Genomic DNA, 57,671 nt, shown 5'->3' with positions numbered 1-57,671 from the left:
GCAAAGCTTCAACTTGTTAGTTTGACTATTCCATTTCAGCTCAGCCATCCCATTCAAATCGGTGATGTCTGAGATAAAGCCATAAAAAAACGCTGCCGAAGCAGCGTTTTTTTATACCTAAAATTTGAGTTCCTTAGAACACTTTCAAGAATAACCAGTACAAGCAGCCTGATAGACAGATCGTTGCAGGTAAAGTGAAGACCCAAGCCGATAGAATGGTTTTCACTGTTGCAAAGTTCAGACCTGATTTATTCGCGACCATAGTACCTGCAACCGCAGAGTTCAATACGTGTGTGGTCGATACTGGCATACCAAAACCATCCGCAGCAGCAATTGTTGACATAGCAACAAGCTCGGCAGACATACCTTGACCATAGGTCATGTGGTTTTTACCAATACGCTCACCTACAGTGACGACAATACGTTTCCAACCCACCATGGTTCCAAGACCCAGTGCCAATGCAACAGCGACTTTCACCCATGTTGGAATGTACTGTAAGAACGAGTCTAAGTGACTACGATATTCCTTCACAGTCTTTTGTTCAGCTTCTGCCATTGCTGGTAGTTGGTCAGCTTTATCTAGACGTTTAAAAGCAGTAGTACTTAAGTACATGTCATTACGAATCGAAGATACTTCTTGTTCAGGAATATCTTTTAAGTCGCCATACTGTGCAACACGCTCACCTAAATGATCGGTCAAACTTGCTAAAGCTGGCACAACTTCTGGGCTGACTTCTTTGGTTTGAATGTATTTGGTGAGTACATCACGCGCTTGTGCATCAGGAATATCCTTATGCTCTGCGTAGATCGCAGTCGCAGTTTGAGCAGATAACTGATGGAAAGATTGAATATGTTGATTATCTAAGTTCTTATTCAATGAATAAGCCAATGGCACACATCCGATCAAAATCAGCATGATCAGACCCATACCTTTTTGACCATCATTTGAACCGTGCGCAAAACTTACACCTGTACAGGTAAAGATCAAAATTGCACGAATCAGTGGTGGTGGTGGCTTATTGCCTTCTGGTGGCTGAAACAGTTCAAGCTGTTTGCGGAAAATACGCTTCACCAACAAGAAAACGAGAGCTGCAAATGCAAAACCAATCAGTGGCGAGAACAATAACGCCTTACCGACTTTAAGCACCTGCTCCATATCTACACCGCTCGCACCACCGCCTGCATTTAACAGGTAGTTCATGATGCCAACGCCAAGAATAGAACCAATCAAAGTATGCGAACTAGACGCAGGGATGCCTAAGAACCAAGTTCCTAAATTCCACAAAATCGCTGCGATCAACATAGCGAAAACCATGGCAAAGCCAGCACCTGAACCGACATTCATAATCAATTCAACAGGTAATAAGGCAATAATGCCGTAAGCGACTGCACCACTGGCAACCATTACACCCAGAAAGTTACAGAAACCTGCCCACATTACCGCAACCGGTGCTGACAAGGCGTTGGTATAAATCACTGTTGCTACTGCATTTGCAGTGTCATGGAAACCATTTACAAATTCAAAGCCAAGTGCGATGAATAAGGCTGTGCCCAATAAAATCATTGAATAAAGACTTAAAGGCGGAACATGCGCTAAATCGGCAGTCACCTGAAAACCAATATAAATCAACGTTGAAATAATCACCGTCAAAAATACCGGCATAAAGAATTTCGGTGTAGGCACATGAACATTCGTGGACTTTTGAGGAGTCGACGTGTGCGCTGAATCTACGGGAGTTTGTTTAGAATTCATGCAGGCAGGAATAAAGGATTTTAAAATCCCCATATTGTTCAATTTAATTATGACAATTATATGACAAAGCGGTGTCATATAAAGCAATTTTTCATGCTTTATTTGTTTTTTTTAAGTGTTAAAAACCGACTTCCACACTCTACTTTCATAAAGTAAATCAGTTATTTAATCTGCATATTTAAACTTTATTTTCTTTGAAACCCAATGTTTCAGCTTATATTTCATCTGTCATGTTTTTTTGTCATATTGCATAGCCCTGCTGGATGTTTTTTAATCTTGCCTGAGCAATATGACAAATTCATGAAGCTTTCCATACATTTATATGAAATTGGAATATGAAATAAGCAAGTTGCAATATTGCTCATTAATTCAACAAGCTAATAATTGCGCACTGTGAAGATGATTGAATATCAATAAAACTGCAATGAATTCTGTTAATATATTTGCCGATTTTATATTCCATCGGATTGGGGTTATTTATGTCTACGCTTGCCACCCTAAAAGAGCTGCTCGCTCAACGGATTCTGATTATCGACGGTGCAATGGGCACCATGATTCAGCGTCATAAACTCGAAGAAGCTGACTACCGTGGTGAGCGTTTTGCAGATTGGGCATCTGACCTCAAAGGCAATAATGACCTATTGGTGTTGACTCAACCGCAAATTATTCAAGGCATTCATGAAGCCTATCTCGATGCTGGTGCAGACATTATTGAAACCAACAGCTTTAACGGCACTAAAGTTTCAATGTCTGACTACCACATGGAAGATTTGGTATCAGAGATCAACCGTGAAGCAGCGCGTATTGCCAAAGCCGCTTGTGAAAAATACTCAACGCCTGAAAAACCGCGTTTTGTAGCAGGTGTGCTTGGCCCGACTTCACGTACTTGCTCGATCTCGCCAAATGTAAATGACCCAGCATTTCGTAACATTACTTTTGATGAGTTAAAAGAAAACTATATTGAAGCTGCGCATGCCCTGATTGAAGGCGGTGCAGACATTCTTTTAATTGAAACAGTATTTGATACTTTGAACTGTAAAGCTGCCATTTTTGCAGTGAAAGAAGTCTTCAACCAAATTGGCTACGAATTGCCATTGATGATTTCAGGCACGATTACCGATGCCTCTGGCCGAACTTTAACTGGCCAAACTGCTGAAGCGTTCTGGAACTCTGTGCGTCATGGTGACTTATTGTCGATTGGCTTTAACTGTGCCCTAGGTGCAGATGCCATGCGTCCGCATGTAAAAACCATTGCTGACGTTGCTGATACTTTTGTTTCAGCCCATCCGAACGCTGGCTTACCAAATGCCTTCGGCGGTTATGATGAAACCCCTGAAGAAACAGCTGCATTTATTAAAGAATTTGCAGAAAGCGGCCTGATTAACATCACGGGCGGTTGCTGCGGTACAACGCCGGATCATATCCGCGCTATTGCCAATGCCGTAAAAGACATTGCGCCGCGCCAAGTGCCAGAAACCAAACCCGCTTGCCGTTTAAGCGGTTTAGAGCCGTTCAACATTACAGAAGATTCGCTGTTTGTAAACGTCGGTGAACGTACCAACGTGACAGGTTCTAAAAAATTCCTACGTTTAATCCGTGAAGAAAACTTTGCCGAAGCTTTAGAAGTTGCACAGCAGCAAGTTGAAGCCGGTGCTCAGATTATCGACATCAACATGGATGAAGGCATGCTGGATTCAGAAGGCGCAATGGTGCACTTCCTGAATCTTGTAGCCTCTGAACCTGAAATTTCACGTGTGCCGATCATGATTGACTCATCTAAATGGGAAATCATTGAAGCGGGCTTAAAATGTGTACAAGGTAAAGCGGTTGTTAACTCGATTTCCTTAAAAGAAGGCTATGACGAGTTCGTTGCAAAAGCGCGTTTGTGCCGTCAGTATGGCGCTGCCGTAATTGTGATGGCCTTTGACGAAAATGGTCAGGCCGACACTGCTGCACGTAAAAAAGAAATCTGTAAGCGCTCTTATGACGTGTTAGTGAATGAAGTTGGCTTCCCTGCTGAAGACATCATTTTTGACCCGAACGTGTTTGCAGTGGCAACAGGTATCGAAGAACACAACAACTATGCTGTGGACTTCATTGAAGCGACAGGTTGGATCAAGCAAAACTTACCACATGCGATGATTTCAGGCGGTGTGTCTAACGTATCGTTCTCTTTCCGCGGTAACGAGCCTGTACGTGAAGCGATTCACTCAGTGTTCTTATACCATGCCATTCAGCAAGGCATGACTATGGGTATCGTCAACGCAGGTCAAATGGCGATTTATGATGATATTGATGCTGAACTGAAAGCTGCGGTTGAAGATGTGATCTTGAACCAAAACCAAGGTGAAAGCCATCAAGAAGCTACAGAAAAGCTGCTTGAAGTTGCTGAAAAATACCGTGGTCAAGGCGCTGCGCAAAAACAAGTGGAAAACTTGGAATGGCGTGAACTTCCAGTTGAAAAGCGTCTGGAACACGCTTTGGTTAAAGGCATCACCACATTCATTGATGAAGATACTGAAGAAGCACGTCTGAAAGCTAAACGTCCTTTAGATGTAATTGAAGGTCCGCTGATGGACGGCATGAATGTGGTAGGTGATTTGTTCGGTTCAGGCAAAATGTTCCTGCCGCAAGTCGTGAAATCTGCACGTGTCATGAAACAGGCTGTAGCTTGGCTCAACCCATTCATTGAAGCGGAAAAAACAGCTGGCCAATCTAAGGGTAAAGTCCTGATGGCAACTGTGAAGGGCGATGTGCATGACATCGGTAAAAATATCGTAGGCGTGGTGTTGGGCTGTAACGGCTATGACATTATCGACCTTGGCGTGATGGTACCTTGCGAGAAGATTCTGCAAACTGCCATTGATGAGAAAGTCGACATTATTGGTCTATCTGGGCTAATCACTCCGTCTTTGGATGAAATGGTTTTTGTTGCGAAAGAAATGCAGCGCAAAGGCTTTAATATTCCATTGATGATTGGCGGTGCAACCACTTCTAAAGCGCATACGGCAGTGAAAATTGATCCACAATATTCAAACGATGCAGTCATTTATGTTGCCGATGCATCTCGTGCGGTGGGTGTAGCAACAACTTTACTTTCTAAGGAAATGAAGCCAAAGTTTGTAGCAGAAACCCGTGCTGAATATGAAAAAGTCCGTGAGCGTATTGCTAACAAACAGCCGAAAGCAGCGAAACTGACGTATGCTGAATCGGTTGAAAATGGTTTAAAAATTGACTTTGCAGCCAATGCTCCTGTGAAGCCAAACTTTATTGGTACGCAAACGCTGACCAATTATCCATTGGAAACATTAGTTGAATACTTTGACTGGACACCGTTCTTCATTTCTTGGAGTTTGGCAGGTAAATTCCCTGCTATCTTAACTGATCAAGTTGTAGGTGAAGCAGCAACTGACTTGTATGAACAAGCACAGACCATGCTAAAAGACATCATCGACAACAAACGTTTTGATGCTCGTGCTGTGTTTGGTATTTACCCTGCAAACCGTTCAGCAGCGGATTCGGTTGAAGTGTATAGCGAAGATGGTCAATCGGTTACGCATACCTTCCATCACATTCGTCAACAGTCTGATAAAGTGACAGGTAAACCAAACTTGTCATTAGCGGACTTTATTGCGCCTAAAGGTGTCGCAGAAGACTACTTGGGCGGTTTCACTGTATCGATCTTTGGTGCAGAAGAAATGGCCAATGAGTACAAAGCTAAAGGCGATGACTACTCTGCAATTCTTGCACAATCTTTAGGTGACCGTTTTGCGGAAGCGTTTGCGGAGCATTTGCATGAGCGCATCCGTAAAGAGTTCTGGGGTAACCAAGCGTCTGAAACCTTAAGTAATGAAGAATTGATTAAAGAGAACTATGTGGGCATCCGTCCTGCACCGGGCTACCCTGCTTGTCCTGAGCATTCTGAAAAAGCGCCATTGTTTGACTGGTTAGGTTCTACCGACAAGATTGGTACGCAATTGACTTCTAGTTTTGCAATGTGGCCGCCTTCATCTGTCAGCGGTTTCTACTATGCAAACCCTGAAAGCCAATACTTTAACGTGGGTAAAATCGCAGGCGATCAGCTTGAGGATTATGCAAAGCGTAAAGGTTGGACTTTGGATGAAGCGAAGCGTTGGTTAGCACCGAATTTGGATGATTCAGTTCAATAATTTGCATTAATAAAAGCCCTCGCTGTGAGGGCTTTTATTTTTTAATCCCCCTAAATCCCCCTTTTTCAAAGGGGGACTTTGTCATTTGATTACATGAATTACGTGACAACTCCTCCCTTTTTTAAAGGGAGGTTAAGAGGGATTTATGCAATAATATTGCATTAAAATTCTAAAAACTTTGTAATAAACACTTATGGACAACAAAACATTCACTGGAAGTGGGCCAACATGGGCTAATGCATGTGTTGGGGATAATGGACAACCTAATTATATAGAATATTCAAAAGGCTATTCTAAAGCGGCTAATCTTCTTTTAAATTACATTTTAAATTCCAAAGGTGAACAAATTGATCATTTGATTTATCCAATCTGTTTTAATATGCGCCATTCTATTGAGCTTAGACTTAAAGGTGCTATTGAAGAAATTAGATTATTAGCTCACATCAAAAAGATTGATTTACCCTGTTTTAATTTGATTACTTCACATGATATTGGGAATATTTGGTCATATTTCAAAATAAATGCAAATTTGCTTGATACCCGTTTTAGAGAGTTAATTGATCGAATTAATGAAACAATATGTGATATAGCAAGTATTGATCCTACAGGACAAACTTTTAGATATCCTAGAAGCAATGATGATCAGACACATTTAGTCGAACAAGGTGTTATCAACTGTTATATTCTCAATACAAGATTCAAAGATTTAGAAGATAATCTAGATGATTTAATTTATTTGATTGATTCGTTGATAGATGAATACAAACTTGGGACATTCACAAAAAACCTATCACGCCAACAAATATTTGAGTTAACTACACATCTTCCGCCATACGAACAATGGAGTGATAACTCCTTCAAAGCCATTAAAGAAGAACTGACAAAATGTTATAAAATTTCTAATAATGAACTAACTAAAGCCATAAAGCTTATTAAAGATCATTATGAATTAAGTCATAAAATCGGAATCAAAAAACCTCTTGCTTTTTTGAATGATGTCCAAATTTTAGAACTATGTGACATCTGGATAACTTATTTTTCTCCTGACTTTAAAGAAGTTTATAGTCATAAAGAAACAACTGTAGATAAGGATGAAAAAGATTCAAATTTTATAGATGATTTTTTCCGATGTGGTTCATTGCATAAGAAAGGAATGACAATTTTAGAAAAAGACTTATCAGACAATTATGTTTCGGATTTACAATCTTTATATTACTTATCTATAGATAAACATAAGTACAGTGAGAACTATATTTCTTCATATGAGCTTTTTCAAAAACAAGCTAAATATAAGAACATTAGAGACTCTCTAAGTAATATTTTGTCAAAAGTTATATTCTTAGAAGAGTTAGTAAAAAGCCTATTTTTCCTTCATCAAATTGATTTAGCCGAAAAAATTATCAAAATTTATAATTTAGAAACAATATTCAATTTTATACCTGAAGCGAGAAACAGACTGTTTTTTAGACATTTTGAATTAATGGGCTATTAAAGCTATTTTCTCTATAATTTTCGTATGTAATCCCTCATAGCCGCCCTTTAAAAAGGGAGGAACTATGCGACTCCATAACCGCAATCAAATTCGCATCAAGTCCCCCTTTGCAAAAGGGGGATTTAGGGGGATTCTTTAGAAAGTACTTCCAAACAATACCGATAAATCACTTCCACCACATCATCAATCTGTCCCATCACCTGCCCATTATCAAACCTCAGCACTTTTAGCCCAAGCTGAGCCAAAGCCTCATCCCGAATCAGATCCGCTTCCAATCCTTCTTGGGTAAAATGCTGACCACCATCACACTCAATCACTAAATTGGCTGCAGGACAGTAAAAATCCACAATGAAATTTAAAATTGGTTTCTGTCTATAGAACTGCAAACCTAAAATTTGCTTATTACGAAGTTTTGACCACAATAGTTTTTCTGCTTCAGTCATGTTGTTACGCAAGTCACGAGATACTTGTTTTAAGTTTTTATTGTAGGGTTTCATTATTTTTCTCAAATTTTAAATCTCCCCTAACCCCTCTTTAAAAAAGAGGGGGACGTCAGGTGATTAAATAAACTACGTGACAACGCCTCCCTTTATTAAAGGGAGGTTGGGAGGGATTCCACATCTAAAATAAGTGTACCCAAAAACAAGCCAATCACTCACCCATTAATCAGAAATACTGCTTTTTTACACTTTTATGTCAGACACCACACCAATTTCCTTATAATAATCACCTTTAGATCTCCCCAAATTCATAACCCATTGGTGCATTAATGAAAAAACTCATGAACGGTGCAGAAAACATCGTAATTGAAATGTGCAAAGGCTTTGTTCTTGCCCATCCAGAACTCGCATTTAACGAGTCGCACAAAATCATTTCACGCAAAGAAAAGCACAATAACGTGGCATTGATCAGTGGTGGTGGTAGCGGTCACGAACCTGCCCATGCAGGCTTTGTAGGCACAGGCATGTTAGACGCTGCCGTATGTGGTGATGTATTTGCATCTCCATCGCAAATTCAGGTCTATAAAGCCTTACAGCAAGTCGCAACTGACAAAGGCGTGCTGATGATCATCAAAAACTATTCTGGCGATATGATGAATTTCCAGAATGGCGCAGCCCTTGCAACTGAAGACGGCATTAAAGTTGACTATGTAAAAGTGGCAGATGACATTGCGGTTAAAGACAGCCTATATACAGTAGGTCGTCGTGGTGTTGCAGGCACAGTATTTGTACATAAGATTGCAGGCGCAGCAGCATCAAAAGGCTTAGAACTTGCAGATGTAAAAGCGATTGCTCAAAAAGCTGCGGACAACGTCATTAGCCTTGGTTTTGCTTATAGCTCATGTACTGTTCCAGCCAAAGGCACGCCAACGTTTATTTTGGCTGATGACGAAATGGAATATGGCGTCGGCATTCACGGTGAACCCGGCATCCGTCGTGAAAAAATCTTGCCATCCAAAAAAATGGCACAGCGCATCGTGGATGACCTGTTCCTTGACCGCCCAGACATGAAAGAAGTTGCAGTCTTGGTCAATGGCTTTGGTAGCACACCGCTGCAAGAGTTGTATGTCTTTAACCATGATGTATGCGAACACCTTGCACGTAAAGGCATCAAAATTTACCGCACATTTGTCGGCAACTATATGACCAGTATCGACATGCATGGTGCATCTGTGTCCTTGCTTGCTGTCGATGATGAATTGAAAACTTACCTCGATGCAGCAGCCAACACCCCTGCATTTAAAATGGATGGTTCAGCAGCACAACCTTTAACTTTCGCAACTAAAGATGCTGCCACCGAAGCTGTGGTAAATACCCAAGTTGAAACACAGCCTGAACATGCGGTGATTAGCAATGAACAATTCACCATCGAAAACATGCGCTATGTGGTCGATGTCATGTCTGCCTGTATCATTAGAAATGAAGTGCCATTCTGTGAACTAGACGCGCATGCAGGTGACGGCGACTTCGGTATGAGCGTGGCGAAAGGCTTTAAGCAATTAAAACGTGAATGGCAAAGTCTGATTCAAGCGCAGCAGATGGATGAATTCATGCTGAACTGCTCAATGATCATTATGGAACACTGTGGCGGTGCATCTGGCCCAATCTGGGGTTCAGCATTCCGTGCAGCAGCGAAATCAATTCAAGGCAAAACTGCTTTGAGCGTTTCAGACTTTGCCGAGATGCTGCAAGCAGCGGTCAAAGGCATTCAAACTACAGGTGAGCGTTCATTTGGACGCGGCGCAGTGGTGGGTGATAAAACCCTGATTGATGCACTTGTGCCATGCGCAGATTCTTGGTCTGCCCATACAGATAAAACCTTTAAAGAAAACTTTGTACTTGGTGCAAAAGCGGCGGTTCAAGGCGCTGAAAATACCAAAGAGATTGTAGCGCGTATGGGACGTGCGGGAACTGTAGGCGACCGTAGTCTTGGCTATCCAGATGCTGGCGCACATGGTTTAGGTGTAATCTTTACGAATATTGCAGAACATATTAAATAACTGAACATCTTTAAAAATTGCCAGACCACATCAAAAGCATCGATTCGTCGGTGCTTTTTTTATGGCTATTTTAAAGCACTTTTTTTCATCAAATATCTCATTCATACAATACCTTTAGCATGAAATCCTTTTTCGAATAGTGCTTAAAAATTAACACAATTGAGCTGCTTTATCGCCCAGCGCTTTGCTAAGTTAAAAACACATAACGATAAAAAAGGATGAGACATGGATTTCACTCAAATTTTCATCCATGACACTACATGGACTTTTGCTGCCGAAGTGATTTTGCGTAGCGTCATTATGTTCGTTTTAATCATCGTATTCTTACGCCTAACAGGCAAACGCGGCGTGCGTCAGTTATCCATCTTTGAAGTTGCCATCCTCCTTGCTTTGGGTTCAATTGCAGGCGACCCGATGTTTGAAGAGGAACTCCCCCTCTTACAAGCGCTCATTGTGATGACGGTAGTGATTGGTTTATACCGCGTAATCACTTGGCTAATGATGAAATACCAGCCCTTTGAAGATTTAATTGAAGGTAAAGCCCTCTACATTGTGGAAGATGGTGAATTGGTCTTAGAAAAGATTAAACAAGGTAAAATGTCACATGATGAATTCTTCTCTGAAATGCGCCAGCAAAATGTTGAACATTTAGGGCAAGTCCGCGTCGGTCTATTAGAAAGTGATGGAAAATTTAGTATTTTGTTTTATCCACCTGAACAAGTGCGTTATGGACTGCCACTATTTCCGAAACCCTATAAAGCGGTTCGAGATATCAAAATGCATCAGCTGTATGCCTGTACGCACTGTGGCAAAACCATGTACATTTACGGTGCTCAGGATACCTGCCCGCGCTGCGGATGTAGTGACTGGGCTGAAGCGATTAATACACAGCGTTTAGCTTAAGCATTCAAGGCTAAAACTTTAAAATTCTGTGCCGCTTCAATTAAATACGTCATCAAAATACAGTAAGATCCAACGACCATCACCACAGACCCACCCTTGAATGTTTTTCGCCATCTAAAAGTGCAGCAGCAGAGATTTCATTGGTTAATATATGTGCATTATTTCAGTTCAGGCAAGCCATCCAGCTTTCATCTTTTGAAGACTACAAGATGCTCAGACAGACTCCCAAAAATGTATCATTCGTCAATTTTCAGTTCCATTATCGCGCTAACATCTATCAATCAGATAAAAATACAAAATAATGAATTGCCCTGAATTAACTCAGAAATGGCGCAATTTGTTTTTCATTTTTTAAACAGATTCTAAAAACATAGTTTTTCACTTAATAATCATTCATTTAATTTTGTCATTGCAAATCACCATTGCACTATTTTAGTGCATTGTTGTCATACTCATGCAAGTCTTTGCTTTATATCGAGTCTTCTACATTTTTTAGTTTTTTTAATCAAAATTTCCCTCGCTCACTCCTCTTTTCGAAATTATTCCGCTCGATATACTGAACTTCTTTTCGTGAACTAGCGCACTAAACTGGAACACCTTATGCAAAATATAGATCTCCTCTTTCTCCTTCTTGGTGCAGTCTTGGTTCTTGCCATGCATGCTGGCTTTGCATTTTTAGAATTGGGTACAGTACGACATAAAAATCAGGTCAATGCGCTGAGTAAAATTTTGACTGACTTTTCTATTTCCGCAATTGCATACTTTTTTGTGGGTTATTACATCTCTTATGGTCAGCACTTTTTTCATATTGGGGACACTTTAGCAGCCGATCATGGCTACAACTTAATGCGTTGTTTCTTCCTGCTGACTTTTGCCGCAGCCATTCCAGCGATTATTTCAGGTGGTATTGCTGAACGTGCAAAAATGCGGACTCAAGCGATTGCCACATTATTATTGGTCGCTTTGGTCTATCCATTCTTTGAAGGCATGGCATGGAATGGTAATTTTGGGCTACAAGCATGGTTAGAACGCACATTTGGCGCAGCCTTTCATGACTTTGCTGGTTCGGTCGTGGTACATGCCATGGGCGGTTGGATCGCTTTAGCTGCAATACTTTTACTTGGCGCACGTCATGGACGCTATAAAAAAGACGGTCGTATCAGCGCTCACCCCCCTTCAAGTATTCCATTCCTTGCCTTAGGTTCTTGGATTTTAATCGTTGGCTGGTTTGGCTTTAACGTGATGAGTGCGCAACGTTTGGATGCCATTTCAGGACTGGTTGCAATTAACTCTCTCATGGCAATGGTGGGCGGCACGCTTGCAGCAAACTTTATGGGTAAAAATGACCCCGGTTTCTTACATAACGGTCCCTTAGCAGGTTTGGTTGCAATCTGTGCAGGCTCAGATGTAGTTCATCCTGTCGGTGCGTTAATTATCGGCGCTATCGCAGGTCTGATCTTTGTCAAACTATTTACATACACTCAAAACAAACTCAAAGTCGATGATGTACTTGGCGTATGGCCACTACACGGTGTTTGTGGTGCTTTCGGTGGTATTGCAGTGGGTGTATTTGGACAAAAATGGTTGGGCGGTTTAGGCGGTATTTCAATGATCTCTCAATGTATCGGTACGCTACTCGCAATCTTGATTGCATTGGCAGGTGGATTCATCGTTTATGGTCTACTCAAAGTAACGATGGGCATTCGCCTAGATCAAGAAGAAGAATTCCGTGGTGCAGACTTAAGTATTCACCGTATTTCGGCAAACTCTGAAGAAAACATGTTCTAAACAACACAATCTAAAGCGGCATTTATGCCGCTTTTTTTTACCCTGAACTTCGCTTAAAGCTTGAGTTTAAATCATCTTATTTTAGAAAATCTAAGACCTGATCCAAATGCTGAATTTTATTCGGAATGCTGTGCTGTTGTTCAGCACTTAAAGTATGAAAGCCTTCAAGCAATACGGCAGACATCCCTGCTTGGCTCGCACCATAAATATCATTGACAGGATGATCACCAATAAATAAACACTCGGTTTCCGTCACGCCCAACTCACGACAACTGTACTGAAATATTTCAACTTTGGGCTTACTAATGCCTGCACTTTCCGAGCTGATGATCTGATCAAAATACGATGCATAACCTAGTCCATTCAAAATATTCAGGCGTGTGGCATGTCCACCATTCGACACCACCGCCAGTTTATACTGCTGCTGTTTTAGTTGCTGCAGCAAGCTCAATGCTCCCGGCATCGCCACGGCGAACTGACCAAAGTGCTGAAACCAAAATTGGGTGAGCTCATCAAAATCGGGTTGATGTATCCAATCCAGCTCCGTTTGTAGAGCATAAGCGACAGATGCCCCAATACTCGGATGAGTAAGGAGTTCTTTTTTCGGATATCCCCCATTATCTATACGATTAATAATACGTTTAATCTGTACAAGGTCTACCTCCACCAGCGTAGACTGATAAGACTCGGCTAAATACTGCGTATAGGCCTGAACGCTGTGATCTCGGTGAGTCAAAGTATTATCTAAATCAAAAAGGACTGCACGTATGCTCATAAATCTTTATTACTGAGTTTTCAAAAACTTTAACACAATGCCCGTTTTGCTTTATGCACCTTCTTCACTATCGATATCAATACAGTTCAAATAGCCGATTAAGTCTGATTTAAGTTTTGTGGTTTCAAATAGCAGCATTCAAACAAAATAATTTCGGCACATCACACGACTTATGCTCTCGAACCGTACCTTTTTATTGCGACAAGCCCTGCTGCTCACACTCAGTTTGGTTGGCCTCCTTTATGTTTTTCCCGTCGGTGGTTCGCTCGACCAAACTTTTATTCAGCCTTGGGTCGACCTACATGGTGGTTTTCCTCATCGTAATGATTGGGCACTTGCGGTGCTGAACCATCGCTATATCAAGAATATCGTCATAGGCGTGTATGTTCTCTATATCGCAGCATGGATATGCAGTTTTAAATATCCGCATCTGAAAGCACGTAAGTTTGAATTTGGTTATTTTTTCGTGGTTGCTCTACTCAGCACGGCAATGATTGGGTTGCTCAAATCACAATCTGCACATGCCTGCCCTTGGAATATGACTGCCGCTACAGCCCATGGCTTTTCTTGGGATTTTTCAGCACGCCAAGGACACTGCTTCCCCGGTGGCCATGCTGCGACTGGTTTTGCCTTAATTACGGGATATTTTGTTTATCGAATACATCGACCTGCCCGTGCTTACTTCTTTTTATCTGCTGGGCTGATTTTAGGCTTTGCTTTTGGCTGGGCGCAAATGATGCGGGGTGCACATTTTCTCAGTCATAATCTATGGACAGCATGGTTTATTTGGGCCTTTAACACAGTCATTTATACATTTGGCTGTCGTTATCTACCCACAGAAAAAATCAAAACTGCCTATAAACACTTTGAATGGATATAGGCTTTATTCGCAAGGAGTAAATTAAAATAATTAGGAGTTTAAAGGTCTTAGCGGAATCTGAATCGTTACTTTCAACCCACCCAGCGTTTCACTTTTCGCAAAATCTAAACGTGCACCAATATGCGCAGCGGCCTTATCCACGATCGCCAAGCCTAAACCACTTCCAATTTCTTCATGATTATAAATTCGATAAAAGCGTTTTCGAATTTGCTCATATAAAGCTGGGTCGATGCCAGGCCCACTATCTTCAACCTGTACAACCGCCTGCCCCACATGTTCAAAGACGGAGACATTAATCATGCCCTGTGCAGGGGTATATTTAATGGCATTATCAATCAAATTAAAAATAATTGAATGTACCGTTGGCTCAAGACTATATAAGGCAATGCTTTGTTGTTGCTCCATGCCAAGGTCAATATCTTTTTGCATGGCCAAATGCACCAGTTGCTCCACGCAATTGGTTGCAACTTGCTTAAGATCAAAATGTTGTTTGCGCTCAAGTTCAAAGACCGAGGCATCTTGTTTTGCCAAACTCAATAATTGACTGACCAAATGCTGAATACGAATTAAACCTTTACTCAAATTTTGTAGAGCGTCATCTTGTGGAAATTTTTGTAGCAAAATCTGCATTTGCAAATTCAGTGCGGTAATCGGGGTCCGTAACTCATGCGCTGCGTCAGCAATAAACTGGCGCTGTTCCTGCTGCGACAACGAAATTCGTTCAAACAACTGGTTCATTTCAATAATGGTTGGTGCAATTTCCTCTGGATACGGCATTTGAGAGATTGGAGAAAGTTCAAAGGCATCCCGTTTTGCCAATTCTTTTTTAAATTTTTCCAGTGGGTTTAAGCTGCGTTGAATCAACCATCCCAAAGCGATTAATGCAAAAGGTATAAAAACCAAATAGGGAATAAACATGCTACTGGCCAATTCTGCTGCAAGATGCTGTCGTACCGATTCTTGCTGACTGACCTGAATTTGCCGATCTGCAAGTGGCAAAATATAGGTATGCCACTCATCTTGTTGGGTATTGTGGGTATAAAAACCGGCTTTGGGCTGAGGCGCGACCAATAATTTTAATTGATGGGTTTGATGCGCATTGGACTGATAAGTCCACACATCAACAAATAAATCTTCTTCGTGATAACGCTTATGTTGATCAAATTCGCTGCGAATAGGCTGCGGATCATGCTCTGCAACACGTTCCGCCAAATTTTGCATTTGCGCATCTAAAATTTCATTAATTTCTTCAAGTGCAATTCGATAAGCTGAAAACACCAAAAGACAGCCCAAAAGCATACTGAAAACAGACACATAAATAATTAGTCTCTTTTTCAGAGAATAAGGCTGCTGCATGGTCGATAATTCCTTTGCCTTAACCGAGTCGATAACCTAAACCACGAATAGTGCGAATAAAATCTTTGTCTAATTTTGTTCTGAGATGATGCACATACACTTCAATAGTATTACTGCTGATATCACTATCAAAATCATAAAGCTTATCTTCTAAATTAGCTTTCGAAAAAATCTTATTCGGATGCGTCACCAGTGGTATCAATATGGCCCATTCACGGTTAGATAAATCGACATATTGACCCTTATAGCGTGCAAGATGCTGCTCAATATCTAAAATCAATTCACCATGTTTTAAAATTTTCTGTGGTGCTTCGACTGAACTCAGCCCTGTGCGTCGAAGGAGTGCATGAATCCGTGCAAGTAATTCATCAAACTCATAAGGCTTGATCAGATAGTCATCTGCCCCATGGTTTAAACCATCTACACGATTTTGTAATTGATCACGTGCCGAGATGATTAACACTGGCAATTTAGGCTGCATTTGACGAATTTGTTTCAGGACTTGCATACCATCCATCATCGGCAAACCCAGATCTAGCAAGACGATATCAATCCCCCCTTGCATTATGAGCTTTAAGCCATCGATACCATTATTCACCCACTCGACTTCAAACTGTTGATAGTTCAACAAGGTTTTAGTCGATTCGGCAATCATGAAATCATCTTCAATAATAAGTATTTTGTGCATGGCTTAAGTCCTGCGCTGTACTGAAGTACATTGTTGCAACATATTGTTTTTTTCATCAATCACTTGAGTCTGCACATCGAGCAAACTCAATAGCGATGGAAATAGATTATCCTGACTTAATTTTTGGCTTTTTTGTGCCATTAAACAAGTATATTGCGCTGAATTATTTTTTTGCCAAGCCGGTGAAAACCACATCAACATCGGCACATGAGTTTGCTGTGACGGTGCAATTGCGTATGGAGAACCGTGTAAATACAAACCATGCTCACCGGTCGACTCACCATGATCGGACAAATACCACAGTCCTGTTTGATAGTTGTTAGTCACTTTTAAGGTGTTAATCAATTCACTCAGCACATGGTCGGTATAGACAATACTGTTGTCATAACTATTTATTAACTCTGTCGAGCTACATCCCTGTATGGCATTGCTATTACAGGTTGGCTTAAATTTTTGAAACGCTGCGGTACTTCGTTTGAAATAAGCAGGGCCATGACTGCCCATTTGGTGTAACACAACTAAACGGGGAGTTGGATCTTCTTTGGGGATCGAAGCCAAATATGCCTTCAAACCATCCACTAAGATTTCATCATGACATTCGCCATCGGCATCACACCACTTTTTCTTCAGCGCTTCAGGAAATTCATATTTTTCAACACGTGTACATGTGCCCTTACAGCCTGAATTATTATCTAGCCACGTCACCTTATAGCCTGCACGCTGTGCAATATCGAGTAAACCTTCGCGATGACTTGCAAGCTGTTCGTCATATTCGGTTCTCGGCATACCCGAGAACATACAAGGAACAGACACAGCGGTTGCGGTGCCACATGAACTGACTTGGCTAAAATTGATAATATTTTGCTGACTGAGTTCAGGATTTGTATTTTTAGCATAGCCATTGAGTGAAAAACTTTCCGCGCGCGCAGTTTCACCAACCACTAAGACCATCAATTTTGGTAAGCTTTTGGCGCTTACGTTTTCAACCATATGTGCATCTTCACCATAGCTCAGCAATGGCAAATTCTGTTTCGGTGCTTTTTTGTGATAATAGGAAAATGTCGAAGCGATACTGTTTTGTGGTGAGAGCATGCCTTTTAAGTCACGATGCTCACGAAAGATCGCAGCATAATCGACAAAATAAACAAGCAGCAAAGCACCCATGAGGATGAGCGAAAGCACTATATGTAAACCCTTTTTGGCTACGACCGTGCTTAGGGCTTCTTTATGCAGTGGCAAAAGCCAGATCAATAGCACTGGCAAAATAACCAGTCCAAAGACCCAGATAAAAAATTGTGGCGAGATTAAATCCTGCACTTCCTTTACATCTGTTTGCATCATGTTCTGCACTTGGTCAGATGTAATGGTCACGCCTAAACTATTGACGAAATAAGCACTCAAGCCACCAATGATCAGCAAAACACTTGCCAAAAGTTTTGAATTCCATCGCCATTGCAGGAGTTGCATCAGCACATTATAAAGTGCCACTACCACCAGTACGGTTGCCGCTAAAAATAGTCCGGCCTTCAGCCCCGTATAAGGTGTGAGCTGCTGGATTTGCTGATAAAACGCGAGGTTCAAAACCACCCCAAGCCATAAGGCAAGCACGAGGTTAAATTGACTTAAACTAAGTCTTGGAATTTTTTGCTGTATTTTAGCTATGACCTGAAGCATATTGGCATCAATTATTGATCTTTGATGCCCCAATCTAAAAATTCAAACTTAAAAATCACTTAAAACTGATCAAAACCAAGCAAGAAAAATCAAAAAAGGCGATGTAAAACATCGCCTTTTGAACAACTTAAATCAAAGTTTTAGAATTTAAATTCTAGACCTGTACCTAGAACAGGTTGTTCACTTTCATTCGAACCTTTTTCAAGTGCCAAGTAACCCGCATAGCCATATGCTTTCACTTGTTTGCTAAATGCATAATCTACACCTGCTATGAATTGCTGAGCTTCGTAATCCTCACCTGCTTTATAAGTCGTGGTATTTTGACTATATTGTGCTTTGACTGTCCAAGCTTTTGCAGAAGGTAGATTGTATTCTGCGCCGACTAACCAACCTTGAGCATCATCAATATTTGCTGCTGCAACATCATGACCTTTAGCAGCCTCAACCTCTGATGTTTGATACAGTGCTTTGAGCGCCAAACCACCCTCAAGATTTACACGACCGATCGCACGAATTGTATTTGCTGCTGCAAATACTTTAGTTCCGGTTATTTCAGAATTAGAAACAACTTTATCATTCACGGTATATGAACCACTATTTAGCATCCCTACGCCACCAAAGTTCGATGGAATGGCTTTGTCATACGCTAAACCTGCGACAACAACGGGGCTGTCATAGACAACAGACGCCGACCAAGCATCGCCAAGACCACGACCTGCAGTTTTTACTACACCTTTATCACTCTTGATTCCTGAAGACTCACCTGTTGCAAGCAATGCATTAACTTTAATTGCACCTTCAGCAATTTTAAAAGCTGGTGATTCATAGACAACAACGTTATCTACACGGTTTTCACCCGTCATGATGCCTGTAACATCAGCACGGTTACCCACGTAGTTGTTGAATGTATCAACCGGACTAGACAATTGTTTTAATGGTGTATCGTGTGCACCGACTTTCAATGTACCAAGTTTCGCATCTTTCAAACCAACGAAGCGGTTACGCTTAGACCAGTCATCGCCTTCGCCGTCTGAGTTAAATGCCCATTCAATTGCATAAACTGCGCTTAAACGGTCAGTCAGTTTTTCATCGCCCTTTAAACCCAAGAAAGAACTGTTTGAACTGATTTCAACGACATCTTTGTCTGAAACACCCGTTTTATTATCTTCAGGTAAATAATCAACAGACGCATCAATTTCACCGTAGAAGGTTGGTGTTGCAAAGGTTGAGCCAGCCAAAAGGCTCAATGCGATAGCCGCTGCTAACTTAGTTTTCATCAAAAATTTTCCTTAAATTATTTTGTAACAGATATTACACACGCGAAACATATTACAAAATTATTAAAATAATATTTGCATTGCTCTTTTAGTGCTTTAGCTGATAAAAAACAACCAAAATTATGATTTAGAAGTGATTTTGGTCATTTTTTGATGCTTTTCCCCAAAATAGAATCGGGACTAAGCTCAATGCAGCCAAACCTGTGATCCAAAATAAATAAGTGCTATAACCCAACTGATCGGCCACTATGCCACTGATGCTATACAGCCCCCCACTCACCGTAGCCATAATGGCAACCTGAAATGTAAAGTCCGTTGCTGCAAATGCTTTACGACTATATTGCATCACCAAAGTCAGCATGATCACAAGCAGCATGGCTGAAATCATGTCTTCGGCAGCATTGATCCCATAGATCAGCCATTCATGGAAGGGCCGTTTTGCCTCGAACTGCAAAGCCAGCCATGCATAGGCCAATAAACTGAATATTTTCAATACCGAATAGAAAACCAAGGCCTGTGCCCGAGAAATATACTTCAAGCTAAGACCAGCAAGCCCTGCCCCAATTAAAGCAGCCACTGCACCTAGCATGGTGACATATAGACCAATTTGACTAAAACTCAATCCTAAATCGACCATCAGTGGCTTAAGTAGTGGTCCTGCTAGACCATCTGCAAGCTTAAAACTCAATAAGATCATGAGCCACAGTGTGAGGGTTTTGGTTTGGGTAAAATACTTCAAATACTGGCGAATGGCGTAGAACAAGCCTGAAGTATGTTTATGGTTGTTATCATTCTCTGGACTAGATTTTATGTTGATTGGTGGCTTTGAAGGTTCTCGATACATAAAAATAGGGATGGTATTGATGAACACCAATGCCGCTAAAAACAGAAATGTGGCTTGCCAATCCAACCAATCCAAGGCCCAAAGCACAGCACCGCCACCCACGATAAAGCCGAGTCTTGAACCAATCACCTGAAAAGTATTGCCCCAGTGCTGTTGGTCAGTTTTTAAAATATTGACAGCCAAGCCATCCGTTGCAACATCTTGAGTCGCACCGACCAAATTCATACTGAGTAAAGCCACAAAAAACAGCAGCAAATAAATCGGTTCATTCAAGCTTTGGATCGGCAAAAAGGACAGGAAGACCAAGACCACCACGGACAGCAACTGCATTGGAATAATCCAACTCCGATAATGCCCTTTGGACCTTGAACCATGCCGATCAATCCAAGGTGCCCAGATAACTTTGATCGACCATGGCAACATGAGTAATCCAAAGCCACCTATATGTGCCAAAGACACACCTTGCGCTCTTAAAATCACTGGTAAAGCATGCGTCATAAAACCGACAGGTAACCCTTGCGCCCAATATAAAGAAAACAGTAAAAGATTGAGCTGACGAAGCTGGATCATAAGTTCCTAAATGTTGAGTGCGCTGAAGTTACATTTAGAGTAGTCAAAATACGGCTATTTTGCCAATGATCTAAAAAAATCATAAACCTAAGATAAAGGTCAATGCTGATGCCGTACTTTTAAATGTGCATCACATCAAAAATGGATTTCACCTATATAAGAATATGCAATGAATAAAAAGACTCAATTATTTCCGGTTTTGCCCGATCAAGTTCCATCACGCGGCTCCCCCCTGAGCCGCGCAATATTTAAAACACTTTTTTTGGCACAAGGATGGAAATTTGATGGCGAATTTCCCAACCTTGCCAAAGCTGTAGCGATCATTTCTCCGCATACTTCTAATATAGATGCATGGCATGGTTTTCTTGCCTTGCTTGGAATCGGGATAAAAATCACCATTTTTGGTAAAAACACCCTTTTTGATACTCCCTTAAAACCACTTTTGGATTGGGTCGGCGTGATCCCTGTGCAGCGTGAAAATCCACATGGACTGACACGTGAAATTGCTGAGATTGTCCAAGCGACAGATCAAATTTGGATTGGAATGGCACCTGAGGGAACACGAAAAAAAGCCGATAAAATCCGCAGTGGTTTTTACTATATTGCCTATGAAGCACAGATACCTATTGTGATGTTTAGCTTTGATTATGCAAAGAAAACCATTCATTGCTTGGGTGTTTTTGAACCCAGTGGAGATTTTGAAACTGATCTCGAAAAAATTTTGAAGATTTATGATGGCAAATTTTCCCCGAAAAATCCCGAATGGTTGGCCTTGCCGTTACAAAAGCACTGGAAAAAGCCCTAGTCAAATGGCTATTTTTTTGATGTGATGTGCACTTTGTATATTTAACCATCAGATTTCACCCATGAAACTTTTGCAATACCTGATTCCTAGCCTCTTTGTATTGGCACTCACTGGCTGTGATTCTGCAACCAAAACACCTGCGACCACGACACCTACACCAGCCAAAGCACGTGAACCGGTGATCGCGATTGCGCTCGGTGGCGGCGGTGCCAAAGGTTTTGCACATATTGGTGTGCTTAAAGTGCTCGAATCGCACGGTATTAAACCTAAAATTGTGACTGGGACCAGTGCGGGTAGTTTTGTTGGCAGCTTATATGCCAGCGGTAAAACGCCTTATCAAATGCAGCAATTGGCCCTGAACTTTAAAGAGTCTGATATTCGTGATTTAACCTTAAATAGCCAAGGCATTATTCAAGGGCAAAAACTGCAAGACTTTGTTAATAAAAACGTCGGCAATAAATCGATTGAACAATTTCCAAAACGCTTTGCTGCTGTAGCCACCTGTTTGGATAATGGCAGTAAAACTGAATTTAACCGTGGTAATGCAGGCCAAGCGGTACGTGCATCGTGCAGCATTCCGAATGTATTTGTACCTGCGACTATTGCAGGGGTGAAATATGTCGATGGTGGCTTAGTCAGCCCAATTCCAGTGAAAACCGCACGTGATATGGGTGCAGATATCGTGATTGCGGTGGATATTTCTGCGCGTCCTGATGGTAGCAAAGCCGTAAGCATGTTTGGTTTGCTCGATCAAACCATTAACATCATGGGACAACAAAGTATTAATGAAGAACTAAAAAATGCCAATTTCGTGATTCAACCTAAAGTGGGACATATTGGCACACTCGATTTGAAGTCGAGCAATGCGACGATTTTAGAAGGTGAAAAAGCCGCACAGCTCAAAGTGAATAGCATTATTAAGGCGATCGATAACTTTAAACAGTCCCCTGCGGCCTTTAAACCAGCACCAAAAGCGAAAATATAATTCAACGATTTTTTTTATATTCATTGAGTTATACATCTGCTACATTGATATAGATACTGGTTCATCTATATCAATTCACCCTTATATAAGAGTAGATGTATGGAATTTATTTTAGAACCTTGGCACTGGTTTGTATTGGGCGTCGTTTTGATGCTTTTTGAACTGATTTTGCCGTCTTTTGCTGCGCTATGGTTTGGCGTTTCTGCAATTTTGGTTGGGATCTTATATTGGATCTTTCCATCCATGGACTTTAATGTCCAAATTGTGGTTTGGATTATTTTTGCCGTGCTCTGCACATTTTTGTGGTTCAAATTTATTAAACCTTTATCCATCGATAAAACCAAAGCAGGTCTGTCCCGTGAAGCGACGATTGGCCAAGTGGGTATGGTGATTCAAACCCAGCTCAATCATGGCAGCGTTAAAGTTCGCTTCCCAATGCCTGTTTTAGGTTCAGACGAATGGCATTGCCGCACCCAAGATGCACTTCAAGTCGGCGACCGTGTTCGCGTGACCGATATTTTAGGCAATGATTTAGTCGTCCAACTGCACAGCAGCAACCACCCCACTGACAATCCATAAATAAGTGAGAAATGACATGTCTGGTGTTTCTATTGTTTTTTTAGCGCTCTTAGTTTTTGTAGCCGTCACCATTTTTAAAGGTGTCCGTATTGTTCCCCAAGGTTATAAATGGATTGTTCAGCGTTTAGGTAAATACCATACCACGCTCAATCCGGGACTGAACTTTGTGATTCCGTATGTCGATGAAGTGGCTTATAAAGTCACAACCAAAGATATCGTGTTAGATATTCCCTCTCAGGAAGTGATCACACGTGACAACGCGGTACTACTGATGAATGCTGTGGCTTATATCAATTTAACCACACCTGAAAAAGCAGTTTACGGTATTGAAAACTACACATGGGCGATTCAAAACTTAGTGCAAACCTCTTTACGTTCTATTGTCGGTGAAATGGACCTCGATGATGCACTTTCATCGCGTGATCATATTAAGGCTAAACTTAAAGCCGCAATTTCTGACGATATCTCTGACTGGGGTATTACGCTTAAAACTGTAGAAATTCAAGACATTAAACCTTCTCATACCATGCAAGCGGCAATGGAAGAGCAAGCAGCAGCGGAACGTCAACGTCGTGCGACAGTGACCAAGGCAGACGGTGAAAAACAAGCGGCTATTTTGGAAGCTGATGGTCGTTTAGAAGCCTCTCGTCGTGATGCAGAAGCTCAAGTGGTACTGGCAGAGTCTTCTCAACGTGCAATTGAAATGGTGAGTTCAGCCGTCGGCGATAAAGAAATTCCAGTTGCGTACTTACTGGGTGAACAATACGTCAAAGCCATGCAAGATATGGCTAAATCTAATAATGCCAAAACTGTGGTATTACCTGCGGATGTACTGAATACGATTCGTGGTGTAATGGGACGTAATAACTAAATCTTCACATTAGTAAAAATGGGTCGTGACATACGGCCCATTTTTATGCCCAAAACAAAAAAGAAGGCAAAGTTTGTGAATTTATGTTTAAATTTCACGTTATTTTTTTGACGTTTTAGGACTTATCGTTCGATTTCACCTACTTGGCTTAGGCAAATCCCATTGAGTCCCCTAATTAAACGCAATTGTCCAACGCCAAAGCGGATACCGTATGAGCTCCCTGAATCCCACCCTAATTACCTTTCTCTTTTATATTGTCGCCATGGTCGTGATCGGTTTACTTGCATACCGTGCGACCAGTAACTTTTCTGACTACATTTTAGGTGGCCGCCGATTAGGGAGCTTTGTCACTGCCCTTTCTGCAGGTGCATCAGATATGAGTGGTTGGTTGCTCATGGGTCTTCCGGGGGCGATTTACCTTTCAGGTTTATCTGAAATGTGGATTGCAATTGGTCTGATCATCGGTGCTTGGCTCAACTGGTTACTTGTTGCAGGTCGTCTCCGTGTACATACCGAAGTTCAAAATAATGCCTTGACCCTACCTGACTATTTCTCAAATCGTTTTAACGATCAAAAGAAAATCTTACGTATCGTGTCTGCTGTGATTATTTTGATTTTCTTCGCAATTTACTGTGCTTCAGGCATGGTTGCAGGCGCTCGATTATTTGAAAGTATGTTTGGTATGTCGTATAGCACTGCGCTTTGGATCAGTGCCATTGCAACGGTGAGCTATGTGTTTATTGGTGGCTTCCTTGCTGTCAGTTGGACCGATACCATTCAAGCGGGCTTTATGATTTTTGCCTTGCTACTTACCCCTATCGTGGTCATGTTGTCGTTCTCGGATTTAACCCAGTTCACTTTGGCACTAGAAGCAGCACGCCCTCAAGCGATGAATGTATTTGCTGACTTAAGTTTTGTCGCAATCATGTCATTATTGGCATGGGGCTTAGGCTATTTTGGTCAACCGCACATCTTAGTCCGCTTCATGGCAGCAGATTCAGTCAAATCGATTCCCAATGCACGCCGTATTGGTATGACATGGATGACGCTCTGCCTCGGTGGCGCAGTTGCAGCAGGCTTCTTCGGTATTGCTTATTTCCAACAGCATCCAGAACTGGCAGGTGTCGTTACAGCAAACCCTGAAACGGTCTTTATGGAATTGACTAAAATTCTATTTAACCCATGGGTTGCAGGTATCGTACTAGCTGCGATTTTAGCTGCGATCATGAGTACCTTAAGCTGTCAGCTTTTAGTCTGCTCAAGTACATTAACTGAAGACTTTTATAAATCATTCTTACGCAAAAATGCTTCACAAAAAGAATTGGTTTGGGTCGGCCGTATTATGGTGTTAATGATTGCGTTGCTTGCGATCTATATGGCGGGTAATCCTGACTCTAAAGTCCTTGGTCTCGTCGCATATGCATGGGCAGGCTTTGGTGCTGCATTTGGCCCACTGATTATCATGTCATTGTTCTGGAAACGCATGACACTCAATGGTGCTTTAGCAGGTATGGTGGTTGGTGCTGTTATGGTTATTCTATGGAAAAACCTCTGGGGCGATACAGGCGTTTATGAAATTATACCGGGCTTCATCTGCTCACTCATTGCAATCATCATTGTGAGCTTAATGGGCAAAGCACCATCTGCTGAAGTCACTGAAAAATTTGAAGAAGCAGATCGTATCTATAAAGAAAGTATTTAAGACCAATAGCACTTAAATTTAAGTTCTAAATTTTAATATCTGCAAAAAAGGACGCCTAGCGTCCTTTTTTGTTTTTTATCATGTCATCCATTTAGATATTACTTAGAGGTTTCTTGACTTCTGTTCCAAATGTACTTGATATAAAAAAAGCCCACAACATGTTAAATGTGTGGGCTAATGTCTTTACTACGTCATATTAACTTTGACGTTTTAATAAAAACTGCGTGATCTTGTGTAATTCTGCCGGATCTTCTGCAAAATAATCCAAAGCTTGAAGTGCTTGTGCATGTAATTCTTCTGCATAAGCTTGCGCTTGCTCGAGACCCATTAACGCAGGATATGTGGATTTATCCACTTGTTGATCTTTACCCGCTGTTTTACCCAATGCTTCAGTGTCAGCAATAATATCTAAAATATCATCTTGAACTTGGAACGCTAAACCAATCGCGAGACCAAATTCACGGAGTTTAGGAATGGCTTGATCTGTGCCATTAAATATTGTCACTGCAGCCATCATGATTGCAGCAGAAATTAAAGCACCAGTTTTATTTCGATGAATATTTTCCAGTTCATCCTGACTGACATGCTTGCCTTCCGCTTGTAAGTCTAGAACTTGGCCATTGACCATTTTGGAAGTTGCAGTCGCTAAAATTTGCATTTGCTTTAAGATGATCGGCGCTTCAACGGCTGGGCCTTGATCAAAGAGACGGCTGCCTAAAACTTCAAAAGCCATCGATTGTAAAATATCGCCAGCAAGTAAAGCCGTATCTTCACCAAAAGCCACATGACAGGTTGGTTGACCACGACGGAGTAAATCGTTGTCCATACACGGCAAATCATCGTGTGCCAATGAATAGCAATGAATAAATTCGATCGCCACTGCAGCACGGCGTACGGCTGCAAAATTTGTATTGGGTTTTAACGCTGCTGTTGCATAACAAAGTGCCGGTCGAACACGTTTTCCACCCAACATCACAGCATGATACACCGCCCCTTTTAAGGGTTCTGGAATTGAAAATGCATCAAGCGCTGTCAGTAAATCCTGCTGAATACGCTGCTGCGCTTCTGTCAGGGCATGTGTGGAAACGTCTGTTAAAGAAGACACATTCACCTCAAATACTTTAAATATTTAACTGCTTCGTTCATTAGCAAATTGATTGCCAATGTTTTCTGTCAATTTTGACCTGTTGCATCATACTGCTTTCTCAGATCTTTCTCTATGTTACGGCCTAAATCTATGTGTTTTTCCCACAATTTGATGGTTTTTTAAATGTCGTTTCCTCAAATAGCGCCACATTTTGTCCATCATTAAAACAGGTACAATTTTTCGAGCCTTTCTTGGCTTGATATAAAGCCTGATCGGCACGTGCCAATGTTTCAAAAAATGACTCCGTACCATCCCACAAAGCCACTCCGCATGAGATAGACAGTTGTAGAGCCTTATCCGCATAATTCATCGAAGAAGCATAGATTTGCTCACAACATTGTTGTGCAATCGAACATGCAGTCGATATAGCCGTGCGTGGCAAAATCATTGCAAACTCTTCCCCACCCATGCGATATATTTGTGCATCTGCATGTTGACTAATTTGCATCCTTAAAAGCTGCGCACTTTTTCTTAAAACTTCATCGCCAAACGCATGACCGTAGATATCATTGATTTGCTTAAAATTGTCTAAGTCGAGCATCATCAAACAAATTTCATTGGCTTGTTCAACCGCGAAGCTTTTTTGCCACTGAGAAAGATCTAAATCAAAACCTCGTCGATTTTTTATCCCTGTCAGATAATCAAAATAAACTTGTTGTTCGAGTTGTTGGTTATGTTTCAACAGTGATAATTCGACTTGCTTTAAATTTGTAATGTCCGCACAGCACAACAGTACATGTTCCAAATCCCCACTTTGTTGAAACTTTGGTTTGAGCGTGAACCAATAATGCCGTTCATTTTCACTATACATAAAGGGTTCAATGCTATCGTTCTCTAAACAGCGTAAATCAAACTCAGAACTTGTGGCTTTGGTCTTTTGCTGCATCACAGACACGTGATTTAATACGATCTCTTGTAAGTCTGACTGAAATCGATGTTTAAATATTTGATTGGCGCATATCAGCTCAGCTGTCGCAGAAAATAACGCAGCAGGCATTGGCAACGCTTCTAATACAGCCAATTGTTCAGTAGGTAGGTCCGATTTTATTAAGTCTTTTTTAAGCATGGTTTCGCTACTTTTTTTCAGGGTAAAGCTACGCAAAATGCTAACAAAATTAATCTGACATAAATCACAGAAACTTTCTAATATTAAATGCAGTTCATATTATATAAAAATATATACCAATTCATGATTTGCTTATTCATATAAAAGATAAAGGCAAAAAAAAAGCCCCTGCAAAGCAGAGGCTGATTTCTAATTCGATGTTAAATGCTTAATCTAAACTATCCCCAGGAATACGCACCCAGCCTTCCATTAAGACACGCGCACTTCGGCTCATCACGGCTTTTTTAACGACCCACTGACCATTTTCATAAATTGCTTGCGCACCTACACGTAGCGTCCCAGATGGATGTCCAAAACGCACAGCTTCTCGCTCCCCACCACCCGCGGCTAAGTTCACAAGCGTCCCCGGTATCGCCGCAGCTGTACCAATGGCAACTGCCGCTGTACCCATCATGGCATGATGCAGTTTCCCCATTGATAAGGCACGAACCAATAAGTCCGTATCTTGTTCTGAAATATGTTTAGAACTCGAAGATGTATAGGCTTTCGGCTTTGAAACAAATGCAATCTTTGGGGTATGTTGACGCTGTTCTGCTTCAGCAATATCTGAAATCAAACCCATTTGCTGCGCACCATAAGCACGGATTTTTTCAAAACGGGCCAATGCCTTGGCATCACCATTGATCGCATCTTGCAGTTCAGTGCCGACATAACCAATATCTTCTGCATTTAAGAAAATGGTTGGAATGCCTGCATTAATAAATGTTGCAGGGAAACTGCCTTCATCGGGTACGGTTAAGGTATCGACCAAATTCCCTGTAGGGAACATAGCGCCGCCATCTTCACCATCATCTGCGGGGTCTAAAAATTCAATTTGAACTTCGGCTGCTGGGAAGGTCACACCATCTAGTTCAAAATCACCAGTTTCTTGTACTGCACCATCAGTAATAGGTACATGCGCAATAATGGTTTTTTGAATATTGGCTTGCCAAATACGAACCGTACACAAACCATTTTCAGGAATACGTGATGCCTCAACCAGACCATTTGAAATGGCAAATGCACCAACCGCTGCCGTTAAGTTTCCGCAGTTACCACTCCAGTCGACAAATGCTTTATCAATCGACACTTGTCCAAATAGATAATCTACATCATGCTCAGGCTGTGAACTTTTTGCCAAAATCACGGTTTTACTGGTACTTGATGTAGCTCCACCCATCCCATCAATTTGTTTGCCATAAGGATCTGGACTGCCAATCACACGTAATAAAAGTTGGTCGCGAACTTTTCCAGCTTGTTGTGCTGCAAGCGGCAAATCATCTAGCTTGAAAAATACACCTTTACTAGTACCACCACGCATATAAGTCGCTGCAATCTTAATTTGGGGAGCAAAACTCATTTTTATTGAATCCTTAATCTTTATCATTGTGTTTTGGCAGAGCGTTCTTTTCTGCGCTTTTGCATCATACAATGTTTAATTGAATTTTTAACAATCACATGACTTAAGTATAAAAAAACAACATTCGATACCTTTTCCATATAAAGCCAAGCATCAGAATTTCAATTAAAATAAAATTAATCTATTGATTCATAAATTTTTAATTCAGCATTTAAAACGAAAAATAGGTTATTAAATATATAAATATTTTTCATAAATTTTGAGCTACTAGGCTATTCATTCTCTATACATTACAATTACCAAAATTAAACCATTCTCGGGAAGAGTAACTTGACTACCAATTCCTCCGAACTCAAGCGTGGCTTAAAGAATCGTCATATTCAATTGATTGCCATGGGTGGTGCAATTGGTACAGGCTTATTCTTGGGCTCAGCGCATGTGATTCAATCTGCTGGACCATCCATTATTCTCGGCTACGCCATTGGCGGTCTGATCGCCTTTCTAATTATGCGTCAGTTGGGTGAAATGATCGTCCATGAACCTGTAGCGGGTTCATTTAGCCATTTTGCATATAAATATTGGGGGAAATTTCCAGGTTTCTTAACAGGTTGGAACTACTGGATTCTCTATATTTTAGTGGCAATGACAGAACTCACCGCTGTTGCGAAATACATCAATTACTGGTGGCCTCATATTCCAGCGTGGGCATCTGTATTGTTCTTCTTCGTGATTATTACCTTAGTAAACTTAGGTAATGTGAAGTTTTATGGTGAATCTGAGTTTTGGCTGTCGATTATTAAAGTCACTGCAGTTATTTCGATGATCGTATTCGGTTTGTATTTGCTACTGACTGCAGATGCTAACTCAACAGCATCATTTACCAACTTATGGAGTCAGGGCGGCTTTTTCCCAAATGGTTTTGAAGGCTTATTCTTCATGCTGGCATTCTTGATGTTCGCCTTCGGTGGTATTGAACTGATTGGTATGGCGGCAGCGGAAGCTGAAAATCCAAAAGAAACTATTCCAAAAGCAATTAACCAAGTTGTTTTTCGTATTTTGATTTTCTACGTGGGTTCTTTGACTATTCTATTGTCACTTGTGCCATGGAATCAGCTTGAACTAGGTGGTTTAGACAAAAGTCCATTTGTGATGATCTTTAGCCAACTGGGTATTGATTGGGCTGCACATTTACTGAACTTCATTATCCTAACTGCAGCACTGTCTGTTTATAACAGCGGTATGTATGCCAATAGCCGTATGCTTTACAGCTTGGCGAAGCAAGGTAATGCACCAAAAGTTTTCGCAAAAACTAACAAAAGTGGCGTGCCAATTCCAGCAGTATTACTTTCTGCAGTATTGATTTTCGGCTGTGTACTCTTAAACTACTTCGTACCTGAAGATGCACTTGGTCACTTAATGTATGTTGTTGTTGGTGCGCTTGTCCTGAACTGGGCGATGATTACCATGACTCACTTACAGTTCCGTCGTGCAAAACGTATTTTGAATTTTAAAACCTCATATCCTGCACTTTGGGCACCAGTCAGCAACTACATCGTTCTGATCTTTATTGCTTTAGTTCTATTTATTATGTGGACTCAGGGCTTTATGGAATCTGTTCTGATGATCCCTGTTTGGATTACAGTCATGTTATTAATGTTTAACTATCTTAATCCTAAAGATTTGAGCGACATTGACCCCAATGAAGTTCATAAAGACTAAGTAATTTAAAAAGTTATTGTTTCGGCAATAACTTTTTTTTTAGCTAAAATAGGAGTACATTAGCCTCCGTCTTGCGCTCTTAGCTTAACTGGATAGAGCAGTTGCCTCCTAAGCGACCGACGTGGGTTCGAGTCCCGCAGAGCGCACAATTTTTTGGACACCTCACCTCTCTGATTTTTTCAACTCACATTTATCAATAAAACTAAATTCAGAATTCTTAAATCTAAATTCAAAATTCATATCTAATTTTTTTAACTTAATCTTTGTTTTTACTGATATTACTCTTGAGATTTTGTTTTTTAAGAAGAATTGAATAGCACCTTTAGATTCCCTAACCATCTATTTGTCAATGCAAAAAACGACACATGGCGTGGTCTATAAGGCCAAAAAATCAATTTATGACTGCCCATATGAAAATATTTTTCAATTATTTTTAGGTTTAGAAAATAATGCAGTAACTAAAAATATTAAATAATAATCAAAATGTTATATGTATTAATTAGTACATTTACTCTAAATAGTTCGTTTTTCAATCATATTTTTTAATCTAGAGCATTTACTCTTATTTTAATTGTGCTATTTTTGTCACATGGAGTAACAATTAAGCCCAAGAGTATTAAAAAGTTTTCCATAACGAATATATGCAGTAACCATAAAAATCAAATTCGTATCTCAAGGAATGACGAAGAATGAAATTAAAAACTTTAGCTACAGCCATGATTCTTGCTTCAGTTCCAATGACAGGTGCTTTTGCAGCAGCACTAGATCGTTCAGGGCAATCTATTTCTGCATTTTTACAACCAGGGAACTATTTTGAAGCAGGTATTTCAGTTTTAGATCCGAATGTTTCTGGGAAGATGAACAGCACTGCTCCTGCAAGCAATCCAACATTAGGAGCTCTTGCTAATACATCACTAGATGACATGGCGGGTGATTACTATTTTCCACAAGCAGCATTAAAATTACAACTTACTGATAATTTTTCTTTTGGTTTACTATATGATCAACCTTTTGGTGCAGAAGCTAAATATAGTGCCACAGATAAAACATTGCCAGTCGCAGGTAACCCAGGCGCATTCCAACTAATGGGCGAAACGACTGAAGTCGAAGTTAACACCCAAAATATCTCGATGATCTTAGGTTTTCAGCCAATTGAAAATTTTAACATTTACGGCGGCGGTGTTTATCAAACAGTAAAAGGCGATGTTCAACTACGTGGTATTGCATATGGCGCAAACCAAGCTCTCGGTTTATATAATGCAAATATGAAAGAAGATAGTGCCGTTGGTTGGTTGGCAGGATTAGCTTACCAAATCCCAGAAATTGCTTTAAAAGCCTCTATTACTTACCGTTCTGAGATTGATCATGAAGCTGCAACCACTGAAACTGGAAGCAGTGCTCTACTAGGCGGTGCTTTTTCAACGCGTGCTGACACTAAGATCACCACACCGCAGTCTGTTAACCTTGATTTTCAAACTGGTATCATGGCCGACACTGTCGCATTTGCAAATGTACGTTGGGTAGATTGGTCAAATTTTGCAATTCGCCCAACCGCTTTTGGTAAAGCATCTGAAACATTAGGTGCCCTTGGTCGTGGTCCTGTTGGTGGATTTGACCTTGTTGCTTATTCTGACGATCAAATCAATGCTACAGTTGGTATAGGTCGTAAATTGAGTGAACAATGGGCTGGTAACGTTTCTGTAGGTTGGGATTCTGGTGCAGGCAACCCTGTATCAACACTTGGTCCTACTGAAGGCTACTGGAACGTTGGCTTAGGTTTACAATTCAGCCCAGCGCCTAACTACTTTATCGCAGGTGGTGTTAAATACTTCATGTTAGGTGATGCTGAAGCACAACCTGCATCAATGTTTGGTACAAATGAATCAGTAGCATCATTTGAAGATAACGATGCATGGGCTTACGGTCTGAAAATCGGTTACCGCTTCTAATTCTCGGTATTAGTAGATTGGAAATATATCCAATCTACTATTGTAAAAATAATTTAATTCAAATGTTCATAGATTGAGCATTTGAATTTTTTAAGTTCAAAGATAAACATTAAGTTAAATACTCTATTTTTTTATTTATAAATCATAAACATAAATAACACCTTCTAGAATAATTACTCTAGCATTGCTTATTTTTTAACTTATACAGTTCATTTTTAGAGTAGCAACTCTTATTTACTGTTTTTCTATTTATGTTACTTTCCACACATTGAAATAACATCAAAAGTTACAAACAGGGAAAATGTATGCAACTTAACCGTCTTACAAAAGCCATCATCATCAGTTTAATGCCTGCAACTACAGCGATTGCTGGTGGTTTAGACCGTTCAGGCCAATCAATTTCTGCATTCTTACAACCTGGTAACTATGCAGAAGCTGGTATTTCAATTCTAGATCCAAATGTATCAGGACAAGACACTGATAAAAACAGTGCTTCAGATATGGCGGGTGATTATTATTTTCCTCATGCAGCACTTAAAATCCAAGCGACAGATAAAATTTCAGTAGGTTTAATCTACGACCAACCCTTTGGTGCAGATGCAGAATATACTGGCCAAAATAACTTTGTTGAAAACTATCCATTGCCTTTTCAAGGAAATACATCTGTTGTTGTAGATACACAAAATCTAAGTTTATTGGTTGGCTATCAACCCAATGAGAACTGGAACGTATATGCAGGTGCTGTATATCAAACAGTAGATGGCACAGTACTTCTACGTGGTAAAACATATTCTGCTTTTAATGGATATGATTTTAGAACAGGTGAAGATGAATCCGTTGGTTGGTTAGCGGGTGTTGCATATCAAATTCCAGAAATTGCGCTTAAAGCCTCTGTAACTTATCGCTCTGAAATTGATCATGAAATGAATGCCTATGAGCGTTTTAATGCTGTAGGAATGACTGGAAATGACGCTTTAAATGGTGCAATGACTGTTATAAACTCTGCAAAAGGTGAAACTGAGCTAACGACTCCACAGTCTGTAAATATTGATTTCCAAACAGGTATTATGGAAAACACTGTTGCATTTGCAAATGTACGTTGGGTAGATTGGTCAAAATTTAAAGTACAACCTTACAAGTTTGGAAAACTTAGTGAAACACTCGGTCAATCTGGTATGGTTCCAACTAAGCCAAATGGTTTTAACTTAATTGATTATAAAGATGATCAAATTTCTGCAAACATTGGTGTTGGTCGTAAATTTACAGATCGTTGGGCTGCAAATGTATCTATCGGTTGGGACTCTGGAGCAGGCAACCCTGTGACAACATTAGGTCCAACTGAAGGTTATTGGAATATTGGTACAGGTGTACGCTTCTCTCCTGCTACAAATTACTTCATCGGTGCTGGTATAAAATATTTCTGGTTGGGTGATGCAGATGCTGTAACGGGCGCACATACCCCTGCAGGCACATTCGCAGATAACCACGCAATTGCTTATGGTTTAAATGTCGGGTACAACTTCTAATACAAGTTATATTTTGTAATATAATAAAGCCCCATTTTGGGGCTTTTTTATATTCAACATGTGATGTATTTCACAATTTATTATATTTATTAAGCAGTATATAGAGCGTTTTTTAGCCAAACAAACTATAAAAACTTTAATATTTAATTTAAAAGTATTTATTTGTATAACAGTAACTTAAATAAATATTTTAAAGTTTTAACTCTAAAATAAATAAAAACAATGACTTTTTTATACTATTAGTTCAATTTTAGAGTCTTTACTCTTTTTTTATTTATGATATTTTTCGCACATGGATATGATTAAAAATAATTTACATATCTCATATTTTTATTAACGCATTGACGCGTTTTTTATACTAGGAAAGTAGAAAAATGAACTTAAAAGCATTAACAAGTGCCATTTTATTTGCCAGCGTACCTACGACCGGGGTGTTTGCCGCAGCAATGGATCGCTCTGGGCAGTCAATTTCTGCATTTTTACAACCGGGTAATTATTTTGAAGCAGGGATTTCAGTTTTAGATGCCGATGTTTCTGGCAAATTAAAAGATAATTATACAGTTACAGGTGGTGGTGCAAATACAGCAAAATCAATTCAAGGTACTGAACTTGGTGATATGGCAGAGAGCTATCATTTCTACAATGCTGCATTAAAAGTACAAATGACAGATAATGTTTCATTTGGATTAATTTACGACCAGCCTTTTGGTGCTAAAGCAAAATATTCAACAAATGATAAACGTCAAACCGATAGTGTTTCACTCAAAACCAATGAAGTTGGCGCATTTACTGTCGGAGATGAAGCAACATCCGTTGATGTAAATACACAAAATTTATCATTTATTTTTGGATACCAACCAAATGAAAATTGGAATATTTATGCAGGTCCAGTTTATCAGACAGTTAAAGGTGATGTGACTTTACGTGGTTCTGCTTATGGTCCATTTGGAGGAGTTAACTGTCCGATTAGCGCTTGCAGTTTGAACTCCACAATTCAAGGTACTAAAGATAAATTTAATGGTTATGAAGCTCGTATAGCAGAAGATTCTTCTGTTGGTTGGCTTGCTGGCTTTGCTTTTCAAATACCGGAAATTGCACTTAAAGCATCTGTTACTTACCGCTCGGAGATTGAGCATAGTGTAACTCCTGATGAAGTTATGCCAGCTAACTCCCTGATGGGCGGCTTAGGTGGTATTAAACCTATGGTAGATGGTTATGAATTTAAAGAGGGTAAAACTGATGTAACCACACCACAGTCTGTAAATTTAGATTTTCAAACGGGGATTATGGCCAATACAGTAGCATTTGCTCAATTGCGTTGGGTAGATTGGTCGGAATTTAAAATACGCCCAAATAAATTTGGTCAATTAGCATCTGCTCTAACAAACAAAGTAATTGGTGACCCACGTGGCTTTGATTTAGTTGCCTACGAGAAGGATCAAATTTCGGCGAATGTGGGTGTCGGACGTAAGTTTAATGAACAATGGGCTGGCACAGTCATGGTTGGTTGGGACTCTGGGGCTGGTAACCCTGTATCGACTCTTGGCCCAACAGAGGGTTATTGGAGCCTCGGTTTAGGTGGACAATTTAGTCCAACACCACAAACATTTGTACAAGCCGGTGTTAAGTACTTCTGGCTAGGTGATGCAAAATCACAAGTTGCAAGTCATTTCGGTACAGATGAATATGCTGCAAACTTTGAAGATAACGATGCAATTGGTTATAGCTTGAAAATTGGTTACCGTTTCTAAGTTGCTTTAAAAACTTTGGATTAAACAAGAAAGGGCGCTATAAGCGCCCTTTTCTATAATTTGCTATTCAGAATTAAGCTGGAATATCACGAACAGAAGCATTACGAATCGCTTCTTTCAGAGCGGCATAGCCATGAATCGGTGGGAACTGTGGAAACTCCGCAATCACATTGTCAGGCGCATCAAATAAGAAACCCGCATCTGCTTCACCGAGCATCGTCGTATCGTTATAAGAGTCACCTGCTGCAATCACACGGAAGTTTAACCCATGCAATGCTTGAACGGCTTTACGTTTTTGATCAGGTTGACGAAGCTTATAAGCGCTAATCATGCCATTTTCATCAGTTTCTAACTTGTGACAGAAAATCGTTGGCCAACCAAGTTGCTGCATTAATGGATGTGCAAACTCATAGAAAGTATCTGAAAGAATAATTAATTGAAAATGTGTACGTACCCACTCTACAAACTCTTTTGCACCTTCAAATGGCCCCATATCTGCGATTACGTCTTGAATATCGTTTAAACCCAAACCGTGTTGTTTTAGGATATTTAAACGCTGAGTCATCAACACATCGTAATCTGGAATGTCACGAGTCGTTGCTTCAAGTTCTTTAATGCCTGTTTTTTTCGCAAAATTAATCCAAATTTCAGGTACTAAAACCCCTTCTAGATCTAAACAAACGACTTCCATGCACTCTACCCTCTGTTAAGTGAAAAAATTTTTTCAATATCATAGCGGAAGAATAAAAAAATGCATTGTTCTTTTTTAAATCTATTTTTTTCATAAGTATCTATTTTTTAGTGATAAGTGTGTTTTAGCATTTCAATTAAAATAGTTCTGAAATAAATTAATATAGGTTTTAACGTTCCAAGCCTATAGCCAGGACATTCATGACTACCATCCCTACTATTGACCTTGTCGATGCACTTGCATCCGAATATGCAGATAAATCACCTTCTGAGATTATGAAACTTGCGCTAAGCCAGCAAGGTGAAGTTGCGATTTCCTTTTCTGGTGCAGAAGATGTTGTACTGATAGATCTTGCATCGAACTTAGGGATTCCATTTCGTGTATTTAGTTTAGATACCGGTCGCTTACACCCTGAAACTTACCAATTTTTAGATACTGTCCGTAAACATTATAAAATTGATATCGAAATCTGTTTCCCAGAAAGTGATGCGGTACAAAAACTAGTAACAGAAAAGGGCTTTTTTAGCTTCTATCAAGATGAACATAAAGAATGCTGTGGTATCCGCAAAGTACAACCTTTGCGTAAAAAACTAGCCACTTTAGATGGCTGGATCACTGGTCAACGTAAGGACCAAAGCCCTGGTACACGTAATGAAATTCCAGTGGTACAAGCTGACCCAGGTTTTTCAGGTGCGGGCAAGCAATTAATTAAATACAATCCTTTGGCAAACTGGTCTAGCGCTGATGTATGGAACTATATCCGTCTCATGGAAATTCCATATAATCCACTACACGAACGTGGCTTTATTTCGATAGGCTGTGAACCATGCACTCGACCTGTTTTACCGAATCAACATGAACGTGAAGGTCGCTGGTGGTGGGAAGATGCAACCCATAAAGAATGCGGCTTACACGCAGGCAACATGAAAAAATAAAGAGCACAAAACCACTGCATAGCAGTGGTTTTTTTCAACGCATCGATACACATAATTCCGTATCATTTCAACGTAAAAACGCTATACTGCAAATGACAATTTAATAATTCTAACAATGCTACTCATACATGAGCAGCTGTAGAAATTGCAGTGAGGCAATCAACGCTATGCGTCCATTACATCCTATTGATTTCATATTCTTAAATTTAGAGAAACGGCAACAACCGATGCACGTAGGTGGTCTATTTTTATTTCAGATCCCTGACAATGCACCAGATACTTTTATTCAAGATTTAGTCGCAGATATTCGTAATTCAAAATCCATTCCTATTCCTCCTTTTAACAATAAACTCAACGGCTTCTTTTGGGATGAAGACGAAGAGTTTGATTTAGATCATCACTTCCGCCATATCGCACTGCCGCATCCCGGTCGTATTCGTGAACTTTTGACTTATATTTCTCAAGAACACAGTGCGCTGATTGACCGTGCAAAACCGCTTTGGACTTGCCATATTATTGAAGGCATTGAAGGCAATCGTTTTGCCATGTACTTCAAAATCCACCACGCGATGGTCGATGGCATTGCAGGTATGCGTTTAGTTGAAAAATCACTTTCACATGACCCAGATGCTAAAAGTATCGTGCCGCCATGGTGTGTTGAGGGCCCCCGTGCAAAACGCCTGAAGCAGCCTAAAGTCAGTCGTATGAAAGGTTTGTTATCGACCATTAAGGGACAACTTGACTCAACTCCACGAGTTTTGTATGAACTATCACAAACTGTAATGAAAGATATGGGGCGTAACCCAGATTATGTATCTAGCTTCCAAGCGCCGAGTTCAATATTAAACCAACGGGTCAGTTCTTCACGTCGTTTCGCTGCTCAGTCTTTTGAATTTTCACGTTTGTCACATATTGCCAAGTCACTTAGTGTAACAATTAACGATATTGTGCTCGCAATTTGTTCAGGTGCATTACGTGAGTATTTAATTACACAAAATGCTTTACCTAAAAAGCCATTGATTGCCATGGTGCCTGCATCTGTTCGTACAGACGATTCAGATATGTCAAACCGTATTACCATGATTTTGGCAAATCTTGGTACCCATAAAGAAGATCCTCTAGAACGGTTGAAGATTGTGCGTCGTAGTGTGCTCAATGCCAAAGAACGCTTTAAGCGGATGAACTCAAATCAAATTTTAAACTACAGTGCTTTTGTCTACAGTGCAGCAGGTTTAAATATTGCATCTGGCTTTATGCCAAAACGTCAGGCCTTTAACTTGGTCATTTCGAATGTTCCCGGCCCACAAGAGCCGTTATATTGGAATGGTGCACGTTTAGAAGCGCTCTACCCAGCGTCCATAGTGTTAGATGGTCAAGCGCTTAATATCACTATGACTAGCTATTTAGATAAGCTTGAAGTGGGTCTAACTGCATGTCGTAATGCACTGCCAAAAATGCAAAATTTACTGTCGCATTTGGAAGAAGAAATTCAACGATTTGAAGCTATTGTGAATCAAGATTCCCCAAAGTTACAGGCGGTTAGCTAACCGCCTGCTTCACAACTTAGTATCAGTTCATCAGCAGATTGAACCATCCAAAAAATTAAAAACCCGTCTAAATTAAACAATGTAGATGGGTTTTTAGTATTTGAACTTTGATTAATTTTTTGGAGTAATTTATGTGTATAAGCTAAAATTTAGGTGAACAAATCCGTTGTTATTGTTTAATTATGACTTGTAGATACACACTGATAATTAAATTTATTTTCCATTATTTATAAAATTTTAGCGCATTAAATATTTTAGAATTGCGCGTTAGCGCTTTAACCCTCTGGATTACATTATTTATATTTCAATATTTAAGCTTTAATTGCTCGGCACTGTTTAAGTAACTGATGACAAGCAGAACGAATCATAGACGCTGTAATTTGAACCTCATTACCACGCTCATCCACGATATAACCTGAATGGATCGCTTTTGCTTCAACGACAGTTTTAAGACCACTTTTCATTACTGTTTTACTAACACCCATAATACACCTCTTTTTGCTAAGCCATTTTCAAGTTCATTACGGGAAAACGGCTTTGGCTATTTGATGTGTCTAGTATTCAAAATAACAGTTCAAAAGTAAAATCTCAGTTGTAACAAGTGTTTAACGATATTCTGTTACAATTTCAACTCAGAATGATATCGTATTGCTCTTGCGTATATAAATTTTCCACTTGGAACTTGATCACACGACTAATAAAGTGCTCTAAATCAGCTACCGCAGGTGCTTCAGCAGTTAACAATCGGTCAATCACCGACGGATGTGCCACCACAGTGAAACCACTTTGTGACTCATAAGCACGTGCATATCTCAAGATTTCACGGAAAATTTCATAGCAAACTGTTTCAGCCGTTTTCACATAACCACGCCCCTGACAGGTCGGGCAAGAATCACAAAGCAGATGCTCCAGAGATTCACGGGTGCGTTTACGTGTCATTTCCACCAAGCCCAGCTCAGACACTTGAGTGATCTTGGTTTTGGCATGATCGCGCTCGAGCATTTTCTCAAACTGGCTCATCACTTCTTCTCGATGATGTGCTTCTTGCATATCAATGAAGTCAATAATGATAATCCCGCCCAAGTTACGTAGTCGAAGCTGACGTGCAATGACCTGTGTGGCTTCCATATTGGTTTTAAACACAGTGTCTTCAAGTGAACGACCACCGACGTAGGAGCCAGTATTGACATCAATCGTGGTCATCGCTTCAGTTTGATCGATCATCAGATAACCGCCAGATTTAAGTGCTACACGTGTCTGTAAGGCTTTCTGAATATCTTCTTCGACATTGTACAAGTCAAAAATTGGACGCTCACCCGGATAATGCAGTAAGCGATTTTGCATACTCGGTACAAATTCTTGGACAAATTCTTGCAATTTGCCATGCACTTCGCGTGAGTCGACCTGAATTTTAGACGTATCTTCGTTGGCCAAATCACGGATGACGCGTTGCGGTAAAGGCAGCTCTTCAAAAATCAGAGAAGGTACGACAATACTGCGTTGTTTACGTTGAATATATTCCCACAGTTTTGCTAAATAAGCCATGTCCTGCGCAATTTCACATTCAGGAATACCTTCGGCGGCAGTACGAACGATGACTGAACCCGGTAAGTTGTGTTCCTTTTGAATGCGTTCAATCATGCTACGCAAGCGATCACGTTCTTCTTCAGACTCAATGCGCTGTGAAACACCGGTATGACTGCCATATGGCATTAAAACGAGGTAACGGGAAGGAATAGAAAGATCAGTTGATAGTCGTGCACCTTTGGTACCCAACATATCTTTCATGACTTGTACGGTGAGTACTTGTCCCGGTTGTAACAGCTCAAAAACGTTCGGGGTCGGTTGATTGCGCTGCCATACCATATCATTGATATGTAAAAAAGCCGTTCTCGACAATCCAATATCAATAAAAGCAGCCTGCATACCCGGAAGCACACGAACAACTTTCCCTTTATAAATATTGCCCACTAACCCACGCTTCACGGTGCGTTCAACAAATAATTCATTGACCGTACCGTTTTGAATCAACGCCACACGACATTCCATCGGTGTGACGTTAATCAACAACTCGTCAGACATATCAAAACTCAAAACATTATAAAAATTCTTGTGTTGCAGCAGTTAATTTAATGCCTTAACTGTCTGTAATAACTGTACGGTTTCATGCAAAGGCAGCCCAACAACATTGCTGTAACTCCCTTCAATACAAGGAATATAGCGCGCAGCAATTCCTTGAATAGCATAGGCTCCCGCCTTGCCGATTGGTTCACCTGTTGCCCAGTAGCTTTCCATGTCAGCTAGACTCAGCGTTTGAAATTCAACCTGTGTACGCACTACTATACTGTATATTTGATCTTTTGTACTGACACAAACACCTGAAAACACATCATGTTTTCGTCCAGAGATCATTTCCCACATAGAAAAAGCATGTGCTTTCGACGCTGGTTTTCCTAAAATGTGCTCATCAACGCCTAAACTGGTATCGGCGGCAATAACAATAGCATCAGGGAATTGTTGTTGTACTGCGCAAGCTTTAGCACGTGCTAAACGCTCTACATAATCCGCTACAGGTTCTCCTTCCAACATGGACTCATCAATATCTGGACTGAAAATTTCAAATTCCAGACCTAATTGTTGCAAAAGTTCGCGTCGTCGAGGAGAACTCGAAGCTAAAATTATATGCGCCATTTTCTCAGGAAGTAATACATGATTGGCCAAATGAGTAAGCTAGTTACAATTGGCTGCCAATGGCGAGCAAACGAAAACTGTACCCCACCCATCACTTGAACAATCCACACAAACAGTAAATGCGCGAAAATTGCCATTGCAGCAATAATCCATAAATTACCAAATGTGAGGATACGACGTTCACGGGTTAAAAAGCGTGTCACAAATGCAATGACCACAAAACTCAGTGCGTTCATGCCAAAAGGCGCATCAGTTAATAAGTCGGTAAATAGACCTGTAGCAAATGCAAACCAAACACCGCACCATGTCGGCTGACAGAGTACCCAAAATAGCATGATCATCATCATGAATAATGGGCGCCAACCTGATAGGTCATAAGAAAGCGGATACACCATCAGCACGGATGCCAAAATGATGGAAAAGATAATCGGAAATAATGGGTCGCGCTCTGTATGACGACTAAGCTTAGCGAGTGACATGCGGTTGCTCCATCGCTAAAGAATCGGAAAATAGCACAACCACATGATGACCACCTGCCAATTGGGCAGCAGGATTGATATCAATTTGGGCAAATTCACCGCTATTGTGACGACTAACTTTCGACACGGTACCTACCAAATAACCCGCTGGGAAATGTGCCCCTAGACCTGAGCTATAGACTTTTTCACCGACTTTGATATTCGCACTGGTTGGCACGTATTCCATCTTAAGTCGACCTAAGTCACCTGTACCCGTAACGATTGCGCGCATACCGGTATGCTCCATACGCACGGATAAAGAGTGCTCTTTGTCTGAGAGCAACATGACACGGCTACTATGCGGGTAAACATTGATAATTTGCCCCATAATGCCCTTGTCATCGAGTACAGTTTGTCCCACTTTAAGCTGACTGCTGGCTCCACGGTTAATCACAATAATATGACGTAAGGGATCAGCATCAGTACCAATGACTTCGGCAATCTCCATACGACCATCAATGATGAGTGGTGTATCGAGTAGTCCACGCAGTCGAGTATTTTCAGCAGAAAGTTCAGAAAGTTTCTGTAAACGGACTTGAGCCTGAATTAACTCTGCTTGCATCGCGGTATTTTCACGACGTAATTGAGCTTCAGACTTGGTTTGTTGATTCAGCCATTCTCGCGATAACACTGGATAGCTTGCAAGTGCATAAATTGGATTATATGCCGCATACAAGACGTCTCTGGCCGGTTGAATTACATGTGGCATGCGCCAATCAAAGAAAAGCACCACCAAGCATGTAATCACCGCAATGATAAATGAGCGAAAAGATGGCGGTTGTCTTGAAAACAGTTGCGTTTGCACCCGCCGAGTCCTTTTCTTAGCCTACAAATAACATGTCATGATTTGGGTTATCGAAGAATTCGAGAACCTTACCGCCACCACGTGTAACACATGATAGTGGATCTTCTGCAACTACGACAGGAAGACCTGTTTCTTTTGCAAGAAGCTTATCAAGATTGCGAAGTAATGCACCGCCACCAGTCAACACAATACCGCGTTCTGCGATGTCTGAAGACAACTCAGGTGGCGTTTGCTCTAGTGCAGATTTAACCGCAGACACAATGTTTTGTAGTGGATCAGAAATCGCTTGAGTCACTTCATCAGAAGTGACAGTAATCGCACGAGGTACACCTTCTGCCAAGTTACGACCACGGACTTCGATTTCCAAAGGTTTTGCACCTTCTTCTGGAAGCGCCATACCAACTTCTTTTTTGATGTTTTCTGCAGTGGTTTCACCAATCACACAACCATGTGCTTTACGCACGTAATTAATGATTTGTTCATCAAATACATCACCACCGATACGTAGTGAGTCTGCATAGACACAACCTTGAAGTGAAATGATCGCGATTTCAGTTGTACCACCACCAACATCGACAACCATCGAACCACAAGCTTGCTCAACAGGCATACCTGCACCAATTGCAGCAGCCATTGGCTCTTCAATTAAGCGAACTTCACGTGCACCTGCATTGTATACAGCTTCACGGATTGCACGGCGTTCCACCAACGTCGATTTACATGGCACACACACCACGACACGCGGTGCAGGTGGGAACAAACGTTTTTCGTGCACTTTGCCAATGAATTGATTCAACATCGTTTCAGTGACTTCAAAATCTGCAATCACACCATCTTTCATTGGGCGAATCGCAGAAATATTTGCAGGTGTACGACCTAGCATTTGCTTCGCGTCAAGACCTACTGCGGCAACGATTTTTTGTGAACCACTGTGGCGAATTGCCACCACCGTCGGTTCATTTAATATAATGCCTCGTCCTGGCGCATAAATAAGTGTATTTGCAGTGCCTAAATCAATGGCAAGATCCGGCGAAAACAAGCCAATTAGTCGTTTTAGAATCACGGGGACGTTCTCAGTTAAACTTTTATATGGACGCAAGGTGGCAACTTTAACTAAATGTGATGATTTGAACAAGTCAATCGCTTATTATAAGCCACGATATTTTGAATTTTTTTAATACTGATTAGGTAATGTTATGTCTACATCGGATGCACAGCATTCTGCAGATCTAAATGCACAAACAGTTTCAGCGATTGCCCATCTGGCTCGATTGTCGCTAGATGAAGCGCAATCTGCTGACTATGCTCAAAGTTTAAATAAAATTTTAGGCATGATGGAAACCCTGAAAGGCATCGATACTGACGGTGTTGAACCACTAAAAAGTCCATTCGACAATCCACAGCCCTTACGTGAAGACGTGGTATCTGAGACCAATCATCGCGAAGCATATCAAGCAGTTGCTCCTGCCGTACAGGATGGCTTGTACCTTGTTCCGCGTGTGATTGAATAATTTTTATTCAGATCAACATTTTTTCAAATTAAACGTAAAGAAATATTTCTCATGACAGATTTACATCACTTATCAATTCGTGAATTGTCTGAAGGTTTGGCTGGCGCTAAATTTTCTTCACGCGAATTGACTGAACACTATTTAAAACGCATTGAAAAAATCGATGCTCAAGTCAAGTCATACGTGACCGTGACAGCTGAACAAGCACTTGCGCAAGCAGATGCGGCTGATGCTGCAATTAAAGCAGGCAATGCAACTGCGTTGACTGGTATACCAATTGCACACAAAGACATTTTTTGTACCCAAGGCATTAAAACCACGGCTGGTTCTAAAATGCTGGACAATTTTATCTCTCCTTACGACGCGACCGTTGTAGCGAAAGGTAAAGCTGCGGGCCTTGTCACTTTAGGTAAAGTGAACATGGATGAATTCGCCATGGGTTCGACTTCTGAAAATTCATTTTATGGCGCAACGGCTAACCCTTGGAACTTAAACCATGTTCCAGGTGGTTCTTCAGGCGGTTCTGCGGCAGCGGTAGCAGCTGATCTTGCGCCTTTCGCAACAGGTACAGATACAGGCGGTTCAATCCGTCAACCAGCGTCTTTCTGTGGTTTGACTGGTCTTAAACCGACTTATGGTCGTGTTTCTCGTTTCGGTATGATTGCGTATGCATCATCTTTAGACCAAGGCGGCCCAATGGCGCGTTCGGCTGAAGACTGTGCTTACCTCATGAACGTGATGGCAGGTCATGATGCGAAAGATTCAACTTCGGTTGAAAAAGACGTCGATAACTACGTGGCGAACCTGAACGGTACAGCGGTTAAAGGCTTACGCATCGGTATTCCGAAACAGTACTTTAATGTTGCTGGTTTAGATGCAGACGTGAAAGCACGTGTTGAAGAATCGTTGAAAAAGTTAGAAGAGATGGGCGCAATCTTGGTTGAGATTGACCTGAACATGACTGAAAGCTACGTACCAACGTATTACCTGATTGCACCTGCTGAAGCATCCTCTAACTTATCTCGTTTCGACGGTGTACGTTATGGCTACCGTGCAGAAAATCCAGTTGATTTGATGGATCTTTACAAACGTTCACGTTCTGAAGGTTTTGGTAAAGAAGTTCAGCAACGTATCTTGATTGGTACATACGCGCTTTCTGCAGGTTACTACGACGCTTATTATGTGAAAGCACAAAAAGTACGTCGTTTAATTCAACAAGACTTTTTAAAAGCATTTGAATCTGTAGACGTGATTGCTGCTCCTGCTGCGCCTACAACAGCGTATAAGATTGGTGCAAACCTGTCTCCTGTAGAAATGTACTTAGGCGACATCTACACCATCGCAGTGAACTTGGCAGGTCTGCCTGCGATTAACGCGCCTGTTGGTTTTGATAAAGACAACTTGCCTGTTGGTTTACAGCTGATTGGTAACTACTGGTCAGAATCTCAATTGTTGTCTGTGGTGCATCAGTACCAACAAGCAACGGATTGGCATACACAACGCGCTGCGATTGCTGAGGAGAATGCATAATGGCTAAGAACGCTGCTAAACCAAAATCTAACCTGATTGATGGTTGGGAAGTGGTGATTGGTATTGAGATTCACACTCAGCTTGCGACCAATACCAAAATTTTCTCAGGTTCATCTACTACATTTGGTCAAGACCCTAACACTCAAGCGAGTCTTGTTGACCTTGCAATGCCGGGCGTATTGCCAGTACTGAACAAAGAAGTGGTCGATCTAGCAATTCGCTTTGGTTTGGGTATCGATGCTTATATCGACCAAGCGTCTGTATTTGCACGTAAAAACTATTTCTACCCTGACTCGCCAAAAGGCTACCAAATCAGCCAAATGGACAACCCGATTGTGGGCTTGGGTCATATCGACATTCAACTTGAAGATGGCACAGTAAAACGCATTGGCGTAACACGCGCGCACCTTGAAGAAGATGCAGGTAAATCAATCCATGACCAATTTGAAGGTCAATCTGGTATCGATTTAAACCGTGCAGGCACACCACTTCTAGAAATCGTATCTGAACCTGATATGCGTTCGGTTGAAGAAGCAGTTGCCTACATTAAAGCGATTCACACCCTTGTACGTTGGTTAGGTATTTCTGACGGTAACATGGCAGAAGGTTCGTTCCGTGCCGACTGTAACGTGTCACTGCGCCGTCCGGGTCAACCTTTCGGTACACGCTGCGAGTTGAAAAACCTCAACTCATTCCGCTTCATTGAACAAGCGATCAATGTAGAAATTGAACGTCAAATGGAAATCCTAGAATGGGATGGCACCATTGACCAAGAAACACGTTTATTCGACCCTGTGAAGATGGAAACACGTTCAATGCGTTCTAAAGAAGAAGCGAACGATTACCGCTACTTCCCTGATCCTGACTTGTTGCCTGTGATTATTGCAGATGCGCAAATTGAAGCGGCACGTGCTGCTTTACCTGAGCTTCCTGCTGCACGTCGTGCTCGTTTTGTCGCTGACTTTGGTGTGACTGAGTACGATGCTCACGTTTTAACACTGACTCGTGAAATGTCAGAGTTTTATGAAGATGTAGTGAAAGCTGCTGGCGGTGCTGCGCAAGGTAAAGTGTCTGCAAACTGGGTGATGGGTGAGTTCTCAGGTGCTTTAAACAAAGCCGGCTTAGATCTTCACGACTCTCCTGTTTCTGCTGAGAAATTGGGTGGCATGATTGCACGTATTGTGGACAACACCATTAGCGGTAAGATCGCGAAACAAGTGTTCGGCTTTATGTGGGAAGAAGGCAAAACTGCAGACGAAATTATTGCTGAAAAAGGCTTGAAACAGGAAACTGATACAGGCGCGATTGAAGCGATTATTAAAGAAGTGCTTACTGCCAATGAGAAGATGGTTGAAGAATATAAATCTGGTAAAGAGAAAGCCTTTAACGGTCTAGTTGGTCAAGTGATGAAAGCGTCACGTGGTAAGGCCAACCCTGCGCAAGTGAATGAATTGATGAAGAAATTGATTGGTTGATTTATTCCCTAATCAATTGATATCATGTTATAAAACCTCGCTTAATGCGGGGTTTTTTATGGATTTCAACAAATTAAAATTAGATAAAAAAAGAAGTATTGAAGAATACTTTAATTTCTTTATTGCAAATTGCTTAGACATAGAAACAGCAATGAATGGGATCAATGATGGAAACGCTGTATTTATTGGTGATATCGATTTTGGTTTCTCTCCAGAAATAAACAGGTCTTGGCGAGATTTCTTGATCAATATTCTAAAAGCAAAAAAATTAATAAATTATGTTTCATACAAAACTATCGATAAAGAAACCAAAAAATTATTCAAAGAATACTTATTAAATAACAAAATAAATTTATATGAAAAATTTCAACAAACTATGTCTTATCTTGAAGAATATAAAACAGAAATAAAATTTCATTACTTCTATGTAAATGGATTTAAATCATCCCAAATATATCAATTTGAAAATATTAAAATTGGAAATTTTGAAGGAATCTGCCCTCTAACCAATATATCTTTTTCTGAAAAAATTAGATCCAATTTTGAAGAAATACATAAATATAAGTTAAAAAATAATAGTTTCAATTCTATTGATGAGTACAATAAAAAAGATTTAGAAAAATTAATTAGTTCTTTAGAAGGAAATACTGTTTTAGAAATATCCAATTTTGGTGACGATGAAAGTTCATTAAACCAAAGCATTCATGATGCCGAATCATTTATTAATGAATTGATTTTTTTAGCAAAAAATAGCACTAATCTAGATTTTAATATTAGTTTAGATTCAAAAAAACAGGAGAATACTTTCCCATTGATAGTAAATTACGATAACTCTAGATTAAGTTCCTCATCTGAAAAATTTGAACATCTTGTTGTCCTAGATCTTAATAAAAAAACAAATTCATCCATTCAAATTGGAGAAATTTTTAAAGATTTGAACTTCCCTTTACACTCAAAAAATAATGACAATAAATTAATTGAAAAACTTAAAATAGCTATAAATTGGTATTCTTCATCAATAAAATCTCAAAACCATAGAGAAAGCTTTCTATTTTGTGCAATAGGAATGGAAGCATTATTAACAAATGGTAGAGATTCAATAACTAAAACTTTATCTGAGAATACAGCTTTTCTTATTGCAAGCAAAGATATAAAAAGCCGAAAGTACATCTATAACAAAATGTCTTATTTATACGCTCAAAGAAGTGGAATTGCCCATGGAGGAAATGCAAATATTGAATTAAAAGATTTAAATCAATTACGTTATTATTTATCAGTCTGCATTACTTCTATCATAAAGTTGATCCAAAAAAATATAATTAATAGTGATATTGAACTATATCAATATCTAGAAGATGTAAAATTTGGATAATTATTAGTAAATATCAAAAAAGTATCCTCCATCGCCTAACTCAAGGACTTAAGATGCATTCAACTTTCAAGGTCCTTCTTTATACGTTATTTCTGCCCCTCACCCCAACCCTCTCCCTGAGGGAGAGGGAGCGGTCATGTAATTATTTTGATACGTGGTGTTCCCTCTCCTTTTTTAAAGGAGAGGGCTAGGGAGAGGATTATTAAAAGCGTACCTCTTCTGAGCAAGTTTTAAAGCACTGCTTTAAAACGAAGAACATGTAAGGACTAGGGAGAAGTAAATATTTAATTCTTTAATTTACAATAATCTAATTCATTATCTGCAGATAATGATCTTATGGGTTTCACTTCTTTTCGAGTTCCATTTATCAAGATTTGATTAACTTTTAATTGACAGAAATCATCCAAGCCTTGATCTAATATTTCATAATTTTTCTTTGATTTTAAAATGTAAACTACATGTTCATTACACGATTCTCTCATACCATCTCTCAAACGATATTTTCGAAGACCAAATACTATCTCTTTTTTTGCAGGCAATGTGAACTCTAAAAACTGAACACCATTAGGTTTAAAGCGCATCCCAAGACTTTTAGCTCCTAATTTAGGTGGCTCAGCATCAAAAGGATTAAAATTCTTAGTGAACATAGGCGATAACTTATTACGTAAAACTTGTCGGTAAAGACAATTTCCCTCTTCGAAACTTAATTCGAAATTAATTTTATTTTGTACTCTTAGATAACTAAAAGGTTTCCCCTCAAAATCTTTGTAATCTTTAGAAAATTGTATTCTTGGAGCAGACCAACTGCTTTCTGTTATTAATAATAGTATTAAAGTTAAATTTGCTTTCATGATCTATTTTTTCATCTGTAATATTTTTATTTTAATCAACTTTTACTATCTTACAAATGTGGCTAATTTTTTTCGAGAAAACACTGTCCTATTTTTCGCTCTGTAATCCATAAACACCACCTGCCTATAATTCAACCATGATTTAAAAAACTAAATGTAATAGGCACAAGAAAATGAAATCAATCATCTTAGCAGCACACCAATACGGCCAACCCGAAGTGCTCGAATTTGCAAATTACGAACTGCCACCCTTAGCCGCAGGCATGGCACGTATTCACGTCAAAGCCTCAGGGATCAACCCGATTGATGCACGCCGCATGACAGGCGAATTTAAACATGCAGCCCTACCGCAAACCTTTGGTACAGAATACGCAGGCATCATTGCAGAAGTAGACAGCTCTCAAAATGAATGGACTGTAGGCGATGAAGTCCTCGGTTCAGGCGGTGCTTTTACCCATGCAACCGTGATTGATGTACCACTAGAAAATTTAATCCGCAAGCCAAAAAATATCGATTGGCCTATTGCTGGAACAATTGCAGGCGCAGCACAAACAGCCATGACCATTTTAGATGAAATGGGCCCTGCTCAATCTTTACTGGTACATGGCGGCTCAGGCGGTGTCGGCTCTATTGTGGTACAGCTCGCAGTAGAAAAAGGCATTGAGGTTGTCGCAACGGCATCAGCAGCCAATCAAGACTATATTCGCAAACTAGGCGCTACACCTGTCACTTATGGAGAAGGTTTAGTTGAACGTCTAAAAGCAGTGCATCCAACACCTTTTGATGTCTCTATTGATATGATCGGCTCGGAAGAAGCAACTCAAACCTCTCTTGCTGTGGTCAAAGTTGGCGGATTTATGGGAAGTATTGCTGGTAGAAAATTATCTTCAAATAAAATTCAGCCAAAGCGTTTTGATCATCATTAGCCTGAGCAAATCGTTAAATTTTGCTTAGGCTTTTTTATGTTTGAATTGCAATTTTTCAATATAATTAGTCTGCACTAAAGGCTACAATGTACGTTAAATTTAATAAAAATTTAAATCATGCATAAGATAATTAAACATATGATTAAACACATAATAGCCCTGTCCTTACTCAGTCTTTGCTTAAGTATAGCCCAAGCGGCTAAACCTGAAGTTTTTGAACCTAGCTTCCCTCAATTTTGGGACAGTGCTGCCAACCGTAAAAACACTAATCAGTTCTATGCACTGGGACAAGCCACCTTTAACAACAATGTGAAAGTACCTATGTATGGCGTCACCGTTGAAAATCCGATGGAGGATGGACTACTTAAAGACGCAAAGGCCTGTGGCAAAAATGATTGCATCTATAAATTTACCTTAACGCCGCAACAAGCTAGTCAACTCAAATTAATTGTGCTACCGAGTATCGGCTTAACTTTAGTGCCAAAATCATGGAATAACATACAAGCTGCTGCAGGAGCGAATGGTACTGGCTCTGTGGTGATTATGAATCCGCAGGGAAATGAGGCAATTGATTTATACAATTCATCGGCATGTGTAGGCTGTGGTCTGCCCTATGCCACTCTTTATTTTCCACATATTCTGAAAGAAAGTATAGAAAGTGAATTTGGTGGCTATGTCGATCCGCATAAAAAAATAAATCTCGTACATCCATCCAAAACCACCGCGTTTTTTAGCTATCAAATCCCCAAATTCGGTGCAAAAACCCATGGCATTGCTAAATACTATGATGAAGATACCTTTAATAAAGTATCGAAGTGACACTAAATGCAGAACATCAGGATTTAGCACGTCCAATCTTGAATTTTTATAACGCGATGCATTAAAAAGTAAGATGAGTGCACTCTCGATTGGTTTATCAATATTAGGCATCCTCTTTGTTGTGTGGATGTATGCCCTCGTTTTCAGTGAGAAAATACCCTCATTAAACTTTAGCAAATTACAATCTCTTTGGATTGAGGGTTGGCAGCGCTTTAAGCGGCAACCATTTTATTTGATGTGCTATGCACCCTTTCGTCTATTGAAATGGCTTCTATATCAACTCGGATCATTATCACTTAAGCTTTTAAAGTTTTTGATAAACGTGATTATAGAAATCATTTTTAATTTTATATTACGTGGAATTTGGTTCGTCTTTAAAAGTTTATTTCTTGCTATTTTCCATATTTTCGATTGAAAATATTTCAGTTAATACTAAATATAAGGTCTAAATCTGTAGATATTATTTTTTCTGCATCTGCTCAAGTCGTTTCAATATATAGCTGAGTCAAGGCGTATTTTCATTCTGCATATACAACACATCATTGGAAGCCATACAGGACAAAGCAGACAATACTGATTAAATGATTTTAATATTCCATCAATCATTTATAGATACAGACACAATCTGCTTATTATACAACCCTGAACTTAACATTTTGCTTGATGGTAATGTTCATCCACAAATTAGCCATAATCAATATTTAAGACTAAACATTAACGAACGATACCCAATTTATTCCAAATTTCTGGGGTTAAAAATTTAGTCACCAATTTATTCAAATCGACATAACGCAGTACGCCTTGTAGTTGTTGTTTAATTTCAGGCGTCTTTAAAATTTCATCCCCAGTAATACTACCAAGCTCTTGAAAACTTTCGCCTACAGCCTGTAGACCGTCGGCTTTAATTACGGCCTGCGTTTGCGTAGAACATTGCTCCACCAAGATTCGCTGCATCACTTGAGCCAGATTTTTATCGAGTTGTGTTTTTTGCGCATCGCTGACATTACTGTATTGTTTTAAATCTGGATGCGCTGCCAAGGCAGAAAAGGTCCATTGCAAAACCGTGGTTTTATCTGCGGCAGTGGTCGATTTCACTAAACATTGACTGAGCTGATCGACCGTCGGACTCGCTAAACTCACCTGAGTCGACCCGAGCATGATGAGCGTCAATACAGCTAAACCTGCACGTCGTGAAAAACGTAGATGTAATTTTTTAGATAAACCGTAAGCCATAGACCAAACTCCCAAAACTTGAGTCACCTTTGTATCATGAAGTGCTGTATTTGCTGTTTGGTCTATGTAACTCAACTATTCATTTTTGCTAGTCGGTGCATAGATGAGAGGATGAATCGTTGGCCTTCTATTCCAATACCAGTAAAAATGTCCGTGGGTATCGAGCAAACTATGGGTGGTCAATGTCGATTTATTGCTATCACCTCGCCAACATGCAAGTGCTGCATTACGGTTATTATGTAGGTCAATAAACTCGGGATTTAAATATTTTGGTTTCGCAGGAATGTATAAAGCATCTCCCGGATTGACCCATAAATCTGCCAAGTAAATCTTGCCTAGATTTGGAAAATAGCGCCCTACTGAGATGACCAGTGGCAATTGATCCTGATCGGTCGCGCTAAAAATATGCGGAAAGTCATGATGTTCTAAATCAGTAATGACAAATGGCGTTAAAGTTTTACAGCCATTTAAATTTGATGTTGCATTTTCATAAGGCAAATAATGCCCTGCCATCATGCCGTATTCATAATGAATTTCTGACAGTCGTTTTTGATTTGAATGAATCTGAATCGCTTCACCTTCATGGACTAGGGTGATACCAAAAGCTGCCGCGGTTTCTTTGGTTGCCACCAATGGCATAAACTCGAAGTGTTGCCCTTCAAAATCAAGCTCCGTTTGCTCCCCCCAATTGGTAATTTTAGTCGAAATTTCAGAAGGAACCTCGTAGCCATTTCCCATCGTCATTTTCGCATTGGTGGCCGACTCGGTAATTAAATGAATCCCTGACCCAAGTGATGCTAAATATGTTGGATGCCCACGATCATTCAAAAAGAACGGTGTTTGCTCGATATTGACTGTAATTTCTGTCAATTCTCGGTCAAATAATGGTGTATTAAAATAATTTTCATTTACTGAACTCATGGTTTTTCCTTATTATTTTTTAAAATTTTATCTGAGTACATCATTGGATCAGGATAAAAGCGTATTTCCCCAAATGGCTTTTATCCTGTTGAAGTTTATTTCATACGATTCAACATATTTTTTGCCCCTGCGTGGTTATAGTTGGTCGCTAAGTTTTGTAGGATGCCTTTTGCTCTTGCATTGGCGTTTGGATAACTTTTGCTATATGCAGGCACTGACGTTAAGCATTTTGCAACGAGCATACCTGATTCAGCATAGGCTCTATTGGCATTTGCACCATTTAATTTGCCATAGCTATAAGCGCGCTGTGCATTATTACAAGCGATGACTTGGTTTTTTCCGGCATTCAGGTCGCGTCGAGCATTCACATATAAACGCATTTGTATCTGCTGCGATGTTTCTGCAACTGGCTTCGCTGTTGGTTTATTTTCAGGCTCTTTGGCTTTGGTTTCTTTTTTAGTCTCTACTTCTTTTTTTGCTTCATCTTTCGCATTGTTTTTTATTGTCGTTGCTTTGGCTTTTCTTGGTGTGGCTTTTTTAGCTACAGTTTCTTCTTGTTTATTATAGTTTTTGCGACGTTCTTCGGGTCCAATGATTGCTGTATACAAACTGACTAAGCGGGTTTCAGAACGGTCATTTAATTTACGCTCTGAAACGGGTTCAATAGCAACCATCCAGCGCTGTCCATCTGCCTGACTACACTGAAATACACCTGTACCCTGTTTTATGCTGCTATAGGTCGCTAATAATTTACGACTCCATGCATTTTTGACTTGGTTCAAATTGCTTTTATTCAGTTGAATAAATTTGCCATTTTTGGCTTGGCAGTAACTGCTCATATTTTGCTTAGGTATGAGCGATTCTACTTCCACATTTTTCTTTTGTGGTCCCCAATCATAGACGTATTCTTTCGCCTTTCCATTTGAGCTATTTAGCTCTTTTTGATTGATCACTTCTTGTGGTGAAGCATAATGATTAAATGAATTTGGGTTTAAACTCTGCATGGTTGTACAACCATGTAATGCAAATCCAATACTCCCCACCCATAAAATTGCCTTTAAATTCACAGCAAAAATCTCAAAAAATTCACCCTTAAAAAATAGCGTAATTTAGTGCCTTCCACAATTTTATAATCTTGATTTTATTTATTATTTTTATAATTTTAATCACTAAAATCGCATACGTTTGAGATGTATACACATGTTGTTCATTTTAATTTGATGAGTTTCACATTTTATTTTGATCTAGCGGTGTTTATGAAGAAAATAAAAAAAAGCCTCCGAGGAGGCTCTTTTCTGATTGCTTAAATTCTATTTTAATAGAATATAAGTTGATTACTATCTAAAAGATCTTGCAGAGTAACATCAGTATTTTTCAAAATTACAAGACCTGTGTAATTACTTACACCAAATGTAGGTCCATCTAAATCAATACTTACTTTTACATCAGTACCAGATTGTTCAACTTGAATAAAGCCTCCAATATTTGCATCAGTTAGTGCAGTACTTGTATCACTGAATAAACCACGCAAATCCAACACGTCGCCTTCATTAAAATTATAATCCGCCCATGTATCATTGCCTAACAGGCTAGTATTACCACCAGCAGTTCCAGTTGACAACAAGTCATAAATTACAGTATCGGCGCCAGTACCTGTATTAAAGGTATCATCACCACTGGTACTATATTGAACTACTCCAGAATTATTCAATACTGGATTAATTGTAATAGAAGCACTATCAGTTGCACCTGTTGGGCTAATCAATGTGTAATTAATTACATCAGCAGACAAATTAGTCGTATCACCAGCTGCTTTTGCAGTATAGGTATAATCACCATTCCCTTTAACTTCAAAGTAACCTTTAGCTGTTTCATATGTAGTTGATTCATTGTAGCCAATAGTTACCCCTCCAACTAGAAGTTTAGTAAATGTTGTATCCAATGTATCTGTAGCTACACCATTATCAGCATAAATATTACCCGTAATGATCACTTGTGATGTACTGTCTGTATGCTCTCCATTGTATGTATAGGATGTCCCATCCAATACTGCAGTTACCTGAGATGCTGATGTAGCGGCCCCAAGTATATTTCCTGCAGCTTTAGTCACAGTGTAAGTTAACTCATAATTTCCAGCCGCTAAACTGCTCAAATCAATTGAGAATAAGTTACTGGCCGAAATGGTAGAGAGTGTTGCCGTTTTCACTACAGTATAAACATTAGAAGTGTTTGTACCTTGTGCACCAGAAATAGCTATTGCAACTCCATCCAATTTCAAACTATAGGTAATAGTAGTGGTTGCTGCCGAGGTCGCTAAAGCATTAGATAAACCTAAAGTACCTTTATTTACATCTCCTAGAGTAAATTGAATTGTGCCCGAATCACTTTGTGTAGCTGTGCTTGAGGCTACAGTCGAAACATCTGTTTGCTCATGTTCTTTGAACAAAACATTCTTCGCAACATTTACATCTAAATCGAATATGTCATTTTCAGCTGCCACAACACCAGTCACATCGTTACTACCAATATTGATAGTCAGCTGAGCTGTGTTATTGGTCGCATTAGTATCTGCTGGATCAGCAATTGTGTATTCAAAGACCTCTGTTTTACCCAAACTTTCAATTTTTGGATTTGCAGTATAAGTATAGGTACCATCTGCCTTAATATTTAATGTTCCGTATAAGCCCTGAATATTTACTCCATCAGTATCAACAGGTATCGCTACCCCACCAACTAGTTTGATCGTACTTACAACAGTATCCGCTAATACATTATCTGCTGTCGCACCGCCATCACCAGTGAGGACGTTACCTGTCGCTGTATCACTTGAGATCCCCAAATCTGTATCCGTTCCACTGATTGTCACACTTGGGAAAATACTTAATCCTACAGCACTATTAATTCCTAGATTAACACGGTATTGACCTTCCGGAAGATCCGTAACCGTACCAACTAAATTATTACCTAATAAGTTTAAGTTAATTAATGAATACTCGTCTTGAGTATTCCCAACTGCTACCCACTCATTATTTTCATACTTCTGAAGGACAATACTAAGTTGTTGACCCACACCTAAATTAATTCCACTGCTTACAGTAAAAGTTAAATTTTGCGTGTGGCCTTCTTCAACTGTAAATTGTGTTAAGGGACTACCAAGATTTAAATTAGCTCCGAGTAAGCCAACCACAGCAAATGCAACGTTAGAAGTTGGTGTGATATTCGTTGTGATTGGTAGATGTTCAAGATTTATATTTGCATCTACTTCATCATTAACTGCAATTGCATCGTTCACCGTCGGTAACACGATATCTGTCAATGCATCTAGACGATCTTGGAATTTACCAGCTGCGGTTGGATATTCAGTTTCAATCGCATCGACCGCTGCTTGTGCATCTGCTTTGGCTTGTTGTGCATCCGCCAAGTTTTGAGTCAACGTAGCCAATTCACTTGGCGTGATCAAGTTGTCCGATTCAGCTGCAGCCAGTGCATCTGCTGCATCTTGATAGGCTTGTTCTGCATCAGCAACTAAATCTTCTACGCCTGCGAGATCCGTTGCATCATCAATGCCATTGCCGTTTTCATCGTTCACCGTCGGTAACACGATATCTGTCAATGCATCTAGACGATCTTGGAATTTACCAGCTGCGGTTGGATATTCAGTTTCAATCGCATCGACCG

45 protein-coding genes, 1 tRNA gene and 1 pseudogene are annotated in these 57,671 nt (G+C 40.1%); 24 read left to right on the top strand and 23 right to left on the bottom strand.

Features of this window, described 5'->3' with window-relative positions:
- Positions 1-133: 133 nt before the first annotated feature.
- Positions 134-1,753 carry an inorganic phosphate transporter gene (locus tag AC25JC_RS04845; RefSeq protein ID WP_180024086.1) on the bottom strand — a complete coding sequence of 540 codons (1,620 nt, stop codon included), beginning with the start codon at positions 1,751-1,753 and terminating at the stop codon, positions 134-136.
- 479 nt (positions 1,754-2,232) lie between these two features.
- Here AC25JC_RS04845 and metH point away from each other — a divergent pair, with 479 nt between their 5' ends.
- Positions 2,233-5,922, top strand: coding sequence for a methionine synthase (gene metH / locus AC25JC_RS04840; RefSeq protein ID WP_486923560.1), 3,690 nt, complete (start codon positions 2,233-2,235; stop codon positions 5,920-5,922).
- A 193-nt stretch (positions 5,923-6,115) separates the two neighbouring features.
- Positions 6,116-7,414, top strand: a complete 1,299-nt coding sequence (locus tag AC25JC_RS04835; protein WP_486923559.1) for a hypothetical protein — start codon at positions 6,116-6,118, stop codon at positions 7,412-7,414.
- Between the two features lie 122 nt (positions 7,415-7,536).
- Here the strand turns inward: AC25JC_RS04835 and AC25JC_RS04830 are convergent, their stop codons facing one another.
- Entirely contained in the window at positions 7,537-7,911 is a 375-nt protein-coding gene (locus tag AC25JC_RS04830) for an endonuclease domain-containing protein (RefSeq protein WP_486923558.1), read from the bottom strand.
- A 272-nt stretch (positions 7,912-8,183) separates the two neighbouring features.
- On the opposite strand from AC25JC_RS04830, the gene dhaK reads away from it, so the two are divergent.
- The 3 genes from dhaK to AC25JC_RS04815 all read left to right on the top strand — a co-directional run bounded on the left by dhaK (position 8,184) and on the right by AC25JC_RS04815 (position 12,605).
- A complete protein-coding gene (gene dhaK, locus AC25JC_RS04825) occupies positions 8,184-9,914 on the top strand; it encodes a dihydroxyacetone kinase subunit DhaK (protein ID WP_486923557.1) in 1,731 nt (576 codons plus the stop codon).
- A gap of 225 nt (positions 9,915-10,139) precedes the next feature.
- Entirely contained in the window at positions 10,140-10,817 is a 678-nt protein-coding gene (locus tag AC25JC_RS04820; protein ID WP_180108918.1) for a DUF421 domain-containing protein, read from the top strand.
- Positions 10,818-11,417: 600 nt separating this feature from the next.
- Positions 11,418-12,605 carry an ammonium transporter gene (locus tag AC25JC_RS04815; protein WP_180157410.1) on the top strand — a complete coding sequence of 396 codons (1,188 nt, stop codon included), beginning with the start codon at positions 11,418-11,420 and terminating at the stop codon, positions 12,603-12,605.
- A 76-nt stretch (positions 12,606-12,681) separates the two neighbouring features.
- On the opposite strand, the gene AC25JC_RS04810 is transcribed toward AC25JC_RS04815, so the two are convergent.
- Positions 12,682-13,380: an HAD family hydrolase gene (locus AC25JC_RS04810; RefSeq protein ID WP_486923556.1), complete on the bottom strand. Its 699-nt coding sequence runs from the start codon at positions 13,378-13,380 to the stop codon at positions 12,682-12,684.
- 172 nt (positions 13,381-13,552) lie between these two features.
- Here AC25JC_RS04810 and AC25JC_RS04805 point away from each other — a divergent pair, with 172 nt between their 5' ends.
- Positions 13,553-14,260, top strand: coding sequence for a phosphatase PAP2 family protein (locus AC25JC_RS04805; protein ID WP_486923555.1), 708 nt, complete (start codon positions 13,553-13,555; stop codon positions 14,258-14,260).
- 30 nt (positions 14,261-14,290) lie between these two features.
- Here the strand turns inward: AC25JC_RS04805 and AC25JC_RS04800 are convergent, their stop codons facing one another.
- The 5 genes from AC25JC_RS04800 to AC25JC_RS04780 form a co-directional block, all read right to left on the bottom strand.
- A complete protein-coding gene (locus tag AC25JC_RS04800) occupies positions 14,291-15,616 on the bottom strand; it encodes an ATP-binding protein (RefSeq protein ID WP_486923554.1) in 1,326 nt (441 codons plus the stop codon).
- Between the two features lie 19 nt (positions 15,617-15,635).
- Positions 15,636-16,304, bottom strand: coding sequence for a response regulator transcription factor (locus tag AC25JC_RS04795; RefSeq protein WP_078189962.1), 669 nt, complete (start codon positions 16,302-16,304; stop codon positions 15,636-15,638).
- A gap of 3 nt (positions 16,305-16,307) precedes the next feature.
- On the bottom strand, positions 16,308-17,978 hold the full coding sequence (locus tag AC25JC_RS04790) for a phosphoethanolamine transferase (protein ID WP_486923553.1): 1,671 nt from the start codon (positions 17,976-17,978) through the stop codon (positions 16,308-16,310).
- 140 nt (positions 17,979-18,118) lie between these two features.
- Entirely contained in the window at positions 18,119-19,255 is a 1,137-nt protein-coding gene (locus AC25JC_RS04785) for a porin (protein WP_486923552.1), read from the bottom strand.
- A gap of 127 nt (positions 19,256-19,382) precedes the next feature.
- Positions 19,383-20,669, bottom strand: coding sequence for an MFS transporter (locus tag AC25JC_RS04780; RefSeq protein WP_486923551.1), 1,287 nt, complete (start codon positions 20,667-20,669; stop codon positions 19,383-19,385).
- A 169-nt stretch (positions 20,670-20,838) separates the two neighbouring features.
- Between AC25JC_RS04780 and AC25JC_RS04775 the strand changes: the two genes are divergently transcribed.
- The 5 genes from AC25JC_RS04775 to putP all read left to right on the top strand — a co-directional run bounded on the left by AC25JC_RS04775 (position 20,839) and on the right by putP (position 25,611).
- On the top strand, positions 20,839-21,474 hold the full coding sequence (locus tag AC25JC_RS04775; protein WP_486923550.1) for a 1-acyl-sn-glycerol-3-phosphate acyltransferase: 636 nt from the start codon (positions 20,839-20,841) through the stop codon (positions 21,472-21,474).
- Between the two features lie 61 nt (positions 21,475-21,535).
- On the top strand, positions 21,536-22,459 hold the full coding sequence (locus AC25JC_RS04770) for a patatin-like phospholipase family protein (RefSeq protein WP_486923549.1): 924 nt from the start codon (positions 21,536-21,538) through the stop codon (positions 22,457-22,459).
- A gap of 99 nt (positions 22,460-22,558) precedes the next feature.
- Entirely contained in the window at positions 22,559-23,038 is a 480-nt protein-coding gene (locus tag AC25JC_RS04765) for an NfeD family protein (protein ID WP_111885593.1), read from the top strand.
- Between the two features lie 16 nt (positions 23,039-23,054).
- Complete coding sequence (locus tag AC25JC_RS04760) at positions 23,055-23,909, top strand: SPFH domain-containing protein (RefSeq protein ID WP_078189969.1); 855 nt, start codon at positions 23,055-23,057, stop codon at positions 23,907-23,909.
- Between the two features lie 211 nt (positions 23,910-24,120).
- Positions 24,121-25,611 (top strand): sodium/proline symporter PutP, encoded by a 1,491-nt coding sequence (putP, locus tag AC25JC_RS04755; protein WP_486923548.1) that lies wholly within the window; start codon positions 24,121-24,123, stop codon positions 25,609-25,611.
- 196 nt (positions 25,612-25,807) lie between these two features.
- On the opposite strand, the gene AC25JC_RS04750 is transcribed toward putP, so the two are convergent.
- From AC25JC_RS04750 to prpF, 3 genes are all read right to left on the bottom strand, one after another.
- Positions 25,808-26,716: a polyprenyl synthetase family protein gene (locus AC25JC_RS04750; RefSeq protein WP_486923547.1), complete on the bottom strand. Its 909-nt coding sequence runs from the start codon at positions 26,714-26,716 to the stop codon at positions 25,808-25,810.
- Between the two features lie 130 nt (positions 26,717-26,846).
- Positions 26,847-27,824 carry a GGDEF domain-containing protein gene (locus tag AC25JC_RS04745; protein WP_180115423.1) on the bottom strand — a complete coding sequence of 326 codons (978 nt, stop codon included), beginning with the start codon at positions 27,822-27,824 and terminating at the stop codon, positions 26,847-26,849.
- Positions 27,825-28,032: 208 nt separating this feature from the next.
- Complete coding sequence (prpF, locus tag AC25JC_RS04740) at positions 28,033-29,223, bottom strand: 2-methylaconitate cis-trans isomerase PrpF (RefSeq protein ID WP_111885596.1); 1,191 nt, start codon at positions 29,221-29,223, stop codon at positions 28,033-28,035.
- A 330-nt stretch (positions 29,224-29,553) separates the two neighbouring features.
- Here prpF and AC25JC_RS04735 point away from each other — a divergent pair, with 330 nt between their 5' ends.
- The 5 genes from AC25JC_RS04735 to AC25JC_RS04715 all read left to right on the top strand — a co-directional run bounded on the left by AC25JC_RS04735 (position 29,554) and on the right by AC25JC_RS04715 (position 36,168).
- Positions 29,554-30,942: an amino acid permease gene (locus AC25JC_RS04735; protein WP_111885597.1), complete on the top strand. Its 1,389-nt coding sequence runs from the start codon at positions 29,554-29,556 to the stop codon at positions 30,940-30,942.
- 73 nt (positions 30,943-31,015) lie between these two features.
- A tRNA-Arg gene (locus AC25JC_RS04730) sits at positions 31,016-31,088 on the top strand.
- A gap of 543 nt (positions 31,089-31,631) precedes the next feature.
- Positions 31,632-32,891: an OmpP1/FadL family transporter gene (locus AC25JC_RS04725; RefSeq protein WP_180092267.1), complete on the top strand. Its 1,260-nt coding sequence runs from the start codon at positions 31,632-31,634 to the stop codon at positions 32,889-32,891.
- Positions 32,892-33,196: 305 nt separating this feature from the next.
- Positions 33,197-34,417, top strand: a complete 1,221-nt coding sequence (locus AC25JC_RS04720) for an OmpP1/FadL family transporter (protein WP_486923546.1) — start codon at positions 33,197-33,199, stop codon at positions 34,415-34,417.
- 374 nt (positions 34,418-34,791) lie between these two features.
- Positions 34,792-36,168 carry an outer membrane protein transport protein gene (locus AC25JC_RS04715; RefSeq protein WP_249682993.1) on the top strand — a complete coding sequence of 459 codons (1,377 nt, stop codon included), beginning with the start codon at positions 34,792-34,794 and terminating at the stop codon, positions 36,166-36,168.
- Between the two features lie 73 nt (positions 36,169-36,241).
- On the opposite strand, the gene thrH is transcribed toward AC25JC_RS04715, so the two are convergent.
- A complete protein-coding gene (thrH, locus tag AC25JC_RS04710) occupies positions 36,242-36,859 on the bottom strand; it encodes a bifunctional phosphoserine phosphatase/homoserine phosphotransferase ThrH (RefSeq protein WP_078189978.1) in 618 nt (205 codons plus the stop codon).
- Between the two features lie 200 nt (positions 36,860-37,059).
- On the opposite strand from thrH, the gene AC25JC_RS04705 reads away from it, so the two are divergent.
- Both AC25JC_RS04705 and AC25JC_RS04700 read left to right on the top strand, forming a co-directional pair.
- Entirely contained in the window at positions 37,060-37,794 is a 735-nt protein-coding gene (locus tag AC25JC_RS04705) for a phosphoadenylyl-sulfate reductase (RefSeq protein ID WP_180108050.1), read from the top strand.
- Positions 37,795-37,961: 167 nt separating this feature from the next.
- The gene (locus tag AC25JC_RS04700) at positions 37,962-39,341 is read left to right on the top strand and encodes a WS/DGAT/MGAT family O-acyltransferase (RefSeq protein WP_180115426.1); all 1,380 of its coding nucleotides are present in this window, start codon (positions 37,962-37,964) and stop codon (positions 39,339-39,341) included.
- Between the two features lie 311 nt (positions 39,342-39,652).
- Here AC25JC_RS04700 and AC25JC_RS04695 read toward each other — a convergent pair whose 3' ends face one another.
- From AC25JC_RS04695 to AC25JC_RS04670, 6 genes are all read right to left on the bottom strand, one after another.
- Complete coding sequence (locus tag AC25JC_RS04695) at positions 39,653-39,826, bottom strand: PA1571 family protein (protein ID WP_168379036.1); 174 nt, start codon at positions 39,824-39,826, stop codon at positions 39,653-39,655.
- 142 nt (positions 39,827-39,968) lie between these two features.
- A complete protein-coding gene (gene rng / locus AC25JC_RS04690; protein ID WP_078189981.1) occupies positions 39,969-41,423 on the bottom strand; it encodes a ribonuclease G in 1,455 nt (484 codons plus the stop codon).
- 42 nt (positions 41,424-41,465) lie between these two features.
- Positions 41,466-42,032, bottom strand: a complete 567-nt coding sequence (locus tag AC25JC_RS04685) for a Maf-like protein (RefSeq protein WP_486923545.1) — start codon at positions 42,030-42,032, stop codon at positions 41,466-41,468.
- A complete protein-coding gene (gene mreD, locus AC25JC_RS04680; RefSeq protein WP_486923544.1) occupies positions 42,020-42,511 on the bottom strand; it encodes a rod shape-determining protein MreD in 492 nt (163 codons plus the stop codon). Before mreD ends, AC25JC_RS04685 begins: the two co-directional genes overlap by 13 nt.
- Positions 42,498-43,355 (bottom strand): rod shape-determining protein MreC, encoded by an 858-nt coding sequence (gene mreC, locus AC25JC_RS04675; protein ID WP_078189984.1) that lies wholly within the window; start codon positions 43,353-43,355, stop codon positions 42,498-42,500. The genes mreD and mreC overlap by 14 nt, the downstream gene beginning before the upstream one ends.
- A gap of 16 nt (positions 43,356-43,371) precedes the next feature.
- The gene (locus tag AC25JC_RS04670) at positions 43,372-44,418 is read right to left on the bottom strand and encodes a rod shape-determining protein (protein ID WP_078193300.1); all 1,047 of its coding nucleotides are present in this window, start codon (positions 44,416-44,418) and stop codon (positions 43,372-43,374) included.
- A gap of 133 nt (positions 44,419-44,551) precedes the next feature.
- Here AC25JC_RS04670 and gatC point away from each other — a divergent pair, with 133 nt between their 5' ends.
- From gatC to AC25JC_RS04650, 4 genes are read left to right on the top strand one after another with little or no spacing between them, the layout of a single operon-like run.
- Positions 44,552-44,866: an Asp-tRNA(Asn)/Glu-tRNA(Gln) amidotransferase subunit GatC gene (gene gatC, locus AC25JC_RS04665; protein WP_078189985.1), complete on the top strand. Its 315-nt coding sequence runs from the start codon at positions 44,552-44,554 to the stop codon at positions 44,864-44,866.
- A gap of 51 nt (positions 44,867-44,917) precedes the next feature.
- Positions 44,918-46,396, top strand: a complete 1,479-nt coding sequence (gene gatA / locus AC25JC_RS04660) for an Asp-tRNA(Asn)/Glu-tRNA(Gln) amidotransferase subunit GatA (protein WP_486923543.1) — start codon at positions 44,918-44,920, stop codon at positions 46,394-46,396.
- On the top strand, positions 46,396-47,871 hold the full coding sequence (gene gatB / locus AC25JC_RS04655; RefSeq protein WP_180115429.1) for an Asp-tRNA(Asn)/Glu-tRNA(Gln) amidotransferase subunit GatB: 1,476 nt from the start codon (positions 46,396-46,398) through the stop codon (positions 47,869-47,871). The genes gatA and gatB overlap by 1 nt, the downstream gene beginning before the upstream one ends.
- A 58-nt stretch (positions 47,872-47,929) precedes the next feature.
- Positions 47,930-49,243, top strand: coding sequence for a hypothetical protein (locus AC25JC_RS04650; RefSeq protein ID WP_486923542.1), 1,314 nt, complete (start codon positions 47,930-47,932; stop codon positions 49,241-49,243).
- Positions 49,244-49,527: 284 nt separating this feature from the next.
- On the opposite strand, the gene AC25JC_RS04645 is transcribed toward AC25JC_RS04650, so the two are convergent.
- Positions 49,528-50,094: a hypothetical protein gene (locus tag AC25JC_RS04645; protein WP_180115431.1), complete on the bottom strand. Its 567-nt coding sequence runs from the start codon at positions 50,092-50,094 to the stop codon at positions 49,528-49,530.
- Positions 50,095-50,267: 173 nt separating this feature from the next.
- On the opposite strand from AC25JC_RS04645, the gene AC25JC_RS04640 reads away from it, so the two are divergent.
- Both AC25JC_RS04640 and AC25JC_RS04635 read left to right on the top strand, forming a co-directional pair.
- The gene (locus AC25JC_RS04640) at positions 50,268-51,020 is read left to right on the top strand and encodes a zinc-binding dehydrogenase (RefSeq protein ID WP_486923541.1); all 753 of its coding nucleotides are present in this window, start codon (positions 50,268-50,270) and stop codon (positions 51,018-51,020) included.
- A 138-nt stretch (positions 51,021-51,158) separates the two neighbouring features.
- A pseudogene (locus tag AC25JC_RS04635) lies at positions 51,159-51,904 on the top strand (DUF4850 domain-containing protein).
- Positions 51,905-52,553: 649 nt separating this feature from the next.
- On the opposite strand, the gene AC25JC_RS04630 reads toward AC25JC_RS04635, so the two are convergent.
- From AC25JC_RS04630 to AC25JC_RS04615, 4 genes are all read right to left on the bottom strand, one after another.
- Positions 52,554-52,997 (bottom strand): hypothetical protein, encoded by a 444-nt coding sequence (locus AC25JC_RS04630; RefSeq protein WP_257223729.1) that lies wholly within the window; start codon positions 52,995-52,997, stop codon positions 52,554-52,556.
- Positions 52,998-53,147: 150 nt separating this feature from the next.
- Positions 53,148-53,993 carry a hypothetical protein gene (locus AC25JC_RS04625; protein WP_180115434.1) on the bottom strand — a complete coding sequence of 282 codons (846 nt, stop codon included), beginning with the start codon at positions 53,991-53,993 and terminating at the stop codon, positions 53,148-53,150.
- Between the two features lie 95 nt (positions 53,994-54,088).
- On the bottom strand, positions 54,089-55,060 hold the full coding sequence (locus AC25JC_RS04620) for a hypothetical protein (RefSeq protein WP_180115435.1): 972 nt from the start codon (positions 55,058-55,060) through the stop codon (positions 54,089-54,091).
- Positions 55,061-55,308: 248 nt separating this feature from the next.
- On the bottom strand, positions 55,309-57,671 hold a 2,363-nt coding region (locus AC25JC_RS04615), incomplete at its 5' end, for a BapA/Bap/LapF family large adhesin (protein WP_486923540.1).

Source organism: Acinetobacter sp. P37, assembly GCF_057480965.1.
Note: the sequence above shows the minus strand (reverse complement) of the source record. Positions and strands in the feature narration are given on the sequence as shown.

Coding starts and splice junctions, on each gene's coding strand:
- metH (WP_486923560.1), top strand. CDS start 2,233: ATGTCTACGCTTGCCACCCTAAAAGAGCTGCTCGCTCAACGGATTCTG.
- AC25JC_RS04785 (WP_486923552.1), bottom strand. CDS start 19,255: ATGAAAACTAAGTTAGCAGCGGCTATCGCATTGAGCCTTTTGGCTGGC.
- AC25JC_RS04745 (WP_180115423.1), bottom strand. CDS start 27,824: ATGCTTAAAAAAGACTTAATAAAATCGGACCTACCTACTGAACAATTG.
- AC25JC_RS04815 (WP_180157410.1), top strand. CDS start 11,418: ATGCAAAATATAGATCTCCTCTTTCTCCTTCTTGGTGCAGTCTTGGTT.
- putP (WP_486923548.1), top strand. CDS start 24,121: ATGAGCTCCCTGAATCCCACCCTAATTACCTTTCTCTTTTATATTGTC.
- AC25JC_RS04765 (WP_111885593.1), top strand. CDS start 22,559: ATGGAATTTATTTTAGAACCTTGGCACTGGTTTGTATTGGGCGTCGTT.
- AC25JC_RS04800 (WP_486923554.1), bottom strand. CDS start 15,616: ATGCAGCAGCCTTATTCTCTGAAAAAGAGACTAATTATTTATGTGTCT.
- AC25JC_RS04645 (WP_180115431.1), bottom strand. CDS start 50,094: ATGAAAGCAAATTTAACTTTAATACTATTATTAATAACAGAAAGCAGT.
- AC25JC_RS04820 (WP_180108918.1), top strand. CDS start 10,140: ATGGATTTCACTCAAATTTTCATCCATGACACTACATGGACTTTTGCT.
- AC25JC_RS04715 (WP_249682993.1), top strand. CDS start 34,792: ATGAACTTAAAAGCATTAACAAGTGCCATTTTATTTGCCAGCGTACCT.
- AC25JC_RS04795 (WP_078189962.1), bottom strand. CDS start 16,304: ATGCACAAAATACTTATTATTGAAGATGATTTCATGATTGCCGAATCG.
- thrH (WP_078189978.1), bottom strand. CDS start 36,859: ATGGAAGTCGTTTGTTTAGATCTAGAAGGGGTTTTAGTACCTGAAATT.
- gatA (WP_486923543.1), top strand. CDS start 44,918: ATGACAGATTTACATCACTTATCAATTCGTGAATTGTCTGAAGGTTTG.
- AC25JC_RS04810 (WP_486923556.1), bottom strand. CDS start 13,380: ATGAGCATACGTGCAGTCCTTTTTGATTTAGATAATACTTTGACTCAC.
- AC25JC_RS04720 (WP_486923546.1), top strand. CDS start 33,197: ATGCAACTTAACCGTCTTACAAAAGCCATCATCATCAGTTTAATGCCT.
- AC25JC_RS04705 (WP_180108050.1), top strand. CDS start 37,060: ATGACTACCATCCCTACTATTGACCTTGTCGATGCACTTGCATCCGAA.
- AC25JC_RS04780 (WP_486923551.1), bottom strand. CDS start 20,669: ATGATCCAGCTTCGTCAGCTCAATCTTTTACTGTTTTCTTTATATTGG.
- rng (WP_078189981.1), bottom strand. CDS start 41,423: ATGTCTGACGAGTTGTTGATTAACGTCACACCGATGGAATGTCGTGTG.
- AC25JC_RS04770 (WP_486923549.1), top strand. CDS start 21,536: ATGAAACTTTTGCAATACCTGATTCCTAGCCTCTTTGTATTGGCACTC.
- gatC (WP_078189985.1), top strand. CDS start 44,552: ATGTCTACATCGGATGCACAGCATTCTGCAGATCTAAATGCACAAACA.
- AC25JC_RS04760 (WP_078189969.1), top strand. CDS start 23,055: ATGTCTGGTGTTTCTATTGTTTTTTTAGCGCTCTTAGTTTTTGTAGCC.
- AC25JC_RS04650 (WP_486923542.1), top strand. CDS start 47,930: ATGGATTTCAACAAATTAAAATTAGATAAAAAAAGAAGTATTGAAGAA.
- gatB (WP_180115429.1), top strand. CDS start 46,396: ATGGCTAAGAACGCTGCTAAACCAAAATCTAACCTGATTGATGGTTGG.
- AC25JC_RS04630 (WP_257223729.1), bottom strand. CDS start 52,997: ATGCTCGGGTCGACTCAGGTGAGTTTAGCGAGTCCGACGGTCGATCAG.
- AC25JC_RS04830 (WP_486923558.1), bottom strand. CDS start 7,911: ATGAAACCCTACAATAAAAACTTAAAACAAGTATCTCGTGACTTGCGT.
- AC25JC_RS04685 (WP_486923545.1), bottom strand. CDS start 42,032: ATGGCGCATATAATTTTAGCTTCGAGTTCTCCTCGACGACGCGAACTT.
- AC25JC_RS04700 (WP_180115426.1), top strand. CDS start 37,962: ATGCGTCCATTACATCCTATTGATTTCATATTCTTAAATTTAGAGAAA.
- AC25JC_RS04625 (WP_180115434.1), bottom strand. CDS start 53,993: ATGAGTTCAGTAAATGAAAATTATTTTAATACACCATTATTTGACCGA.
- AC25JC_RS04775 (WP_486923550.1), top strand. CDS start 20,839: ATGAATAAAAAGACTCAATTATTTCCGGTTTTGCCCGATCAAGTTCCA.
- AC25JC_RS04845 (WP_180024086.1), bottom strand. CDS start 1,753: ATGAATTCTAAACAAACTCCCGTAGATTCAGCGCACACGTCGACTCCT.
- AC25JC_RS04835 (WP_486923559.1), top strand. CDS start 6,116: ATGGACAACAAAACATTCACTGGAAGTGGGCCAACATGGGCTAATGCA.
- prpF (WP_111885596.1), bottom strand. CDS start 29,223: ATGAGTTTTGCTCCCCAAATTAAGATTGCAGCGACTTATATGCGTGGT.
- AC25JC_RS04790 (WP_486923553.1), bottom strand. CDS start 17,978: ATGCTTCAGGTCATAGCTAAAATACAGCAAAAAATTCCAAGACTTAGT.
- AC25JC_RS04805 (WP_486923555.1), top strand. CDS start 13,553: ATGCTCTCGAACCGTACCTTTTTATTGCGACAAGCCCTGCTGCTCACA.
- AC25JC_RS04725 (WP_180092267.1), top strand. CDS start 31,632: ATGAAATTAAAAACTTTAGCTACAGCCATGATTCTTGCTTCAGTTCCA.
- AC25JC_RS04695 (WP_168379036.1), bottom strand. CDS start 39,826: ATGGGTGTTAGTAAAACAGTAATGAAAAGTGGTCTTAAAACTGTCGTT.
- AC25JC_RS04640 (WP_486923541.1), top strand. CDS start 50,268: ATGAAATCAATCATCTTAGCAGCACACCAATACGGCCAACCCGAAGTG.
- dhaK (WP_486923557.1), top strand. CDS start 8,184: ATGAAAAAACTCATGAACGGTGCAGAAAACATCGTAATTGAAATGTGC.
- mreD (WP_486923544.1), bottom strand. CDS start 42,511: ATGTCACTCGCTAAGCTTAGTCGTCATACAGAGCGCGACCCATTATTT.